Below are 45,811 nucleotides of genomic sequence, written 5' to 3' on the forward strand. Positions count from 1 at the left end.
TCCCCTTCCTGAGGAAGCCGCGCGGCGTCACCGTCTCGGCCCGCGTCCGCCTCATCAAGCCCGATTCCGCGATCTACGAGACTCACGCCAAGACCTTCGGCCTCGACCCGAAGGCGACGTTCTTCATCGATGACTCGCTGCCCAACGTGCAGGCGGCACGCGCCGCAGGCTGGCAGGCGGTGCAGTATCTCGGACCGGAAAAGCTCGACGAGGATCTCCGCAGCTTCGGCCTGCTCTGATGGCATTCGATCCGGTTGCCCGTCTCGTCGCCTATCACGCCGCGATCAACGAATTGGACTTTTCGACCATCGAGGCGATGTTCGCCGAGGATGCCGTCTATGATTCCGGCGGGCTGGGCGGCGTGGTCCGCGGCCGCGGTCCCATCATGGAGGGCTTCCGCGTCTATTTCGATGCCTATCCGGATCAGGTTGCCGAGGACAGTGTCGTCGAGCCGCTGGACGGATTGCGTGTCCGCTCGGTCTGGAGCCTCGCGGCGACCCATCGCGTGACCGGCGACAAGCTTGTCCGCTCCGGCGAGGAGATTGTCGCCTTCGATGAGTCTGGCCGGATCCTGCGTGTCGAGGTCACTGATCGGTAGCCCGCATCGTCGCATTTTTGCTGCGATGCAGCATTATCTTTGCCTTGCTCTGTTTGCAAACCTCACGCGATGCGTTAAGCCTTTAGCGCAACTGTCATAATTCCGCGCGGGGAGAGAGGCCGGAATGACCAAGTGGGTCTATGCGTTTGGCGGCGGCAAGGCCGATGGCCGCGCCAGCCTTCATGAGAAGCTCGGTGGCAAGGGCGCCAATCTCGCTGAAATGTCGAGCCTCGGCTTGCCTGTGCCCCCCGGCATGACGATTGTAACTGATGCTTGCACGCACTTTTTCCAGCATGGCAACACCTTTGCCGATGGCCTGAAGGCCGCCGTGGTCGAGGGTCTGCAGCGCATCGAGGATCTGACGGGCCGGAAGTTCGGCGGCAAGACACGGCCGCTGCTGCTCGCTGTTCGCTCGGGCAGCCGCGTCTCCATGCCGGGCATGATGGATACAGTGCTGAATATCGGCCTCAACGACGAGACGGTCGGCGCTCTCGCGGAGGATACCGGCGACGCGCGTTTCGCCTGGGATTCCTATCGCCGCTTCATCGAAATGTATGGCGGCGTCGTCATGGGCCTGGGCCAGGATGCGTTCGAGGAAATCCTGGAAGACGAGAAGGCACGACTTGGTCGCGAACTCGACCCCGACGTCACGGCCGGCGAGTGGCAGGGCATCGTCGCGCGCTACAAGGAAATGCTCGCCGACGAAGCCGGGACATCGTTTCCGGAAGATCCGATGACCCAGCTCTGGGGTGCGACGTCGGCAATCTTTTCGAGCTGGATGAATCCGCGCGCCGTCGCCTATCGCGCCATGCACAACATCCCCTCCGACTGGGGTACGGCCGTCAATATCCAGGCTATGGTGTTCGGCAATCTGGGCAATTCGTCTGCCACCGGCGTGGCCTTCACCCGCAATCCCTCGACCGGGGCCAAGGAACTCTATGGCGAGTTCCTGGTCAATGCCCAGGGCGAGGATGTGGTGGCCGGCATCCGTACGCCGCAGAGCATTACCGAGGCCGCGCGCCTCGAGACCGGTAACGAAAAACCCTCGCTTGAAAAGCTGATGCCAGAGGCCTTCGCCGATTTCCTCGCTGTTTGTGCCAGGCTTGAAGCGCACTACAAGGACATGCTCGACCTCGAATTCACCATCGAACGCGGCAAGCTTTGGATGCTGCAGGCCCGCGCCGGCAAGCGCACGGCACGCGCCGCGATGCGCATCGCCGTCGACATGGTGGATGAAGGCCTGATCTCCCAAGCCGAGGCCGTCGACCGCATCGATCCCTCGAGCCTCGACCAGCTGCTCCATCCCACCATCGACCCCAATGCCCGCCGCGACATTATCGGCCAGGGCCTTCCCGCTTCACCAGGTGCTGCGACCGGCGAGATCGTTTTCACGCCCGAGGGGGCGATGGCGGCGAAGAAGGAAGGCCGCAAGGTCATCCTCGTCCGCACCGAGACGAGCCCCGAGGATATCCACGGCATGCATGCCGCCCAGGGCATCCTGACGACTCGCGGCGGCATGACCAGCCATGCGGCGGTGGTCGCGCGCGGCATGGGCCTGCCCTGCGTCTGTGGCGCCGGTTCGCTTCGCGTCGACATGCGCAACCGCGAGCTCGTCGCCAAGGGCGAGAAGCTCAAGGAAGGCGACATCATCTCGATCGACGGCTCCTCCGGCCACGTGCTCAAGGGCGCCCAACCGATGCTGCAGCCCGAGTTGTCCGGCGATTTCGAGCGCATCATGGGCTGGGCGGACGGAATCCGCCGCATGCGCGTGCGCACCAATGCCGAGACACCGTCCGATGCCCGCGCGGCCCGGGAATTTGGCGCCGAGGGCATCGGCCTCTGCCGCACGGAGCACATGTTCTTCGAGGGTGACCGCATCGACGTGATGCGCGAGATGATTCTCTCCGAGACCGTCGAAGAGCGCCGTACGGCGCTTGCCAAGCTCCTGCCGATGCAGCGGGCCGATTTCGTCGAACTCTTCGAGATCATGCACGGCTTGCCGGTAACGATCCGCCTTCTCGACCCGCCGCTGCACGAGTTCCTGCCAAAAGCCGACGAGGAGATCGACGACGTCGCCAACCGCATGGGCATGGACCCGATCGAATTCCGCGAGCGCATCGACGCGTTGCATGAATTCAATCCGATGCTCGGCCATCGCGGCTGCCGGCTGCACATTTCGCATCCCGAGATCGTTGAGATGCAGGCCCGCGCCATCTTCGAGGCCGCCGTCGAGGCGGCGCGCAAGACCGGCGCCGCTGTCGTCCCCGAGATCATGGTGCCGGTGGTCGGCCTCAAGACCGAACTGGATTATGTGAAGGCCCGCATCGACGAGGTGGCGCAGTCGGTCATCGCCGAGAGCGGCATGGCAATCGAATATCTCGTCGGCACCATGATAGAGCTGCCGCGCGCGGCACTCCGCGCCCATGTCATTGCCGAGGTCGCCGAGTTCTTCTCCTACGGTACCAACGACCTGACCCAGACAACCTTCGGCATGTCGCGCGACGACGCCTCGGCCTTCCTGCCGACCTATATCCAGAAGGGCATCATCGAGCGCGATCCCTTCGTCAACCTCGATTTCGACGGCGTCGGCGAACTGATCAAGATCGCCGCCGAACGCGGCCGCCGCACCCGCCCCGGCCTGAAGCTCGGCATCTGCGGCGAGCATGGCGGCGACCCGGTCTCAATCCATTTCTGCGAGGAGTCGGAGCTGGATTATGTGTCATGCTCGCCCTTCCGCGTGCCGATCGCCAAGCTCGCGGCGGCACAGGCGACGATCCGGGTGGGACGGGGGTAGGTTGGTCTAGGCGACTTGCGCCATCTCGCCCACACCCTCCGCATCCAGCCGCCGCAGCCGTGCCCCGTCCTTGGCCGGCGAGGCTCCGAACATCCGCGCATATTCGCGGCTGAATTGGGTGGCACTCTCATAGCCCACCGAAAACGCGACATGGGCGACGTCGCCACCCTCGGCAATCAGCTGGCGGCGGGCGACGTGGAGCCTGAGCCGCTTCTGGTACTGGATCGGGCTCATCGCCGTCACCGCTTTGAAATGCCGGTGGAAGGCCGAGGCGCTCATGCCGGCATGGGACGCAAGGGCCTCGACATGGAAGGGTTCGGCGAGATTGTCGCGAATCCAGCCGATCGCCCGGCGCACCTGGGCCAGGCGGCTGTCGCCGGTGGCGAGCTGGCGCAGCATGCCGCCGCAGGGGCCACCGAGGAGGCGATAGATGATCTCGCGCTCGATCAGCGGCCCGAGCACGGCAATGTCATCAGGCGAGTCGAGCAGCCGCAGCAGTCTCAGCCATGAATCGAGCAATGCCGGTGTTACCGACGAAATGCCGAAGCCGGAACCAGGATCGGCCGATGCCGCAGGCGCATTGTCTTTCATGCTGAGAAGGACATCCGAGATGACCGTTGCGTCGAACCTCAGCGTGATCGAAAGATAGGGCCGGTCAGGCCCGGCACGATAGATTTCGCCGGTCGCCGGTACGTCGATCGTGGAGATGAAGTAACTCGGTTGGTCGTAATGCAGCGCCCGATCGCCGATCAGGATGCATTTGGCGCCTTGCAGGATCAGGCAGATCATCGGCTCACAGAAGGAGGGCGTCGGACCGGTCGTGGCCTCGCAGTGGTCGCAGCGGGAGATCGTGACGCGCGGGATCGCTGTTTCCGTTTCGCGGCTTTTCGCATGCGTGAGCGCCAGTTGGCGCAATTCCGTGATCGTGTCTTGCATCGACATCAGATGACAATCGCAGCTTTACCAGTCAAGCGCCACCCGATCCTTGGGAAAAGATCAGGCAGGATTAGGCAGGAATTCGCCACAATCCGGCTCACGCCCAGGCGCCCTGACGGACCATTTTCCGCCTCGTCTTCAACAGGAGTACGGACTATGACGACGACAAAGACAGCGCTGGTCACCGGCGCCAACAGAGGCATCGGCCATGAAATCGCTCGACAGCTTGCCGAAGCGGGCCACGAAGTCTGGCTCGGCTGCCGCGATGAGAAACGCGGACAAGAGGCTGCGGCAAAGCTTCGGGCGCTTGGCCTCAAGGCCCATGTCCTGCCGCTCGATGTGACCGACGATGCAAGCGTTGCGGAAGCCGCGAAATCGCTCGCTGCCCAGACCGGCAAGCTCGACGTGCTGGTCAACAATGCCGGCGTCGCCCAGGGCTTCGACAATGCCCCGGCCGACGAGCCGATCGCCAATGTGAAGGACGTCTACGAGGTGAATGTCTTCGGGCCGATTCGGGTCACGCAGGCCTTCATCCCACTGCTCAAGGCGGCGTCCGGCGCACAAGTGGTGATGATCTCGAGCGAACTCGGATCGATCACCGCACTTCTCGATCCCGCGAGCGAGTTCTACGGCGCCAATTCGCTCGGCTACAACAGTTCGAAGACAGCGTTGAATGCCGCCACGATATCCTTCGCCAAGGCCCTCGAGCCCTTCGGCATCAAAGTCAATGCCGTAGACCCCGGCTTCACCGCCACGGACATGAATGGCCATGTCGGATATCGCAGCGTGGCACAGGCAGCGGAAATCCCGCTTGCGCTGGCGACCGGCGGCATGAACGGCATCTCCGCCGGCTTCCTCAATCACAATGGCCGGCTTGGCTGGTAAAGCCAGGATCAAAGGTTCGGCGCGTCGATTCGCGCCGAACTTTCCTGTCGCTCGTTTCTCGGCCGGGCGATCCAGATGCCGCCGAGAATGATCGCGCCGCCGATGGCTTGCAGGAGCGACACCGGCTCGCCCTGCAACACCCAGGCAAAGCCCGCCGCCGCGACCGCTTCGAGGAAGATGACGAGCGAGGAAAACACGGTCGGCAACCGGCCGAGCGCCACCGACAGCAGGCCCTGTCCGCCGGCATGGCTGACCAGCGCCAGCGCAAACAATACGCCCCAGCCCTGGGCCGAATGCGGCATCATATCGCCTTCGACGACAAGCGCCGCGACCAGCAGGATTGCGATGGTGATCAGGCTCATTTCGAATGTCACGCGGGCCGCGCCGGTGTCCTTTCGCGCAGCGCCCACGCTGAGAAAATAAAGGCCGAAGAATACGCCTGTGCCGATCGCCAGCGCATCACCGATTGCACGCGCCGGATTGAGCCCGAGGCTCTGGTAGACGAGCGCGGCGCCGCCGAGGATGCAAAGTCCAAGGCCGCCAATCGTCGTCCTCTCGACTCGCTGCTTGAGCACGAGCCAGCCGAAGATCACCACCCAGAGCGGTGCCATGGTGGCAAAGAAAGTGGCATTGGCAATCGTCGTCTTCATGATCGCGAGATGCCAGAGCAGCAGGTCGCCGGCGAAGAAGATGCCGGTCAGCACAATCGGCAGCGACCAGGTCTTGCCCTTGGCCTGGCCCGGTTGACGCTCCTCGGCCCGCATCCACATCCAGAGAACGGGAACTGCAAGAAACACCCGCCAGAAGGCACTCGACAATGGCCCGACATCGGCAAACCGCACGAGGCTCGGCGAAATGCTCATCGCAAGCGCCGCGCCCAGCATCGCAAGGATACCGATCAGGAAATGGGAACGATCATGGGTGGAAGCTGTGGAGACTTGCGACATGGAAACGATCGAAGAGGCGCACGATCGCGCCGGAACGGAAGACGAGAATGCCTTCCATAACCAGCGTATCGATCAATGCAAGCCCGAGAAGCGGTGAATGCGGCAGCCCGCGCCACTCTCCCGCCAATAATCGCCGTCAGTGCGCCGGGACTTTTTCCAGACGCTCCAGCACATCCACGAAGGATTCGGCGAAGCTCTTGAGATGCTCCGGCTGGGCGTCGGGTGTGTGGATGCTGGCTTCCAATCCATCGTCGGAGAGAACGGCGAAGGCGATGCGCCGGTCGTCGGAGCCTTCATAGGCAAGGCGCACGGCGGCCACACGACCCTTGCCATCGGGCTGTTCACCCAATGGAAGTTCAAACAGCAACTCGCCATCGAGCGGCAGCAGCGCAGCCTTGACGGCATCAGCGAAAACAGGATGGCTCTCGAGGAGCATTTCGAGCCCGAGTCCGAGTTCGATGAACTCGACAGGCGACGTTGCCTTGGTGTCATCAGGGCGGATCGCTGCCAGCGGCATTGCCTTCGGGGCGTCGGGTGTCGTCTGCATGGTCGAATACTCCTGATCGATCGCCCCCCGGCCCTTGGACCCTCATTGGAAAGATTGGCGAAATTGCGGCACCTGCCATTTGGCCACGTTGACAAGGCGCTTCGAACCATGTTGCCTCGCGTCTGATTGCGGATCGATAGCCGGCGGAGTATGCCGGGAAAACATCGCCAAGCCGGGGAGTCGCGAGGAGTAAATGACCGTTCGCTATGAGCGCCCCGTGTCGCGTGCGGCCTATTTTGGCCGCCGGCTCGCGATCTTTTCCTTCTTCCTGTTCGTGGCTGCCTGGGCGCTGCATCGATTCGGTCCGCTTTCGACACCGTCCTTCCTTGCCGTCGCCATCGCAGCAGCCCTCGGGTCGGCCTTCGCTACCTATCTCGCGGCGGTCGGCATCGGTGCGCTCTGGTTCAAGGGTGCTCGCGGTGGCAAGGCATCGGCAGCAGCCCTTTTCTTTTCAATCCTGCCGCTGGCGGCCCTCGCTTATGGCGCGGCGAATTATGTCAACCTGCCGCCGATCTATGATGTTTCAACCGACGTCGTCACGCCTCCCGAATGGCTGGAGGTGCCTGCGGCCGATCAATCCTGGCTCGGCCCGCGCCGGCCGGTGACTGCGGCGGACCGGCAGGCACAGGTCGCGAAATGGCGCGATCTCACCGGCCGCCGCTATGATGGTGCGCTTGACCGCGTCTATACCGCCGCGCGCAAGGTCGCCGTCGCGCAAGGTCTCGCCATCCGTCTCGAGCGTGGCGCGCCCGAGCTGGCGCTGCAGGAAATCCCCGAATCGCAGGTCGGCAAGGAAGAAGCCGTCCCCGATGCCCTCGACTATATCCCGGTGCCGATCCCGCGCCCTGATGTCACGACGCCCGAGGACGCCGGATTGCCCCCCGGTGACCCGTCGATCCAGGGCGAACAGCGCACCTTCGTGTTCGGCTTCCGCCAGGATGTGGTGATCAGGTTGCGGGAAGAGCTCGAAACGACGCTGGTCGACGTCCGTGTCGACTCGCGCTATGGCGACCGCGATCTCGGCGCCGGCGTTGCCTATATCGAGCGCTATCTTCGGGCGCTGGATGCGGAGCTTCTCGGCATTGCCGGTGACTGATCAGGCCGCGAGGCGGGAGATGACCACCGAATCCTTCGATGCGGATCGCAGCTCGGGAATGAGATCGGCCGGCCGTACCAGCAGGCCGTTCATGGCGCGATAGAAATCAGCTGGCGATTGGGCGCCGGCTATTCGGTCCTCGACATAAAGGTCGCTGCCGATCAGCCCGGTGAACACCTTGCCCTCGCGCTTCGGCGTGTAGACCGGCTGGAAGTCCTTGAGGAAAGCGCCGTTGCTATACACGGCGAAGGCCTCGCGGAAACGTGCGGTCAGGGCGTCGAAATCCTCCCGGTCGGCGAATTTTCCGCAATAGGCGGCCGAGGCACGGGCAAAATTCGCCTCCCAGTCCGGCAGGCCGATACCATAGGTGAAGCGCAGATATTGCTGTGCCTGCACAACGCTCGAGGGCATGCCGAGCATGGTGTGGAACGGAAAGCCCTCCATCCACGGATCGCCCTCGTAGTCACGGCCGAACTCCGTCTTGGTCCGTTCGATCGTCTCGGCAAAGCGCTTCGCGCTCCAGGCGGCGGAAGTATTGCTCTCGGGGCAAGTCCCGAAGACGGAGAAGGGTCGGCGGCAATAGACGAAGTTGCGGCCGAGAGCGACATTCTTCAGCGCATTATCGTAGTCGAGGGTGGGGTGCTCGAAGTAGCGACCGCCGAATCTGGCCTTCACACGGTCGAGCAGATTTCGCGAGATCGCCGAATGATAGACCGAGAAGCCGCAGGTCAATGTCACCCCGGCATCATCCCAGCGGAAGGCGCGGCGGAAGAGCAGAGGCTGCGGCATGTCATGAAATGTCGCTTCGAGCGGCACCTGGACATTGCGCAGCGGCGCATCCGGCGTCACCCAGTCATATTTCAGGCTCGACCAACCAAAGGCTTCAAGAGCGGGTTTCAGCGCTATGGCGATTTTCAGCGCGTCCACGAGATCGGGGTCGATCAGATCGTCGTCGCCGACCACGCTGATCCACTGGCCCGAGGTCGCCTCCAGGCAGCGCTCCCAATTGTCCTTCATCGAGAGTGTCTGCGGCGGGGAGGGGAGATATGTCACCCGCGGGTCGGAAATGCCGGCCATGAAGGTATTCATGACCGAGCCGTCATCGGAATTGTCGGCAAGCACGAATTCGACATCGGTGCGCGAGCTCTCCAGCAGGAAGCCGATGGTTTCCTTGAAGTAGCGCTGCCGGTTGCGCGAGGGCACGCAGATCGAGAGGAATGGCGCGGTCATGACCCGGCGAGACGTATCGCAAGGGTCTTTCGCGAGGCTTGATGCTTCGGAGCGGTGGCCACAGGCCAGAAATCGATGCAATCGATTTAAGCGAACGGAGGCCCGAGCGCGACGCGGCGCCAAGGCAAAAAGCTCACTCGCCATAAGATGTGAGCCAACGCGACCTCTTCATGATCCTCGAGAATTCACCAGGCGGTGCGGGCAGTGCCGAGCGCGTAGGAATATTGCGAATGAACGATCGCCACCAGCGGCTGGATCGTGACCGTGCAATTCGACGGCGGAAGAAGACGGTGCGCGGCGAGATGCGCCAGTAGCAGTTTTTCGTCGCGGCCATTGGTCAATGGAAAACTTGCGGTCATAGGCATCTCCTTCTCGGAAAAGAGCAGCAATTCGCAACCGCAATATAGTTGCCGAAAAATTAACGCAGCGCAATATGAAAATTTGAAATTCTTTTAAAACGATTGAATTCCGGTACGGCAGCGGCTCCTTCCGGGCCACCCGGTCAGTCCGCTTCATACTCCCCGCCCAGCGATGGCGGTCCGTCGCTGCGGATCTCTCCGCGGGCGATGAGATCTTCGATATGGGCCAGTACCGAAAGCGCTGCCGCCCCGTGCAGCCGGGGATCCGTGTCGCGGTAGATTGCCTGGACCATGTCCGGGATCTTGCGATCCCCGCTCCGGATACGTTCGAGGATCGCTCGTTCGCGCATGCGGCGGTGGGTGCGCAAACCTCGCACAAAAGCCTGCGGCTCCGTCACTGGTCCACCATGGCCGGGGAAATAGATCCGGTCGTCGCGTTGAAGGAGCCGTTCGAGCGAGGCCATGTAGTCCGCCATCGCGCCATCCGGCGGCGCAACGATCGACGTGGCCCAGGCCATCACATGATCGGCGGAGAACAGGATACCGGTGCCCGCAAGTGCGAAACAGGCATGGTTGGCGGTATGCCCTGGCGTCAGCACAGTTTCGAGCGCCCAGCCATTGCCCTCGATCCGGTCGCCTTCGGACAGCGCGACATCTGGCAGGAATTCGGTATCCGAACTTTCTGCAAACGGATTAGTCTCGCCGAAATAGAGCAGCCGTGCCGCCCGGTGCGGCCCTTCGGCAGCTGTCGTCGCGCCGGTCAATTCCTTGAGCCGCGTGGCCAGCGGCGAGTGGTCACGATGGGTGTGGCTGACGGCTATATGTGTGACCGTGCGCCCTTCGAGGGCCCTGAGCAGCGCCTGCCAATGCGCTTCATTCTCGGGCCCCGGATCAATCACGCAGACCGACCTGTCGCCGACGATATAGCTGTTGGTGCCATGGAAAGTAAACGGCCCGGCATTGGGCGCGGTCAGGCGTTGTACCCCCGGCGCGATATCGACCGCCGTGCCATGCGCAGGTGCAAAATCGCGCGCGAATTCGAGATCATCGCTCACTTGTACTCGATCTCGATGAAGCTCATGAAATCGTCGCCGCCATTGACGACATTGTGTGCCACGCCGGCCTCGCGGCGATAGACCTGGCCCTTGGCCATGTCGACCCGTCTGTCGCCGCCTTCTTCCACGATCAGAAACTTGCAGTCGGTCATCGGCACCACGACATAGCCGAGCCCATGCACATGATGGCCGGTATCGGCGCCCGGCACGAAATCCCAGCGCGTGACGCGCACCACGGCGTCGTCGAGCAGAATGGTGGGTTCGGCGGGCGGGCGGGCTCTGAAACCGGGCATGAAGCACTCCTTGCGGGCAGGGGAGGCCAGATATCCGACGAAGGCTCCATGCCGTAAAGTGAATTCTGTTGAAGATCCCATAAGCAAATGCCAGGCCGAGACCTTTGTTGAAAAAAATGCCGCGAGCGATTGCGGCCCGTCCGCTCCTTTGCTAATGAGGCGACCATTCCGACGGGCTCCCGGGCCCGCGTCGATGCTGGGGCGTAGCCAAGCGGTAAGGCAGTGGTTTTTGGTACCGCCATCCCTGGTTCGAATCCAGGCGCCCCAGCCAAGACTTCCTCTTCAAGTCAAAAACATCGAGATTTCCAGCATGTCCATCTTGGCTGGGAATTGCTGGTACGACAATTGTCGTACCGGAGTGTCGTACCACGGCGCTGGTGAAAGGGCTCAACATCTCGGTTGCCTCAACTCGAAGAGGTACGGAAAATGAGCACCATCCAACATGTTTCAAACGCGGCTCCGTCTATTGGTGGCATAGGGGTTTACGAAATGGAACCGAGCCCCGTGTTTTGTTGCAGGTCGAAATCAGTCTGAACACAAAAATCTGGCTGAGGCGAAACGGGTCGCTGCCGGGCTCACGCTAGCAAGCGAGAAGCTCGCGCCCCTCCTGAGGGACAACATGATATCCGCTGAAGATGCGAAGAAGATACTGGTAAGGTCTCGCTGGCCCACAGCGCTAAGCTCGATGACGAGAGGAAATCTGTGACCTCTTCCTGTCGGAGGTCGAGCTGTTCGAGGATATTCCATGCCTTCGTCTCGAAAACAGCGCAATCGGCGACCTGAAAAACGAGGAATCCAAGCGTCGCGTTCCTTTGCATCCAGAACTTATCAGCCTCGGCTTCCTGGGCTATATTGTGGCGCTTCGAAGGGCAGGGCACATCTATCTCTTTCCTGAACTGCGCGCTGCGGCAGCAAGCACGCCGATGGGTGACGTGTTCGACGACGAATGGCAGAAGATGCGTCCAGAGGCGTTGCCGCACGCCAAGGAGCAGGGCAAAGTTTTCCATTCCATCAGGCATTGGTGCAACAACGAGATGAAGCAGCCGAAGGTCAAGGTAATGCGCAGCAATGGGGGACAAGGCTGTCCGGACACAACGCCAAGAGGGCCTCCCTAACCGTCTGCGCGGGCGTGGATTTTTGGCGCATCAGAGACCTGAGGTCTCGGCCGCCCTTGGCCCTACAAGGACGAACTCCGATTCCAAAACCTTCAATTCTGAGATTGTCCGACCCACTTTGCTATTTCGGCTGCGGCATCCGTCGGGGACAAAGTTGTAACATCGAGCCTTAGTAAGTTCGCCTCGCCGATGCCTGCGAGGACCTTTTTGTGCGCGTGGTTTCTCTTCACCATGTCAGCGTCGCGCGGCTTCCTTTTCACAGCCCTCCCGATTGCCTCGATACGCCGGATGTTCTCGTCAAGATCGCAGTGGACATGCACAACGAACAAAGGCCCTCGTTCATGACCGAGGCGCACAATCCGTTGCCACTCTGCGTCTCCCCAGTCGGTATTTCCAGCCAGCACTGTGGTCAGCACCACCGGAATTTCGACCGGAAGCTTACGAACTAGATCGTGCGCAACCGATTCGATCTTCTCGACCGCCTCAATGAACTCCGGCGATCCAAACTCCGTCAATGCAAATGCGACGTTGTATACGCTATGAATATCCAGCAGGCGACCGGAAATCTTCGAGATGAGTGCTTGGCCGATTGTGAGCTTCCCGACTCCAGGATAGCCGTTCAGGACGATGATCAAAGATAGCTCCTCCCAGCGGAGCGCGGTTCATCCGCAGGGCCTGATATAGCATGTCATTGATGTTCTCACGCTACTTTCTGCCTTCATAAGGGACGCCGAAAGTGGTTCCCGGGGGAACAGAAATCGGCTGCGCAATTCATATGTTGCTCTCAAATCAATCTCGTCGCGCCGGGCGACATCTTTGGAGCCACACGCGCGTGTTCGAATTGATCGCACTATTGCTGGAAGCCATCTTTTCATGGCCGATGGTCCCGACAGACTGGCCGCCTGAACACCGTCGGTTGGTGCATGTCCTCTATCTCTGCCTGCTGTTGGCCGTGCTCGCACTCGGGTTGTTGAAGTTGGCCTGAATTATCCAGATCGTCGCCATAATCTTTGCGGCAGCATAGCAAGGGCACCGTTCCGGAGGGCTACCAGCGCCTCCGGATTGGTCACGGGGTAGCTCATAATGAAGCCCTCGATCGTGAAGTCGGCAAACTCGTTTTCCAGGATACTCGACAGCTGTTGGGCCTTTTCCGTCTCACCCAACGCAAGGTACGACATGGACGCCAACGCAATGTTGAGCGGGGTCTTCTGCGGGGCGCGGCCAAAGGCTTTGACGGCATCGGCGTGGTCACCGACGACGAAGCTGCCACGGGCAAGCATGCCATAGTACCAGGGAGGGGCCAGTGGATTGAGTGCGAGTGCCCTGCGAGCGAGATCGCGGCCTTCTTGCGCGCTACCGGTCACAAAAATCCGACTTCCGGCCAGAAGAGAAAGAGTGTCCGCATCGTTCGGAGCAGACAACAGCGCTTTGTCATGCGCTTCCTTCGCGGCTTCCATGTCGCCGTCAAGCGCCTTGAGATCGCCGTAACAGACCCGCGCGTGGCTGTCGTCCGGATCGAGTTCCAGGGCTCTCTCGAGGCACATCCGCCAAGCGGCGACCTCTTTGGGAACGTCGTGGGCAAATCCGCTGCAGGCATGTGTCGCGTGGGCGATCCCCATTGCGGACCAGGCCCGTGCCAGCGACGGATCGAGCGCGACCGCTTTCCGGAAATGCTCCATCGCCTCCACATTCGTCTCGCGCGTGCAGCGATGCTTGAGTTCGACGCCCAGCACGTAGTGATCATAGGCCTGTAGATTGGCTGGCATTTTGCGGCGCGCGTTGGTCCGGCGAAGATTGGCCAATGTTCCGTCGTAGCTGGCCAGCACGTTCACGACATGGTCGAGTACGGCCTCCTGCGCGACCACATGGTCTTCCAGGTCTTCGTCGCGGCGTGTCGTCCAGACGCTCGCTCCAGTTCGAGCGTCGACAAGCTGGACCCGCACGCGCAGTCGGTCCTTCAAGGACTGCACACTGCCTTCGACCAGGTAGTCGGCGTTTAGCTCTCTTCCAATGGCGCAGGCATCGTCCGTCCGCCCCTTGAACGACATCATGGTCTGTCGCGATATCACCGCGAGTTGCCGATAGCGCGCCAAATCCATCATCAGATCGTTTGCAAGTCCGTTTGCCAGACGCTCCAGCGTTTCCCCGGAAGCAAAGCTGACGAACGGCAGGACGGCGATAACGGTCGGCTGGTTGCCGCCGCCGTCCAGTTCGGTCGTGTTGGCCGATGATCCAGCCACGCCCGCCGCGACCAGCGAGGCCAGGCCGACTTTGTTTCGGACGCCCAGTTTCTCGTAGATCGTGGAAAGGTGCGTGCGGACTGTGGCGGGGGCGATAAAGAGCGCATCGCCGATTTCGCGATATGTCATACCCGCAGCAAACTTTATCGCCACGTCGCTCTCTCGGTGGGAAAGGCCTGTAATCGCGGGTCCGCCTGCGTCCAGCTTCGACACTGTTCTGCTACCCCAGTCCATCTCTCTCTCACGATACTACAAATGCTCTACCGAAAATACCGCATTTGGCCGCTGCCGCTGATCGATGCGCGATCGTAGCCTGACATGGTGGAAAACGAGGAGACGAATGATGCACAAGCTCTTGATAGCGGTTGCCATGCTAGCCTTTGGGGCCACGCAGTCGATAACCGCGGACAACGCCCCGCCGGCGAGGTTCATCTCGGAAGCCACCGTGAAGCTCGCGAGCGCAATGGCCTATTCCACTCTGGTCGAGCAAGCGCGCCGGAAGGGGTGGCAATATCGCGAGAGCGACATTGAGAGCGGTCTCAAGCATTACCATGCAGAATTGAGACTGAGGTTGATCGACGAAGGCTACACCATCCTTCCGCCAGAAGCCGAGCCGACCCACTAGGCTTCTAGCGAAGGTCGCACCGTGAGGGGAACATGATTGATAGTCTCGCAAAGTGTCCAAGACATCCATGAAGCGCGACAACGTTTCCAAGCAAGCTGCCGCGGCGTCGCGGATTCCTGAGCATCGGAAGGATATCACGGGAAGCAGTATCGGCCCAAACCGGCCATTCTCCGTTGGGAGTTTCCGAGGCGATGTCTTATGTGTCCGTTGAGCTGCAAGACTTAGGCGATAAAGGCGATCGGATGCTCGCTCGACAACAGGCGGGCCATTGCTTCTATGATTGTGAGATCATCGTAGGGTTTCGAGAAAAACCTGCTCCCCATGGGCAGACTGCTCTCTTCAAGGATGGATGCGCCGGATGCAACGATGAGCTTTATGGGTGGCCAGCGGTTCCTGATGTAATGAGACAGCTTGATGCCATCCATCGTCCCGGGCATCTGAACATCGGTGAACACCAGATCGATGTCGTCTCGCGACTCAAGAACACGGATCGCCTCGTCCGCATCGGATGCCTCAATCGCTTCGTAGCCCGCCGACAGCACCAGATCGACGGCACCCATTCGTATCATGGGGCTGTCTTCTACGACCAACACGACAGGTTTGCCGTTCTTCATGGTTCACTCGGGGTATGAGGGTGTGCAGCAAGGCTGCCGGGTATAGCGCGTCGGGAGCATTTTTGTTCCTATGCCGCTGAATGAAGATCGGATTGGAGACCAGGGGATTCCCGGTGGCGGATTGTCACGACGGTGCCGGGACCCGCATCGCTCACCTCTATTTCACCGTCCAAGTTCTTGACGAGCGCCTCGACGATGCCGGTGCCCAGTCCCGCCTTGGGTGCTTTGCTGCCCAACGACATGCCGATACCGTTGTCTGCAATGGAAAGTGTCCAATCCTTGCCGGAAGATCGAAAGTCGATCGCGATCATGCCGGTTCGATCATCGGGAAAGGCGTGCTTGAGAGCGTTGATGACAAGCTCGGTCACAATAAGCCCCAAGCTGACGGAAACGTCCGCTTCGACGGCGCTGTCGTCGACCGTCACCTGCATCGAGAGCCGAGCAGGGTCGGCGATCATGGACGCGCCAAGGCTTTGGCTAAGCTGCGTGAAATAGGCACGGAGTTCAATAGTGCCGCCCATGGATGTCGAAAGTTGCTTTTGCAGGGCTGCGATCGACATGACCCGGTGGTGGGCGTTGTGGAGATGCCCGCGTGCTTCTTCCGACTGGACGCGACGTGCGCTCTGCATCAGAACGCTTGCGATGATCTGGAGGCTGTTTGCGACCCTGTGCTGGACCTCCCGCAGCAGGATGGCCTTATCGCGGATGAGATCATCCTTCAGTCGCGCTTCGGCGCGCATTTCGGTCACGTCGGTTATCGCCAGAAGCAAACGAATATGATCGACGTCGCCGTCATCGAGCGTCCGCGCATTGACGACCAGCTGCCGTGTTTTCTGGTTTGGCCGCATGAGGTCGATTTCGTAGGCTGCGATATTTGCACTTCCCGACACCGTGGCCCTCAGCAGCGAGACAAGTTTGGGCATCCCCCATTCCCCGGCTCCGAGATCACCGAGCCACTCACCGGAAACCGACGCGGGGTCGATGTCGAAGGCCCGGCAAAACGATGCGCTCGCGGCAATGACCCGCAGGTCGTCGGACAGGAACAGAAGCGGTTCGTTGGATGACACCACCACCGCAAGCGTACTCGCCGCTTCGAAATGCACAGTCGGGGTCTTTTTCATGAAATGGCCCTCAGGGGCCGAAGGCTCACGGAGTGAGTCATTGCTCGGCAGCAGAGCCGATAAGCCAGACGGGCAAACTCGACGAGTGTATCCTAACACGCCGGACGCGGTATCGTTGCACCAAATTATCCTGTTAGACCACATCGTCGTATGACGTGGCCGAGTCCGACTTTCGACGCCGCTTATTCATGACATGGAGCGCTAGACGCCCTAATGCGTATGTTGGGCATCAGTTCAGGCAAAAAGGCATTTTCAAGCTTCCGAGGCACAAGCCTCGCTTATCGATGGCTTTCGACGTGTTGACATAAGTATGAGCTCGAACAAGGTTGCATGACTGCCCTGCATCACTCGCCATTGTGTGGAGAATCTCAGGGGCCATTTTAAGGCAGTAGACAACCATCGGAGCTATGGCCATGGCCAATATGACATCTCGCCCCATTCGCAGCCTTACAAGATTCCTCACCGTGCTCGGCGCGGCGGTGGACGCTTCGGCAGCGGTGCGAAATCATCGCCGACCAGCTGACGGCGCTCTCAAGACATTGGGAATCGATCCGGACCAGTTTCCGAAGACAAACTGAAACGCACCGGTTTTTCTCGAGACCGCTCCTTTAAGTTATACGGCCAATGCTGGTGCGTCCAGCATGGCATAGCGTCGTTGTTCAGCCTCGGCGGGCGGAATGTTTCCGTTCGGCTCCGGAAGGCGATGCCGTTCAGACGGCCGGTGGGCTGTTTAGACCGATGTCAGGCGGCCGCAATTCCCAAAGGGGACTTGAAGACTTCGAAGAGTTGCCAGTTGGTTGCTCCTTGGAGGGTGCGGGGCGCTCTTTGACTAACCCGCGTTCGAGAAAAGCTTGGCGATTTCTGTCGCGAGTTGCGACTGGCTATAGGGCTTTCCCAAACGTGGAAGATCGATCCCTGATCCCGAAGGCAGTTCAGCATACCCTGACGCGACAAGGATCGGGAGTTCGGGGCGAATTTTCCTGGCAGCACGTCCAAGTTCAGCCCCGTTCATCCCCGGCATCGAAAAGTCTGTAATCATCAGGTCGAACTCGTGCCCGGCTTCGAGGAGGGCGAGGGCGGCGGCACCGGAATAGGCGTCCGTGACCACGTGGCCAAGGTCTTCGAGCATGTCGACGGAACTCATTGCGATCAATACGTCGTCGTCCACCATAAGAACCCGCAGCTGTGCCGTGCTGCGGGACATTTCCGGAGGAGCTTGGACCTTGATGTCTTCAACCACGCGGGCCGTCGCTGGCAACCAGAGTTCCGCCGTGGTTCCGAGGCCAGCGGCACTGGCGAGCTTCAATGTACCGTGAAGCTGGACGGCGAGGCCATGAATCATGGAGAGACCGAGGCCCGTGCCCTTTCCCAATTCCTTGGTAGAGAAAAAGGGTTCGATCGCCCGTTCCAGAGTCTCCTTATCCATTCCATGTCCAGTGTCTGACACTCCGAGTACAAGGTAGCTGCCGGGCTCGAGCTCCTTGGAGGAATTGGTCAGAATTTCCTCCCGCACGCCAATCGAAAGAGTACCTCCTTCCGGCATCGCGTCACGCGCGTTGATCGCCAGGTTGAGCAGGGCAAGTTCTATCTGGTTGGCGTCGGCCATCGCCATTGGCAGGTTGGGGGGCAGTCGTTTTTCAATTCGGATGTTCGAATCGATTGACCTCGCAAGGAGGTCGTCCATACCGTTGACCAGCTCCGACAAATCGACGGCCTTTACGGTCAAGTCCTGTCGCCGCCCAAAGGCGAGAAGGCGCTGAGTGAGTGCCGCACCACGCCTCGCGCCTCGTGTCGCCCCGTCAAGAAGGCGGCTCGCCTTCGGATCATCGACGAGATGTTTGGCGAGGAGTTCAAGATTTCCCAAGACGGCCATGAGCAGATTGTTGAAGTCATGCGCCACGCCGCCTGTGAGTTGACCAATCGCTTCCAGCTTTTGGGATTGCCGCAACTGCTCCTCGGCGCGTTCTCGCTGGGCAACTTGCTCAATGAGAATGCTGTGAGCTTTTTGCAGCTCTTCGGTACGGTGGGCGACACGTTCTTCCAAGTTCGCGTTGAGGCTACTGATTTCATCTAGCTGGGCGCGCGCCTCAAATTGCCTACGTCGGCCCTTCAGGGCGGAGCGGGCTACGCTGATGAATGTTGTGGCGTGGAAAGGCCTTTCTAGGAACGTGACGTTCCCGAGAACTTCCGACAATCGCGCCGCCGAGGGATTTCGTTCGGGGCCGCCGCCCCGCTGCGTAAGAATGATAAAGGGCAGATCGGACCAAGTAGGCTGGTTGACGAGCCACCCGGACAACGCTCGCAAGTCGCCCGCGTGGGCAGATTCCTCGGTGAGTACGACGAAGGCTGTAATATCGTTCATGGATACAACGAGGGATGCCAAGTCAGGCGTTGCGACCGCCGCTATGCCGCTCTCTCGAAGAAGCGAAATGGCAACCTCGGCATCCCGGCCTTCGGGCGCACATACAAGTGCGATCGGATGAAGTTGGCTAGAAATTACCTGTGCCCTCCGTCGCGATCGAGGGTCCGCCGACAAGAGTCGGCACGCCGCGAAGAACACCCTGGAATTCCGACAAGGGCTTGCCCAAAGCCAGGCCCTTGCCGGATATGCGATATTCTCGGATCGTGTCTTCGTGGCTCCCGGTACGCTTCTTGATCACCGACACTGCGCGTCGCACCTTTCCGATTGCCTCGAAGTAGCGAAGAAGCATCACAGTGTCCGCGAGATATGTAACGTCCACTGGAGACTTCATATCGCCCACCAATCCATGCTGAGCGACGGTCAAGAACGTATTCGCTCCTTGACGATTGAGGTACTGCAGAAGCTCATGCATGTGGAGAATGAGTGACTGCTCGTCAGGCATAGAGGCTTGATAACCGTTGATGCTGTCGATGACGACGGTTTTCGCACCAGCACTATCCACCCGCGCACGAACTCTGTGTGCAAATTCCCCCGGCGACAGTTCTGCGGCATCGAGCTGCTCGATGTGAAGACCGCCTCCGTCTCTCATTGCTTCGAGGTCAATTCCCATCTGCTTCATGCGCGTGAAAAGCAGGCCCAGCTCTTCATCGAATATGAATGCGGTCGCCTTTTCGCCGCGGCGGACCGCCGCTACCAAATATTGCATGACGAAGGTGCTCTTGCCGGTTCCGGCAGGACCAAGAACCAGAGTGCTTGAACCGCGCTCAATCCCCCCGCCGAGCAGCTCATCGATTTCCGGTATTCCGCTCTCGATGCGATCGCGCTCAAATGACGTCTTGTGTTCTCCAGCCACCAGACGCGGAAAGACCACGACACCGCCCGTTCGTATCGCAAAATCGTGGTAGCCGCCGCGATAGGCCTGCCCGCGGTACTTCAAGACGCGCAACCGCCTGCGCTCCGATCCGTAAGTCGGTGCGAGTTCCTCAAGATGTATGACGCCATGGACGACGCTGTGGACGGTCTTGTCGTTCGATTCAGTCGTCATGTCATCCAACAGGAGGACAGTGGCAGACTTGCGTGAAAAATAGTGCTTGAGAGCAAGAATTTGCCGACGGTAGCGGAGAGAGCTTTGGGCAAGCAGCCGAATTTCGGAGAGGCTATCCAGCACGATGCGCGTGGGCTTCACGCGCTCAACCGCTTCGAAAATCAGTTTCGTTGTTTCGCCAAGCTCCAGGTCGGATGAATACAGAAGACTCTGCTGCTGCCTGGCGTCCAGCAGGCTTTCGGGGGGAACGAGTTCGAATACTTCGATATGGTCGTCGAGTTGCATGCCGTGCGACGCAGCACCCTCTCGCAATTCCTCCTCTGTCTCAGAAAGGGTCACATAGAGGCATTTTTCCCCGAGTTTGGCACCCTCGATGAGAAATTGTAACGCAATTGTTGTCTTCCCTGCGCCAGGGGTTCCCTCCAGAAGAAAGACTCGGCCCCGCGATAGCCCGCCAACGAGAATATTATCAAGGCCAGCGATACCAATCTTTGCCTTGTCTTTACGCCCGCTTTGCATCCAGCAACTCCTCGAAGTTTCGCAGCAATACACGGGCTTCGCGCGTGCTGTTTTCCGCAATTCTGCATGAATTGATGGATGACCCGCCTGCGATACTTAACGCCCAAGGACAAGAAAAGTTCAAAACCGGATAGACGCCAAAGATTCTCGGTGACTGAGCAATGCGTGCTCGAATGTCCGAGCGGCTATTCATCCAATGACTGCTTTTGGCCGATACTGTTGAGAAACCCCTGGGAATGATGGCGAACGCGATTTCCGCCACCTGATGCGGGAATGAAAATTCCTCAATGGCCACCCTGCGAAACTGATTTGCGCGATCTGGCGGAATGCCTTGGTTTCACGCAATTCCATTTCGGTCAGCAGGCGCCAAAATGCCCGCCACAGAGTTTTTCGACACTATCGGCCCGCAGCGGAGGTCCGATGGCAGTGACGCGATACGGACCTACCTCTCTTCATTGGGTTTGAACTCTATCATCATCGATTTGAGCTCGATCTCCGAACACGCCTGGCAGCCTCACTCGCACTGACCCACGCAATCTGTCGCTCGCCACGTTCCTTGAATTTGTCGGACACTTTCGAGACCTCGATTGCGAACACCTCGACGATGCACGGCGCGACGTCACCGTCATCCAGCGACTTGAGATATGTGTAGCGCCCGACCGCAGTCTTATGTGTACGACCGCGGACACCCGCTTCCTCCCAAGCCTCGATTGTAGCCGCTTCGTGCGGCTTCTTGCCCTTCATCGGCCATCCCTTTGGGATCACCCAGCGACCCGTGTCGCGCGAGGTTACCAAGGGGATTTCGAGCAATGAGCCTCCTTGTGCGTATCGGTAGCACAGGGCTCCGATCTGCGCGCGAAACGCTCCGGAGAACAGCTTGTCTGGTTGCGCTGCGAGTTGGCCGAGCAGGGACGCTGGTGTGCCCGGGGCGGACTTCTTCTTGTTCTTTCCCAATAGCACAGCATCCGAGTTGTTGAACCGTCGCAGGCCGACGTTTCAAAACGGCGTTCCCGGTCTATCGTCGATTGACCGACAAGTTATTCAGGAGATCACCGGGCCGCGCAACCTGCAAGGCGCGGATGACGACTTCGAGCCAACGGTCGATTTCGCTTTTGGACTGGAGAACGGCTTCCTCCGCGCGAGATTCGCTGACGCCAAGGCGAGCCTGCAAGCGCATTGTGCTGGCGCGGCGCTCCGCAGTCTCGGCGTCAGCGATCTGACGGAAGGCCGAACCGTTGTCACCATGTCTCTCGTCGGGAGTCGGCGATTTGAAGACTGCGTCCGCGAGGGGATTGGTTTTCATGACCATGGCTCTTGGGGTTGATGGAGAAAGTGGGGTCAGCAGATCACAGCCACCTAGACTTCTTGAAGCGCCAGTAGAGGAAGCCGGATATCGAAACGATGCCACCCAGCACTACGAAGTATCCGTACTGCGTCTTGAGTTCCGGCATGTTGTCGAAGTTCATGCCGTAAATGCCCGCGATCGCGGTCGGCACGGCAAGGATAGCCGCCCAGGCCGCCAGCTGCCGTGTGATCACGCCCTGCCGTTGCTGCTCAAGCAGGTTGCTGGCCTCGAAGACCGACATGATCACCTCGCGCAGGCCGTTCAGCATGGCGTTCACCCGATTGACGTGGTCGAACACGTCGCGGAAGAAGGGCTTGGCCTCGGCATCGAGGCATGGGAGGTCGAGATGGACCAGCTTGCTTGCGACTTCGGTCGTTGGAAGCAGAACCCGCTGGAACAGGATAACCTGCCGCCGCAGCCGGAAAAGCCGCCTGATCTGTTCTCGTTCGAGGAACGTTACGAGCATATGCCGTTCCATCTCGAGCACGTTGTCCTCGATCTTCTGCACGATCGGCAGATATCCGTCGACCACGAAATCCAGCACCGCATGGAGCACATAGTCCGGGCCCTGCTTGAGCAACTGCGGTGAGGCCTCTGTATGCTCGCGAAGCTCACTATGGGCTCGGGCGGACCCGAGACGGACGGTGATGACGTGATGCTCGCCGACGAAGATAGATGTCTGGCCATAGCTGATCTTGTCGCCGTCCAACTGGGCCGTTTTCACGCTGACGAATATCTGGCTGCCGAAGACCTCTATCTTCGGAATTTGATGGACGTTGGAGGCGTCCTCGACTGCGAGGGGATGCAGATCGAAATTCTTCTGGAGGAGGGCAATTTCCTCAGCGCTCGGATCATGTAGTCCGATCCATATGAATTCCGCAGCCGCTTTCGGTGGCTTGGCGTCCGCGAGGGATACTTCGCTCTTCCGGCGGCCGTCCTTATAGAGGTAAGACGCTATGACGGTCATTCAATTCCTTGCGATGTTGGTGCTGTCATTGTTCCCAGTTTTGCGCGGTCGCGCCGGATGTGGCAAATGGTGATTGAAACTCTGGAAATTCTCTCGCGGTTCACTGTCTCCGCCGCCATTCTGTTCGTTTTGCGTCCTCAGGATTCGGCCGCATAGACCAAGCCCGGTTCCACGATCCACTCGCCCTGTTTGAGCGCGAGCACATCATAGCGCCCGCCAGGAAGTCTCGGCGCAACGCCGACAAAGCGGTATCGCTTGCCAACCTCATCGATCGCGAACTCGAGGACCGGGCGTCCGTCGACTGTGCCGACGATGTCGCCCTTCAAACTCACGCCCGTGAGAATGAAATACTCGACCGGTACGCTGCGGCTTCTGGGTGGTGCGGGGATCAACAGTGACGTGATTGCTCTGCCGTAAGGGAACATTGTGCTCTCTTCGGCGGTCAGTGCACGACGTTTGCGTCGATGGAGGTCAGGGAGACTTCATCCCGCGCCGAGGCGACCTGGGTCATGTCGTGATCCGCTTCCTCGAAGGCGAAATGCCGGGCGGCATCTTCGGTGGTGAACAGACCGCCGACGCGGTCAAGCCTATCCCGGACGATCCAGCAGCCATCTCGGTCGCAACCGACGATGAACCTGGGTTGGAGCTGAGCGGCTTCAGTGTGATTGGTACGCATTGCATCCTCTTTTGACGGCTCATCGCCAGTTAGGCGGGGCCTACGGTCGAAAGATATGCGTCAGGGTATAAGGGTTCGAGAGGGTTTCCGCCCTCTCTCATAAGGAAATCATAAGCGCCGAAGGTCTTACTTTCGGGGCCTCCGCAACGGTGGCGGCTGCCTAGATCACGACCTGCTCTCCGACCTCGACCACACGGTTGGGCGGTAGCTTGAAATAGGCCGACGGATCAATCGCAAATCCGGCGAGCGCGATGTAGAGCTTCTCCTGCCAGTCCGGCAGGCCTGTCTTCGGCGTGCTGATCAGGTTGCGGCGACCGAGATAGAAGGACGTCTTCATGATCTCGAACTTGAAGCCGAGCTTCCTGCCGAGCATGAGCGCCTTCGTGACGTTCGGCTCCTCCATGAAGCCGAAGTTGATGTCGATCCTTGAGAAGCGTGTTGAAAGCGGCGTGATCTGGATACGGTCGCTGTCGGCGACATAGGGCTTGTCCTGCGTCCGCACGGTCAAGATTACATTGTGTTCGTGCAGAACCTGGTTGTGCTTGAGATTGTGCAGGAGGACCGATGGCGTCTGGTCGGGCACGCTGGTGAGGAACACCGCAGTGCCCGAGACGATCACGGGACCGTGAGAGCTTTCCTTTTCGATGGATTTGATGAAGGCGTCGAGCGGAATGTCCTTCTTGGCGATCAGTTCGCGCAGATATTTTGAGCCCTTCGTCCAGGTCCACATGATGACCATGATGACGAGCGCGAGCACCACGGGCACCCAGCCGCCGTCGTGTATCTTGAGCAGGTTGGCGGCCAGGAAGACGAACTCGATGACAAACAGTGGAAGGATGATCGCCGCGGCGACAAAGGTCGAATATCCCCATGATGAACGCAGGAACTGGAACGCCATCATGGTTGTGACCACCATCGCACCCGTCACGGAGATGCCGTAGGCGGTCGCAAGTGACTCGGAGTCGCCGAAGGCCAGGATCAGAATGATGACGCCCACGAGAAGCAGGTTGTTGACGGCGGGCACATAGATTTGGCCGGTGTGGGTTTCGGACGTGAACTTGATCATCAGGCGGGGCAGGAAGCCGAGATGGACGGCCTGGCGCGCCAGCGAGAACGCTCCGGTGATGACCGCTTGGCTGGCGATGATGGTGGCCAGCGTCGCGAGAATGACGACAGGCAACAGCGCCCATTTCGGATACATAAGGTAGAAGGGATTGTCGATCGTCTGCGGATGCGCGAGCACGAGCGCGCCCTGGCCGAGATAGTTCAGTGCCAGCGCGGGGAAAACCAGAATGAACCATGCCCACTGGATCGGCTTGCGGCCGAAATGGCCGAGGTCGGCGTAGAGGGCTTCCGCTCCGGTGACGGTAAGGAAGACAGCGCCCAGCACGACCAGGCCCACAAGTCCGGCATGTGTCAAGAACATCAGCGCATTGAGCGGATTGAGAGCTTGAAGGATCGTCCAGTCGTCAGCGATGTGAATGAGGCCGCCCCAGGCCATGACCAGGAACCACACGACGGTGACCGGGCCGAAGAAGTTCGACACAGCCGCCGTGCCTTTCGACTGCACCAGGAACAATCCGACCATGATCGCCACAGACATCGGGACCACATAGTCGGAGAATGCCGGCGTGACGAGCTTGAGGCCCTCGAGAGCCGACATGACGGACAAGGCGGGCGTGATCATCGCGTCGCCGATGAAGAGAGCTGAGCCGATCAATCCTGCGAAGAACAGGATCGGAAGGTAGCTTCCGGATTTCTTCATTAGCAATGCTAGAAGAGAAAGGGTGCCGCCTTCGCCATCGTTGTCGGCACGGAGCAGGAACAACACATATTTTATCGTGACGATGATCGTCAGGGTCCAGATCATCAACGAGATCAGCCCGATCACCTCGGCCTCATGCACACCGTCATGGGCAAACGGCCGAAGCGCCTCGCGGAAGGCGTAGAGAGGGCTGGTGCCGATGTCGCCGTAGACGACGCCGACGCTGCCCAGGAGAAGGACCAAAAATTTCCGCCTCTCCGAAGTCGAGCCTTCTTCGGCAGCGTGGGGCGACGTCATGGTGTCTCCTGACAGAACAGTTGGATGAGCGACCTATCCTGTATCGCAACGCGGCTCACATACAAGCTGGTGCCTCCAAACTGCACTATGAATTGCTTATCCCGAGGGCAGGCGATCCGTCTCGAATCCTTATGTCGACAGTAATACGTTCATGATCATTGCACTCAGTCCGCGGGACTCAGCCACGCTCGCCTCACATCCATTCGTGATCGCCTTCCGCGGAAGGGAGTACGAGGGGCTCGAATTGGCCAAGAGGACGTGCAGTTTCGAACCGCATCTTGCTCCAAACTACATATCGAGTTTGGGCGATTGCTATTATCTCACAAGGGTTTTCGGATGGCGGGTGCCCCAAACTCCGCATGACGCTTTGATTGAGCTAAGCCGTGACTCCCACGCGAAGCGGGGCACAGATGATCGCTTGTGGCGCTACAAAGACCTGAGGTCTCGGCTCCTGTGGCCCAAAGCTGCCGTCACCCGATCAAGGAAGTGCCGTCTCGATGGTCCCGCTCCCACCAGGGACAAACTACTTCAATCAAAACGTATGAAGTTCGGATTTGACAACCGACCACGACTAGTGGGTTCAACCATCATCGCAACAGCCATGTCGTCATTGTGCCTTTTCCCTTTACATCGAAGGGATCGCGCTGCTCGAAGTCGAATTCGTCCAGCAGCAGGCGGTGGGTTTCGGGCGCAACTTGGATTCGGCCTGGGAGGCCAGTCGACTCCATGCGCGACGCAACATTCACGGTGTCACCCCAAACATCATAAAAGAACTTGTTCGCGCCAACGACACCCGCAACGACCGGTCCGCTGGCAATGCCGATCCGGATGGAAATCTTACTGCCGTTCAGGTCCCGCATACCCTGCGCCTTGTCGAGCATATCGATGCTCAGACGCAAGATCGCCGCGGCGTGGTCCATCCTGGCGACCGGCACACCGCTGACCACCATGTAGTTGTCACCAGTCGTCTTGATCTTCTCAAGCCCGTGTCGCTGCACCAGATGATCAAACGTCGTAAAGACCTCATCCAAGAATCGCACAAGATCAGCGGGGGACGTTTCGCTGGCGGCTGCCGTAAAGCCAGCCATGTCCGCAAAGAGCACCGAAGCCTCGTCATGCTTGTCTGCGATCACCGTCTCTCTTCCTAATTTCAGGCGGTCGGCGATCGCGCCAGGAAGAATGTTTCGCAACAAGGACTCCGATCGTCCATACTCAAGCTCGGCAGCGACTTCAGCCTTTTCAGTTTCGCCAACGGCGTAGAGCACGGTAGCAACGATGGTCGCGGTAGCCATGCTCACCGACCCTACGAAGCCGCCCAGCATGGCTGCCGCACTAAGCAAGCCACCGTCCTTTGGTGCAATGATCTCCAAGAGAATCACAAGCGCAAGACAGATCACGACAATCGCCAGTAGTGGAGCGATGGGCCGAAGGCCCCACACCAGCACCGAACCTGCGGCATATCCCAGAAAGTGCAGCTGCATACCTGTGTCGGTGCCGAGCGCGAAACAGACCACGAAGGTAACTGGAAGGCTCACGGAAACGAAGGCCAGACCTGCGATCTGAGGCCCGAACCGATTCAGCAGCGGGATCGCCGCGACGATCACTGCCATCATGAGGTCGATCATGGCGATCGTGCGCAGTTTCGTTTCCGGGGAATATTGAATCGCAAATGCAAGCCATGAGGGTGCTGTGACCCAACAGGCTAAGTTCAGCACACGAAGTCGTCGAGCTACCTTCTCCGGATGGCCCTCGGTTCCGAAGGTCAGCGCCTTCATCAGGTACATCGAACCTCTCCGTTTCTGCGTGAAGCCGGGCTCAGTCAACACGTCGAGCCTCTTGCTGAGGGTCACACGATATCACAGACATCTTCGTATCCCAGGAAGCCAAGGCAATGACGCCTCATGGCGCTATCGGGAAGATGCAGTCGCTGTGCCTTAGTCGAGCATTGAGGCCTAAATGCCCGAGCCGTCGAGCTCCCGATCGTCTTCACCCTCCCAGGCGGCAGGCAGGGTCAGGTGCTCGAGATTGGCGGTAGGAAGCGGCATCCAGCACTTCAATTCCGACTCGGCGTATTCAATGATCTTGCCAGGCGCGGAATCGGAGGATCGCCAGCCATCTCCGCCAAACTGGTCACCATTCGACCAAAAGCCGAGGTCAACGGTTCCGGGCCCCTGTTCGCTCGGACGGATCGTCAACAGGATGCGGCTGCCATCCCTGGGAGCGGTTCGCATATGTCGCCAGTTGCCCAGTTCGTCCATTGCTCCCTCCTTATAGGGCCAGATTAGGGGAGTGTCGTCGCGCGATACGGGCGTCAACGCAAGTCTTTCGCCGTTCGCCGGCGCTGCCCAACAATGTGCGATCTGATGCGCGGGTTCCACCGATCGCCCGAAGCCGCCATTTGCCTTTGCGACGACAGTTCACCCAAGGCAATGCCTCCTGTATCATCGGTAGTCGGCTGCATTATAAATTTGACCGACAGGCATTCGTATTGCTGATCGATTTTGCGACGCAATGTTTCAAATTCGATCTTTTGGCTTGCGTTGGATGTTAATATCCATCTGCCATCTCTGCGCGTATCGCGTAAGAGGGTTGGTTGTGGACCTGGTGACACCATCTGAACGATCGAGCAATCCTGATTTCTCCGCTCCTGTGGCCCTAAGCGGCCGTCAAGTCTCCCTTTTTTGACGCACCATCCACAGTGCCGTCAGCGACGCACCAACCCCACCGATCGCCATGACTAATAGTATTGGTGTGGGCGTGCCGTCTGCCAGCAGGCCGACAGCGGCCGAACCAAGCATGCCTGAACCGTACTGAACGACACCGACTACGGCCGACGCGGAACCTGCTCTCGTGTGAACGCTGGCCAAGGCTCCGGCAACGCCGTTTGCCAGAATGAGACCATTCATTGCCGTGAAGAGGAACTGGAGAACGACGAATGCGACGACGCCTCCCATATCGGCAAGCGAGGTGACAAGAAGCGCCAGGCCGAACAGGGCGGCTCCGAGCGCGCCAAGTCGCAACATCTGATCGCTGCCAACGCGGTTCACGAAACGCGCGTTGAGGGTGTTCGCCCCCATCAGTCCTATGATGCCGGCGGAAAAGATCAGGCTGTAGGCCTGGGGCGACTCGCCGAAATACTCGATCAGGACAAACGGAGTTCCTGCGACGCTGGCGAAGATGGCGGCGTAGAAGAAGCCGATGACGGCTGCATAGGCCAGAAGTCGTGTGTTGGTCAGAATCTCACCGTAGCCTGAGATTGCCGTCAAGACAGACCCGTGCTCGCGTTTCTCGGTCGACAAGCTTTCCGGAAGTGTCATCACGGCGGCGAATGTCGCCAGTCCAATCGCGACGAGTGTCCAGAATATCGCCTGCCAGGAAGCGATCTCCAATATCTGTGCACCGACCAACGGCCCGAGCAATGGCGCGACCGCCATCACGGTCATCAGGGTCGATAGTGTCCGGGCCGCCTCGTCGCGGTCATAGAGATCGCGGATCATGGCACGCGCCAGAGCAACGCCCGCGCTCGCACCGAGGGCCTGTACGACGCGCCAGCCGATGATTTCACCGGCGCTCGTCGACAGTGCACATCCGGCCGAACCTAGAACGAAGACGAGGACCCCGACGGCGATCGGACCGCGCCGTCCATAGCGGTCGCTGATCGGTCCCCAGCCGAGTTGGCCAAAAGCGAAGCCGAGAAGATAGGCCGAGATAACGAAGTGAAGCGCGCCCTCTCTTGCCCCAAGCTGTGTCTGCATCGTGGGCAGCGCAGGAAGGAACAAGTCGGTTGAGATCGAGGCAAATCCCAGGAGGACCGCCAGCACCACCAGCATCCATATGCTGCCACGCCTTGCTGTCATGCTGCTGTCCTTGGTCGAGTGCGTGTCGATCCGCATTTTCTGCCCAGCTCGGTTGACGTCAAAGTCCTGACATCTTCATGAACTCTTCGGGATAGCGTGCGCCTTCGATCGTGATCGCCGCGCTCGACAGCTCCCACAGGTCGATATCCGTCAAGGAAATGGACGAGGCGCCGAGATTCTCTTCGAGCCGTTCCCGCTTGCGCGTTCCGAACAGGGGCACGATCCACGGCTTCTGTCCCAGCAACCAGGCAAGAGAGACCTGTGCCGGCGTCGCCCCACGGCGCTCGCCAATATGTCGAATGAGGTCCACCAGGCTTTGATTTGCCGCCCGCGCCTGATCGGCAAAGCGTGGTATCTTACCCCGGAAGTCATTATCCGCGAACTGCGTCGAGGAGTCGATCTTACCCGTCAGGAAACCCTTGCCGAGAGGACTGAAAGGGACGAAGCCAATGCCCAGTTCCTCTAGCGTCGGCAGGATTTCCGCCTCCGGCTCGCGTGTCCATAGGGAATACTCGCTCTGCAGCACGGTCACGGGATGCACGGCGTTCGCTCTGCGGATCGACCCGGCTCCCGCCTCGGACAGGCCGAAATGCAGGACTTTACCCTCGGCCACAAGGTCCTTGACCGTGCCCGCGACGTCTTCCATCGGAACATCCGGGTCGACACGATGCTGGTAGCACAGGTCGATATGGTCCGTGCGAAGTCGCTTGAGGCTACCCTCGACCGATTTGCGGATTTGCTCCGGCCGGCTGTTAACGCCGCCGAGATGTTCGCCCGTCGCCTGGTCGATGTTCCAACCGAACTTGGTCGCAATCTTGATGCGGTCCCGCATTCCGGCAAAAGCCTCGCCAACCATCTCCTCATTGGTCCAGGGGCCGTAGACCTCGGCGGTGTCGAAGAAGTCGATGCCGAGATCGATCGCCTTGCGGAGTAAGTGGATCATGTCGGCCCGGTCCTCAATCTCCCGGGACTTGCCGTAACCCATCGCCCCCAGCGCGAGTGCAGACACTTCAAAGCCTTCTTTGCCGAGTACGCGCTTATCCATCTTGCCGCTCCATGACTGTGTGTGTGTGTGTTTCTTGATGTCCGACGTCGACGATCCGGTCAGGATGCTGCGCCGTAGTCCGCGTCGCTGACCTTTTCCAGCCACTCGACCGCCTTGCCGTCGAGCGATTCCTGGATGGCGATGTGCGTCATCGCCGTGCCAGGTCCGGCTCCGTGCCAGTGCGTTTCGCCTGGTTCGAATCTCCGCGGTAACATGTTCTCGGCGGCCGTTAGCGGCCGACATTGTGTGGACTCGATATAGCACCACGCGATAATCTCGATTAGTCATGGTAATTTGCATGGACCTATCGAAATCCGCTAACAATAGCGCCTCATCCATTCAACGGAACGGGCTGCATGGCGCGCGGAAATTTCAACGAATTGCTCTGGTTCCTGGCGGTCGCCGAGGAGCGCAGCTTTACAAAAGCAGCCGCCAAGCTCGGCATCGCGCAATCAACTCTCAGTCACGCCGTCAAGCAGTTGGAAGCGCGGATGGGGCTGCGGCTCCTGGCCCGGACGACACGCAGCGTCGCGACGACGGAAGCCGGTGAACGGCTCAGACAATCCATGGCACCGCGCATCGCGGAGATCGAGGCCGACATCGAAGCCGTGATGGCCTATCGAGACAAGCCGGCCGGCACGGTGCGGATCACGCTCTCCGATCATGCGATGGAAAGCGTGGTCTGGCCGAAGCTCGCCCCGATGCTGCGCGGCTATCCGGACATACGGGTCGAGCTCAACATCGACAACGGGTTCCGCAATATCGTGGAAGAAGGTTTCGATGCCGGCGTCCGGCTGGGCGAGAGTGTCGAGAAGGACATGGTCGCGGTCCGGATCGGGCCCGACTGGCGGCTGGTCGCCATTGGCTCGCCGGACTATTTCCGGCGACATCCGCCGCCCAGGCATCCGCAGGAATTAATGCAGCACAATTGCATCAACAGGCGGCAGTCGCGGACCGGAGGGCTCTATGCCTGGGAGTTCGAAAAGGACGATGAGGAAGTTCGCGTCCGCGTCGATGGACAGCTGACGTTCAACACGTCCGAAGCCATGGTGGATGCCGCTCTCGAAGGCTACGGCATCGCCTATGTGCCGGAGAGCTTGGTCGGCCCCCACATCGCCAGCGGCCGGCTGCAGCTTGTCCTCAACAACTGGTCACCGAAATTTGCCGGATATTTTCTTTATTATCCGACACGTAGGCAGAACCTGCCTGCATTCTCGGTCGTGGTAGAGACCCTGCGCAATAGAGTGCCAACGGCATAGCGAGAGCTCGATGACCACAAGGGCGCGAAGGTGCCAACGTATGATGTCGGCTCATTGCGCATTGCAGAAGTGATGAGCGGACCGTCTGCTTTCGGGTGGCCCAACGAATTGCACGGACGTCCGAAATGAGGGCGCAAAGGCGAGACGACTTCTGCCTTTGACGCTTCAGAGAACTGAGGTCTGACCCATCTTGGCCCACTACGGACGTCGACGCCGCCAACCCGCTACTTGGCTATCCAGACTTGGAGAGGGCCGAGTTTGCTAAACCAACCTCTTCGTCGGTGAGGTCGTCTGTAGACCAGCACACTGTGGGTAGCCCACGCGCAATCGACCCTGCTACTTTCAACAATCCAATTTGCGCGAACGAATGGCTCTCAATTGAGAACCAATTGGATATTCCAACGGAAAATCCAGTGGAAAAGCTGATGAAGCCCGACCGAATTACGCCGAAGTCACCCTTGACCCAAAATCTTATCCTGTTGTCATCGAGCAAGGAGCTTGGGAAAATCGTATCTTCGCAAGAGCCCCAAGCCTTTTCCCAGATATGCAACTCGGCGGGGGAAGCCACCGTCGTCCAACCCTCAGTATCACCAATCGATATCGCTCCCCCGTACCAGTTTCCAGCCAGTATCCGTTCAAAACTTTGCTCGGGGAGCATAAGGTCTCCGAAGCTATCTTTGATTCCCCATCCTCCAGCCTGATTAGCTCTACTGACTTTGTCGGCAAGTGCAGCAATCTCGTTTTGTACGCCTCTCTCTCGGGTTATGAAGTTCGGATAAAAGGGCGGCGAAGCAGCTAAGTTTGTCCAAGCTATTGGCGACAAGACTTCATTCGACCCATGAACGGAACAGACCCGACTGCACCATACAATGTTGTCTTCAATGGCTGCACGAAGCAGGCCGGATGTATCCGTCACGGTGTGCGTGCTCGCTTCTCGGGAAGAATTGCCTTAATCAAGATAGACCGTAGTCGGCGCGTCTGAGAATTCCGGTCTCTGCTGCTTGTGGCCCAAGGCGGACCGGCCGCGCGGTCTATTCCTCAGTGGATTTGATCCGCCACGGCGGATCGATGCGATTTTTTCCAGCGAGATACAGCAAGATACGATTTCCGCCGGGGTCAAAAAGCTCAGCTTCCCGCCACAGCCAACTCCGGTCCTGGGGCGGCGTGGAAAACGCAATTCCTGCAGCCAATAGGCTATGGTACTTGTCATCTAAATCGTCGCATTCGAAGTAGACGGTAGTGCCCGCGCTGACGTCGTTCCCCTTGTGCAAGGAGAACGTGCTGCCGCCGTCAGGGCAGACAAAGCGCACATAGTCGGGCCGAGCATCCACGACCGGCACCAAGCCGAGAGCACAGTAAAATGCCCAGCCCTCGTCGAGGTTGGGCATCGTCACAGTGACTTGGTTTAGGTTCATCACATCATCCCAAACAGCTTATTTGACGACGCAGACAGCGCAAAAGATTACCGGATTTTGCGACCTCGGCAATGTCCGGAGTCGGCGTAACGGAGACGTGAGGTCTTGGCTCCCGTTGGCCCAGAGCGGAAATCACATCCGCATTTGCCGAAGTCGCCATTCGGCTTGGTCGACCACATTTCACCCAAGGCCAGACATTCGTATCGCCGATCGATTTTGCGACGCAAAGTTTCAAATTCGATCTTTTGGCTTGCGTTGGATGTTAATATCCATCTGCCATCTCTGCGCGTATCGCGTAAGAGGGTTGGTTGTGGACCTGGTGACACCATCTGAACGATCGAGCAATCCTGATTTCTCCGCCGCTCAGCACGGTCCGGACGAGGAGGCGCTTGGCATCCTCGACAACGGGTATGAAGCCCGGGAGATCGACAATGCACTTCTTAGCCCGGAACGGGCGTCCGAAATGCGCCGCAGTATCAGTCGCGCCCTGGCGACGATCTCCTCGATGGACGTCGAGCGCCTGCTTGCCAAACAGGGATGGCTCCACCGGCTGACGGGGGCGGATATCGAGGCGCGTCTGACCTTCGAACTGGCTGCAAGACAGCTTGAGGCTGTGCTCGAGGCACTTCGCGCCTCGTCCGAGCGCGCGCGCCGGCTCCTCGCCACCATGGAGGATGAGTGCGTCTCCTTGCGGAACGGTCAGCCGGGTCTTGCCGAACTCATAGCGTTCGGCGAACGCGTCGCGCAGGATGACGACGGTCGCAATCCTTCTCTGAGCGATCGATTTGGACGGCGGTTGTCAAACCTGATTGCGATCCACGCTGCAAATGAGATGGCGATCGCCCAATTCGACCTCGCGGCCAGCGGTCTCAAGGCGCTGCTCGATCGCTACACCGACATCGCCACGGTCGTCATGCCGCTCTGGCGGCAGCACCTGTTTGCGGTCCTCCATGCGTCAGGTCGCCTGCGCATGGGGGATGCGGACATCAAAAATTTCATTCTGTGCCAGTCGGCACTCGAGGAATATTTCAGGGGAGAATTGCAGACATGAGCATCGCCACTGCCTCAGCTTCACGCATGCCCGAAAAGTCCAAAGAAGACGCGAAGGTTGATGAGTTGGCTGCGTCGATCGACGTCTTTTCGCCCCGCTCGATCCTCGAGTTCGGAGGAAAAGTCGCCGAGGCGACGGGGCGCTACACGGACGATATTCTCTCCAAGGCGCGCCCCTCCGATCTCGCCGAGACTGGGCGGACATTGACCGAAATCGTCGCTACCGCACAGGAATTCGACGTCTCTTCGCTGGACCATCCGATTGGCCGTCTGCCGATCATCGGCGGCGTGCTCAAATTCCTGACACGCAGCAAGGAGCGTGCCGTTGCCCGCTTCGAGAGTGTCAAAACACAAGTCGACAATTTGGTCGCTTCCGTAGAGACCACCGCGGAGCGCATGGAAAGGCGGGATCGCGACTACGAGGCGATCTATCGCGGCATTCGTGAAGAATATGAAGGGCTGGGCTTGCATGTCTTGGCCATAGACAAGCGGCTTGCCGAAGTGGAACGCGAACTCGCCACTTTGAAAGAAGCGAGCGACATGGCGAGCATGGAGAATCTCGCGGTACTGGAGGCTGCCAGCAAGTCGCTGGCCAAGCGCAAGGACGACCTCGTCGTTCTGCAACATGCGGCGATGCAGAGCCTGCCCATGGTGCGCGTCCTGCAGTCCAACAACCTTTCCATCATCGACAAGTTCACCACTATACGCACACTGACGCTTCCTGCCTGGAAACGCACCTTCCTACTCGCGCTGACGCTGGACGAGCAGAAGCAAGCGGTTGGCCTTGCAGATGCCATCGACGACGCTACTAACACGATGATGAAGCGCAATGCGGAACTGCTGAAGCAGAATTCCATCTCCGTCGCCAAATCCAATCAGCGACTTGTCATCGACGTCGAGACCCTGAAATCGGTGCATGCCAACGTGCTCCAGACGTTGCAGGAAGTGCGAGCCATCCACATAAACGGCGAGGCTTCGCGGGCGACTACAATTTCCGAATTGGCTCGGTTACGTGGCGAAATGGCTGATGCGGTGCGTGCGTTGACCCAGTCAAAGGCTGGCGTCGAAACGAATGAATGAACTGAAACAGGGTTTCGGGCGCACGCCGCGTCATCCGGTCGCCGGCCGCTCCGCCGACACCGCGTCGATGTCGCTTGAGGTCAAGGAGGCCAACGCCCGTCTCATCGGCGAGGTACTTGCCTTCCTGGGCCTGCTTGCATTGCTCACGGCGTTGTTCTTCTGGCGGCACATCAGCGGTTACGACTTCATCCGCAACGGTTGGATTGACCTGCCCTCGCATGTTGCCGCTGCCTGGGAGCTCACCAAACCACAAGTCAGTCACGTCGTGCCAAGCGAATATCGCCATGATCCCCACGAGGCGGGCATATTCATGGCTGTGCTCTGGTTCGTTGCATTCAGCGCGATCCTGCGTCGGCGGCGGATACTTGTCGGGCTGATCCTTGGCTTCTGTCTCGTGCCCTGGCCTGTCTTCGGCCTTCCAGTTCCCGGAGTAGGCGTTACCGCCGCCCTGATCCTCCTTGCAGGACTGGCAACATCTCTTCGACACCGTGATTTCGTAAGAGCCGGCATGTTCCTGATCGCCAGCTTTGCTGCAGGAACCTATTTCTCGCTCGACGTCATGGCCCCGCCAAAAGACGAGAAGCGTCCGGCGGTTCGCTTTGCGGTCGTCAACACGCCCGGTGCCATCAAGCCTCGTTCCTCCCAAGAGGACGGGGAGCTGAACAACATGGCTGCACTCGAATGGCCCGAAAATCTAGCGGGAGAAAAGGCCTACCTCGTCGCGCAGGATGCATTCTTCCGTGGCGAGCCAGAGCTGGTCGCCGCGAACCTGTCGCGCGCGAGGGCGGCGGTCGGCTCGGATGTCTACGCCAATCTCCGTATGGTGGGCCTGGAGCACTATCTCCTCAGTGAGGGGATCGGTTCGCCCGACGCCGTATCCGACTACCGGGTTCGTCGTTGGCAGGTGACGGTCATGACGGATACGCTGCTCGGCCTGGGGGTCGTTCTGATCGTCGTCGGACTGTCGATCGAATGGATCGCGGGCAGGATCAGGAGACGGATCGGCCGCGTGGATGCGCTCGGACGGAAGATCGACGCGAGCAGGCCTTTAAGGAAACTCACCATGCCGTCAACCTCGACAATGGAAGACAATGTCTTCGCGGCAAGCCTTCGGAAAATTCGTCTTCGCTTGCGTTGGGCGCTCGGTGTCGCTGCGCCTTTCGTTATCGGCGGCGTAGCATTGGCATCGCTTGCCTTCTATCTCCAGGTGCCTTCGGCCCAAGCGAACGACGGCTTCACGACTGTCCACATGCTTGCGCCGCTGTTCGACCATTATCCGAACGGCTTCGACAATGTCACCGCAAACCAGCGCATGCTGCTCATCGCCCCGGTCGTGTGGCCCTACTATCTCGGCGGACTACTGGCGCTCGTTCTTCTCGGCCTCCGACAATTTCGCCTATTTCTGGCCCTGATGCTGCTGATGACTTTCGGCGGCCAGCTCGCTTCCCTTGTCTTCCCGCGCAGTGGAGTTGTCGAAATTGCAGTCTCCGACTTCAAGCCGGGGACAGTCAAATCGATAGAGGCTTTCTCGCGCGGTTCCGACCCGGCTGGCGATCCGGAACAGGCCCGTGTGTTCGAGGCCTATCACTATACGCTGGCGCAGCTCGCCTATCTCGCCGGCGACGCCGCGCGAACTGCCGAGCAGGTGTCGGCCGTGGGCATGCTCGACTTCTGGTCTTATCCATCCGTGGAGTGGCGGCTCGCCGTCATGCGTGAATGGGCCGAGGCGAATGGCATGGAACGCATCGGCGGCAGTGTAGAAAGCGATTTCGCCATGCCTGGACATAGCAGGCATATTGTTGGCTCGATTCTATCTGCTGCACTGCTTCTGATCGGACTGGGCTCGACCGCTATACTTCTGGCTCTCGTGTATCTGTGGCGGCGCAGCAGAATTCTCGATTTACAAAACAGTCACGCTCAAATGGAGGCGACGAGACGGATTGGAAGCCGTATGGGGGGTGCAGGTTGACGTTCCGCAGGCCCGTTGTTCCGATTCTGACGACTGCTCTTGGCGCGGAACTGCCGTGACGGGATCAATCGTCAGGTGGTCGTCGCTGGACTCTTAGTTTGCAAACACACTGTCGAAATCCTTGAACCCCTTGACTTCAATCGGGTTTCCGCTCGGATCGAAGAAGAACATGGTTCGCTGCTCACCCGGCTCGCCTTTGAAACGGACGACAGGCGGGATGTCGAAGGCGATGCCGGCGCTCTCCAATCTCGCGGCGAGGTCGAACCATAGGTCGAGGGGCAGGACGACGCCAAGGTGAGGCATCATCACCATGTGATCCCCAACTTTGCCCGTGCGCGTGACCTCGAACGGTCTGCCGAGATGGAGGGATATCTGATGTCCGAAAAAGTCGAAATCCACCCACGTCTCGGTGCTGCGCCCCTCTCGGCAACCCAGGACGTCGCCATAGAACGAACGAGTGGCGTCGAGATCGGTCACATGGTAGGCGAGATGGAACAGGCTCTTCATCGTATGGCTCCTTTGCGTCGACGGAAATACCGCCCGCGCCACGAAAGCGAAATCGTTTTCTCGCGGTTCTGCTTGCACGGCGTACTGCAGTGTTCGGCCTTCGTCGGGGATTGCTTAGGCCTCTGCTCCTCTTGGCGCAAGGCGGAAATCATTTCCGGTTCCGGCGCGCGCCTTCCCTCGCTCGACTACGGGATCGTCCGGCAAGCAGCGCCGTCGCAAAGGGAGTTAACCCTTGATTGATTGTGTGTCACGCATTCGACGCAAAGCAGCAAATTGTCGTCTTGATGTCGTACCAGACTGTCGTGCCAGTCATTTCAGGAAAACGTGATGTTCAAACCTTTTCAAAGGCTTGAAAGGAGCCGATTTTCTTAGCCGGGAATCCATGCGCCCCAGCCAAGATTTCTTTCCTGCACCGTGCCTCAAACCGACCGCATGAGCCCGCCATCGACCTTGATGCTCTGGCCGGTGATGTAGCCCGCGCCCTCGGAAGCGAGGAAGGCAATCGTTGCGGCGATCTCAGCACTGCTGCCGTAACGTTTCATCGGTACGCTGTCGCGGCGTTCCTCCGTACCGGGCAGGCTGTCGATCCAGCCCGGCAGGACGTTGTTGATGCGGATATTGTCGGCCGCATAGCTGTCGGCATAGAGCTTGGTATAGGCGGCGAGCCCGGCGCGGAAAACGGCCGAGGTCGGGAACATCGGCGACGGCTCCGATACCCATGCAGTCGAGATGTTGATGATGGCGCCCGACTTCTGGGCCTGCATGACCGGCGTCACCAGCCGGACCGAGCGTATGACGTTCATCAGATAGACGTCCATGCCGGTGTGCCACTGCTCGTCCGTTATCTCGATGATCTGCGCGCGCGGCCCGTGACCGGCGCTGTTGACCAGCACGTCGATGCGGCCGCATTTCTCGACCGTCGTATCGACGAGGCGCTTCAGGTCGTCGTTCGACTGGTTCGAGCCGGTCACGCCTATACCGCCGAGTTCGTTGGCCAGCGCCTCGCCCTTGCCTGACGAGGACAGGATTGCAACCTTGAAGCCGTCGGCCGCGAGGCGCCTGGCGGCTGCCGCACCCATGCCGCTGCCGCCTGCGGTGATGATTGCCACTTTGTTCGTTGCCATGGTTTCACGCCTTCTCATTCCTGTCCGCGAGCGACTGCCCGCAGCCCGTTCTGTGTTCTGGCGTGAAATAGCATTGCGAAACGGATGTGGCTAACCAGTTATTTTGAATGCGATCGATCAGGGCCGCTCATGGCTGCGGCCAAGGGAAGTGGCGATCGGCGTCTCAGATCGGCGACTTCACGAAGACAGGCACGGGGGCGTTCTCGGCCTTCTTGGCCAGGAATTCCCGCGCCGTGTCCAGCGCCTCGCGGATGGTCATGTCCATGTCGAGATAGCGATAGGTGCCGAGGCGGCCGACGAAGGTAATGCCGGTTTCCCGCTTCGCGCGCTCAACATATTGCTCAAGCTGCTCCTTATCCTTCACCAGCCGGATCGGATAATAGGGGATGTCGTCGGGGCCGCAGGCGCGGGAGAATTCGCGGTAGCAGACCGAGCCCCGGTGCTCTTCCCATGGCGAGAAGTGCTTGTGCTCGGTGATGCGGGTGAAGGGCACGTCGACATCGCCATAGTTCATCACGGCGGTGCCCTGGTAGTCACCGTCATAGGTGAAGCGCTCGAAATCGAGCGTGCGGTAGCCGAGCGGGCCGAATTCGTTGTTGAGATAAGTGTCCAAAGGGCCGGACCAGAAGACGTGGTCGAATTCGTCCTTCTGCGACCGCGAGAATGTCGTCTCGAGATGGACCGTGATATTGGGATGATCGAGGATCCGGCCGATCATGTCGGTATAGCCGTTCTCGGGCATGCCCTGAAATTTGTGGGCGAAGTAGTTGTCGTCGTAATTGAAGCGAACCGGCAGGCGCTTGAGGATCGAGGCTGGTAGCTCGGTCGGCGAGCAGCCCCACTGCTTCTGGGTATAGCCCTTGAAGAAGGCCTCGTAGAGACCCTTGCCGACGAAGCGCATCGCCTGGTCTTCGAAGGTCTGGGGATCCGTGATCGAGGTATCCGCGATCTCCTCGATGAAGACCCTGGCCTCGTCCGGCCGAAAGGTCTTGTCGAAGAACTGGTTGATGGTGTGGAGGTTGACGGGGAGCGAATAGACCTTGCCACCCGACGTCGTCTTCACCCGGTTCTTGTAGGGGATGAACGTCTGGAAGCCGTTGACATAGTCCCAGACCTCGGTGTCGTCGGTGTGGAAGATATGCGGCCCATAGATATGGACCATGACGCCGGTGTCCTTGTCCCGCTCGGTATGGCAATTGCCCGCGATATGGTTACGCGAGTCGAAGGCCTCGACCTTGTAGCCTTTAAGCGCCAGTTCCCGGCCGATAACGGCGCCGGAAAGGCCGGCGCCGACCACTGCTATTCTTCCACGTCCAGCCATTCTCGACGGATCCCCCGTATTGTCCTTGTCAGGCGGCGATTTGATCGACAGCACCGAGCGCATTGCGCATCAGCGCGTCATAGGCGGCAATCAGCCGGTCGACGTTAAGACCGTTCTCCTGCGGGCCGAAGCTGAGGTGGCTGACCATGAAATCGGAATAGATCGCGGTCGGCCGGTCGAGCATTTCGGGCAGGTCGACGGTCAGTGCCTTCTCGTCGTCGCCCTTGGGCAGTGCCATATGGACGAGGTCGCGGCCGAGCCAGGCGATGAAGTTGATGGACTGGCGTTCGGTCCAGTCAACGACCTTCTCAGGCAGCGGCAGGCGCTTGTCCTTGGTTCCAAGGAAATAGTCGTGCAATTGGGTGGCCTTCTCCGCGCTCAGCCACAGGCTGCCGCCAAAGCCGCCCGGCGGGCGCTCGAAATGGCCGACCCGCTCGGGGATCGAGCCCGCCGCCTGCTGGAAATAGGCGCAGACGCCGTTGTTGACGACATTGGCGGAGACGACGAGATATTTCGGATTGGTCCGGCGGAATTCGACGAAGTCGCCGAGCTTGTCGATGTCGAGATAGACGATATCGTCGTCGCATTTCAGGAAGATCGAATCCTCGAAGCTCTTCATCCGCCTGGCATAGTAGTCATAGGCCTGCCAGTAGGGCATGTGTTCGCCGGGATTGCCGACGAAGCGCTGGATGCGCGAGCGGACGTCCCCCAGCTCGAGATTGCCACCCCAACCGCCACGCACCATGATCTGGGCGCCAGACGTGAGGTCGAGTTCCGGCCAGCGGGCGAGTTGCACATTGTTGACGTTGAGCGTGGGAACGCCCTCGCTATCGACGCTGAGCACGACCTGGTTTGCAGTGCCGGGTGAAAGGATGCCGAGCGTCGCCTTGCTCCAGGTCGGTGGCGTGTTGTTGCGGTCGAAATTCGTCAGCGCCGTCTTCGGCAGTTTGCGCATCACCGAATGCGAATTGCCCCAACCGCCGATGACCAGTTCGTGGAATTCGCCACTGTCGTCATTGGGCACGATCGCGATATGCAGGTCGTTGGTGATGGAGGCGCTCATGCGGAGCGGCTGCTTTGGCGACACCGAGCCATTGGCCTGGTAGCCGGCATTGGCGCCCATATAGCGGACCGGGCCGAATTCCCGCGTCACCCATTCATGGTCTTCCTGCGAGCGGGTGAAGTCCCACACATGCCATTCGTCGATGATCCCAGCGTCCATCGCAGAATGGACATACTGGGTCAGGATTTCCATTCGCTTTTGCCGGCCGGCGAATGTGATGAGAATAACCGGGGCCATCCAATGTCCTCGCAAGTTGAGAGTTTCAGTCGCTTATGCGCCGATAGCCGTGGCTTCTGTCCACAGCCGCTTGTCATAAGGGATCGGTGAGAAGGCGTGGTACTGCCTGAGCTTGTCGGTGTAGCGCTTGCGGAAGGCGTCCGTGTCGTCGAACTCGATGCCTTCCTGCATGACCTCGCAGCCGACCTCGTAATAGAGGTCGAGATTGGTGAAGTCGGGGACGGGCGTTTCGCCGCGCTCGGCTTCGCCCTGCATCTGCCAGTAAAGCTCCTCGAGGCGACGGGCGAGGCCCGGAATGTCGCGCAGCACGCTGGTCTCGCGCTTGTCCCACAGCGATTGCCGGATGGTGGCCAGTGTCTGCCGATCGTGGGCAAACAGCACCGCCTTGCGGACATAGTCGTCGGGGCTCTCGCAGATCAGTTCCGGAACCCCGGCGGCGAGTACGATCGACGAGCAGAAGCGCGACGCAAATCCCTTGCCGGGAAAGGTCAGCACCGGCAGGCCGACGGTCAGCGCATCGCCTGCCGTCGAGTGGGCGCCATAGGGGAAGGTGTCGAGGAAGAGATCGGCCAGCGCGATACGGGCGAGGTGGCGCGCATTCGGTACCTTCGCCGCAAAGATCAGGCGCTCGGCATCGACGCCGGCCTGCGTCGCCATCAGCTTTAAACGCTCGTTGGCTTCATCGTCGCCGCCAAGCAGCCAGAGCAAGCTGCCGGGGGTGGCTGTCAGGATCGCCATCCAGCGGCCGAAGCACTGCTGGGTGATCTTCTGCATGCCGTTGAAGCAGGCAAAGATGAAGGCATCCTCGGGCAGACCGAACTCGGCGCGCGTCGGCTTCGGCGCGATCTGACGCTTGCGGTCGATCGGCTGGTCGCAGGCGATGTGGAGAACCTTCTCCGTATAGTAGATTTCGTTTTCCGGCGGAACGATCTGCGGGTCGGTGATGACATACTGATGGAACGGGCTCGCCATCGTGCCGGGGAAGCCGCAGAAATTGACGATGACAGGAGCAGGGCGGTAGGCGAAGATCTTGGTCCGGGCGTGCTTGGTAAAGCCGTTGACATCGACCAGGATATCGATCTCGTCGGCGATCATCTGCTGGGCAATCGCCCGGTCATCCATGGCGACGATGTCGCGCCAGACATCGACCACGGCCATCATCCGGGTCTGCGTCTCATCATTGGTGCGCTTGTCGCCCATGTAATAAGCGTAGACTTCGACGCTCGACTTGTCGTGCAGTTCGAGTACTTCGCGCAGCGCGAAGCCGACCGCGTGGTCGCGAAGGTCCGAGGAAACATAGCCGATGCGAAGACGCTGGCCCGTGCCGGTCTTCTTGCGTGGCGTGATCCGGCCGAAACCGGTCAGGTCGGGACGTCCGACAAGGTTTTTGCAGTAACGATAGGCCTTGGCGAGCTGGAAGACCGGATCGTCGGAATAGCAGGCGAGCGTAAGGGGAGAGAGCGCGTCGAGCAGGTTGCGCATCGTGACATGCTCGGACGCGACCAGCGTCGGAAACTTGCATTGGCGCTGGCGTAGCGCGGTCCAATGCTGACCGGCCTCCGTCCGCTCCGGCTTGAGTTCCATCGCTTTCCAGAGTGTGGTCTCGGCCTGTTCGAGCGCGCCCGAATTTTCAAGCACGCGACCGATATGCTGCAGGCTCATCAACCGGTGGCCGATGCGATCAGGGGTTAGTTCGCCGGTCAGCTCGACATAGGTCTTCCACTGCTCGACCGCCTGGCCGGTGAGGCCTGCATCTTCAAGCGCACGGCCGAGATTGATATGCGCCTGGCCGAAGGCCGGCTCGATCCTGAGAGCGGCGCGCAGCGCATGAATAGACCCCGTGAGGTCGCCCATCTGCCGAAGCGTGACTGAAAAGTTAAAGAAGACGAGGTGGAGCAGAGGATTGGTGTCGTTATAGGCGATCCATGCCTTGTAGAGTTCGGCAGCCTCCCCCCGGTGTCCGGTAACGTTGAAGTTCTCGGCGAACTGGAAGAGTTCGCTGATGGAGAGCTGCTGTTGCCGCGCCCGCTCGATCACGCCATCGAGCGGCGAAACGGGGGCAGGGGCAGAAGGGCTGTTCATATACATCGACACACCAGAGCAGGCGACCCGAGGGTCGGGGTTGAGGAGATGCTTGCTAGCTTCATTGATCTTTAAAGACGCTAGCTTGCTTTGGGCTTGTCGTTTGGACGGGAAATTGACGCGCGTTTCGCACCAATTCTGACGAGGACCTTTACGCAGGAGTGCGAAAGTTTGCACTGCCGCAAAATACTTGAGGTTGTGACAAGTCCCGCGCCAGCTTCATTAACCAATAATTTAACCCTGACAGCTAATCATCGATGCAAGACTTGCCGATTTGCGTCGATCTCGATGTGGAGTTGGCAACTACTTGGGGCCGAACTGTGGAAGCGGGACGGTACCTTCAATGGCGTAGGAACCAGGGCAAATAGCCCTGTCTGCATGAAGCCTCCGAACGCTTGGGCTCCCACGAGCCATGTCACCCAACAAGATTTACTCCGTCCAACTGGACGCCATGACGCTGATTCGCGTCGGAGGGCGGCCGGCGAAGCGGGCGGCGCCAGAGTTGCTTCGGCAGCAGGCGCTGATACTGCGTGCGAGTGCATAAGGCGCTTTCAGGCAGCAGTGGCAAAAACGGCATTCACAAACGGCTAACCGAAGGCTCGCGTCCCATGACCTCAATCATCACCACTATGAGCACCAGCAGCATCAAGGCACTCGCGACACAGGTGATTGCCGACCTGAAGACAGGCGACATCGCAGCGATGTCCACCAAGCAGGTCGCGGTTCTCACCTCGGCCCAGATCGCAGCGCTTGAAACCGAAGACTTTGCGGCCATGTCCAGTTTGCAGGTAAGCGCTATCAGCTCTACCTCGCTGAAGGGCTTAAGTCTGGATCAGTTGGCGGTACTCGACGCAGCCAGAATCGAGGCCATGAAGACGACGCAGATCGCGTCGCTCAGCGCGTCGCTGATCGAAGGTCTCTCGACGGATCAGGCTGCGGCCCTCACCACGGCACAGGTCGCAGCTCTCAGCTCGGCGCAGGTTGCTGCACTGGAATCTGAAGACCTCGCAGCCTTCTCCACCGCCGATGTCGCTGCCATCACCACGATCGCTCTGGGTGCTCTGAGCACCGAAAACGTCGCTGCTCTATCTACCGACCAGGTGGCAGCGCTGAAGACGACGCAAATCTCCGCGCTAAAGACGGGGCAGATCGCTGCTCTGACGACCGACCAGGCCGAAGCTCTCACCACCGCACAACTTGCTGCTTTCACGACGCTGCAGGTGAAGTCGCTTACCACCGACAACATCGCTGCCCTTACGACCGATCAGGTCGTTTCGCTCAAGTCCACGATGATTGCAGCACTCACGACCCTGCAGTTCGAAGCGCTCACCTCTGATCAGGCCGAAGCGCTCAGCGCCGCCCAAGCCGGCGCTCTGACCTCCGCTCAGTTGGCCGTCCTCGCTTCTGAAGATCTCAACACCTTCTCGACCGCCGAAATCGCGGCCTTGAGCACCATGGCACTTGGTGGTCTCTCCACCGATAACCTCGCCGCGCTATCCACCGACAACGTCGCCGCGCTGAAGACCAGTCAGATCGCAGCCCTCAAGACCAGCCTGATTGCTGCTCTGACGACCGATCAAACCGAAGCGCTGACGACCGCGCAAGTCGCTGCGATCACCACCGCTCAGGCGAAGGTACTCACCACCGAGAGCGTCGCTGCGCTCACGACCGACCAGGTTGCCGCGCTCAAGACCACGACGATCGCTGCGCTTTCGGCGACCCAGATTGACGTATTCAGCACCGACCAGGCGGAGGCCTTGACCTCTGCTCAGGTGGCGGTTCTCAGCTCCGCTCAGCTGGCCGTGCTGTCCTCCGACGACCTTGATACCTTCTCGACGGCAGAAATCGCTGCGATCTCCACCGCTGCTCTTGCCGGCCTTTCCACCGACAATCTGGCGGCTTTGTCCACAGACAGCATCGCTGCCCTCAAGACCAACCAGGTCGCCGTCCTAAAGACCGGGCAGATCGCAGCACTGACGACCGACCAGGCTGAAGTCCTGACAACCGCTCAGATTGGCGTGCTCACGACCCTTCAGGTCAAGGCGCTGACCACGGACAGCGTTGCCGCTCTGACGACCGATCAGGTCGCCTCGCTCAAGACCGTTGCCTTGGCCGCTCTGACGACTGACCAGATCAATGCCCTGAGCTCCGATCAGGCTGAAGCGCTCAGTGTGGCCCAGGTTGGCGCACTGAACTCGGCTCAGGTCGCAGTCCTCTCGTCTGAAGACCTCGACACCTTCTCGACGGCAGAAATCGCTGCGATCTCCACCGCTGCTCTTGCCGGCCTTTCCACCGACAATCTGGCGGCTTT

The 45,811-nt window shown here is 59.7% G+C and carries 41 protein-coding genes, 1 tRNA gene and 3 pseudogenes (1 of these 45 running past the window's edge); 15 read left to right on the plus strand and 30 right to left on the minus strand.

What is annotated here, in order from left to right; genetic code table 11:
- The 3 genes from AC2YI2_RS29900 to ppdK form a co-directional block, all read left to right on the plus strand.
- A protein-coding gene (locus tag AC2YI2_RS29900) for an HAD family hydrolase (RefSeq protein WP_487390186.1) crosses the window boundary here: on the plus strand, positions 1-239 show its final stretch. It extends 373 nt beyond the left edge of the window; the window shows 239 of its 612 coding nt (coding positions 374-612); its start codon lies beyond the left edge, outside the window; its stop codon occupies positions 237-239.
- A complete protein-coding gene (locus AC2YI2_RS29905) occupies positions 239-598 on the plus strand; it encodes a nuclear transport factor 2 family protein (RefSeq protein ID WP_487390187.1) in 360 nt (119 codons plus the stop codon). The genes AC2YI2_RS29900 and AC2YI2_RS29905 overlap by 1 nt, the downstream gene beginning before the upstream one ends.
- 124 nt (positions 599-722) lie before the next feature.
- Positions 723-3,392 carry a pyruvate, phosphate dikinase gene (gene ppdK / locus AC2YI2_RS29910; protein WP_487390188.1) on the plus strand — a complete coding sequence of 890 codons (2,670 nt, stop codon included), beginning with the start codon at positions 723-725 and terminating at the stop codon, positions 3,390-3,392.
- Positions 3,393-3,398: 6 nt separating this feature from the next.
- Here the strand turns inward: ppdK and AC2YI2_RS29915 are convergent, their stop codons facing one another.
- Entirely contained in the window at positions 3,399-4,334 is a 936-nt protein-coding gene (locus tag AC2YI2_RS29915) for an AraC family transcriptional regulator (protein ID WP_487390189.1), read from the minus strand.
- Positions 4,335-4,484: 150 nt separating this feature from the next.
- On the opposite strand from AC2YI2_RS29915, the gene AC2YI2_RS29920 reads away from it, so the two are divergent.
- A complete protein-coding gene (locus AC2YI2_RS29920) occupies positions 4,485-5,213 on the plus strand; it encodes an SDR family oxidoreductase (protein WP_487390190.1) in 729 nt (242 codons plus the stop codon).
- An 8-nt stretch (positions 5,214-5,221) separates the two neighbouring features.
- Here the strand turns inward: AC2YI2_RS29920 and AC2YI2_RS29925 are convergent, their stop codons facing one another.
- Both AC2YI2_RS29925 and AC2YI2_RS29930 read right to left on the minus strand, forming a co-directional pair.
- On the minus strand, positions 5,222-6,160 hold the full coding sequence (locus tag AC2YI2_RS29925) for a DMT family transporter (protein WP_487390191.1): 939 nt from the start codon (positions 6,158-6,160) through the stop codon (positions 5,222-5,224).
- A 136-nt stretch (positions 6,161-6,296) separates the two neighbouring features.
- A complete protein-coding gene (locus AC2YI2_RS29930) occupies positions 6,297-6,707 on the minus strand; it encodes a hypothetical protein (RefSeq protein WP_487390192.1) in 411 nt (136 codons plus the stop codon).
- 193 nt (positions 6,708-6,900) lie between these two features.
- On the opposite strand from AC2YI2_RS29930, the gene AC2YI2_RS29935 reads away from it, so the two are divergent.
- On the plus strand, positions 6,901-7,803 hold the full coding sequence (locus tag AC2YI2_RS29935; RefSeq protein ID WP_487390193.1) for a DUF1499 domain-containing protein: 903 nt from the start codon (positions 6,901-6,903) through the stop codon (positions 7,801-7,803).
- Here the strand turns inward: AC2YI2_RS29935 and AC2YI2_RS29940 are convergent, their stop codons facing one another.
- The 4 genes from AC2YI2_RS29940 to AC2YI2_RS29955 form a co-directional block, all read right to left on the minus strand.
- Positions 7,804-9,033 (minus strand): glycosyltransferase family 2 protein, encoded by a 1,230-nt coding sequence (locus AC2YI2_RS29940; RefSeq protein WP_487390194.1) that lies wholly within the window; start codon positions 9,031-9,033, stop codon positions 7,804-7,806.
- 185 nt (positions 9,034-9,218) lie between these two features.
- Positions 9,219-9,392, minus strand: a complete 174-nt coding sequence (locus AC2YI2_RS29945) for a hypothetical protein (RefSeq protein ID WP_487390195.1) — start codon at positions 9,390-9,392, stop codon at positions 9,219-9,221.
- 143 nt (positions 9,393-9,535) lie between these two features.
- Positions 9,536-10,447, minus strand: a complete 912-nt coding sequence (locus AC2YI2_RS29950; protein ID WP_487390196.1) for an MBL fold metallo-hydrolase — start codon at positions 10,445-10,447, stop codon at positions 9,536-9,538.
- Complete coding sequence (locus AC2YI2_RS29955) at positions 10,444-10,740, minus strand: cupin domain-containing protein (RefSeq protein WP_487390197.1); 297 nt, start codon at positions 10,738-10,740, stop codon at positions 10,444-10,446. Before AC2YI2_RS29955 ends, AC2YI2_RS29950 begins: the two co-directional genes overlap by 4 nt.
- Positions 10,741-10,937: 197 nt before the next feature.
- Here AC2YI2_RS29955 and AC2YI2_RS29960 point away from each other — a divergent pair.
- Positions 10,938-11,011 (plus strand) — tRNA-Gln (locus tag AC2YI2_RS29960).
- Positions 11,012-11,552: 541 nt separating this feature from the next.
- On the plus strand, positions 11,553-11,855 hold the full coding sequence (locus AC2YI2_RS29965) for a site-specific integrase (RefSeq protein ID WP_487390198.1): 303 nt from the start codon (positions 11,553-11,555) through the stop codon (positions 11,853-11,855).
- A gap of 92 nt (positions 11,856-11,947) precedes the next feature.
- Here the strand turns inward: AC2YI2_RS29965 and AC2YI2_RS29970 are convergent, their stop codons facing one another.
- Positions 11,948-12,490, minus strand: a complete 543-nt coding sequence (locus AC2YI2_RS29970) for an AAA family ATPase (RefSeq protein ID WP_487390199.1) — start codon at positions 12,488-12,490, stop codon at positions 11,948-11,950.
- A gap of 197 nt (positions 12,491-12,687) precedes the next feature.
- Between AC2YI2_RS29970 and AC2YI2_RS29975 the strand changes: the two genes are divergently transcribed.
- Positions 12,688-12,840, plus strand: a complete 153-nt coding sequence (locus tag AC2YI2_RS29975) for a hypothetical protein (RefSeq protein ID WP_487390200.1) — start codon at positions 12,688-12,690, stop codon at positions 12,838-12,840.
- 1 nt (position 12,841) lies between these two features.
- Here the strand turns inward: AC2YI2_RS29975 and AC2YI2_RS29980 are convergent, their stop codons facing one another.
- Positions 12,842-14,329, minus strand: a complete 1,488-nt coding sequence (locus AC2YI2_RS29980; protein WP_487390201.1) for a LuxR C-terminal-related transcriptional regulator — start codon at positions 14,327-14,329, stop codon at positions 12,842-12,844.
- Positions 14,330-14,438: 109 nt separating this feature from the next.
- Between AC2YI2_RS29980 and AC2YI2_RS29985 the strand changes: the two genes are divergently transcribed.
- Complete coding sequence (locus tag AC2YI2_RS29985; protein WP_487390202.1) at positions 14,439-14,720, plus strand: hypothetical protein; 282 nt, start codon at positions 14,439-14,441, stop codon at positions 14,718-14,720.
- 221 nt (positions 14,721-14,941) lie between these two features.
- Here the strand turns inward: AC2YI2_RS29985 and AC2YI2_RS29990 are convergent, their stop codons facing one another.
- The 5 genes and pseudogenes from AC2YI2_RS29990 to AC2YI2_RS30010 all read right to left on the minus strand — a co-directional run bounded on the left by AC2YI2_RS29990 (position 14,942) and on the right by AC2YI2_RS30010 (position 21,395).
- The gene (locus AC2YI2_RS29990) at positions 14,942-15,334 is read right to left on the minus strand and encodes a response regulator (protein ID WP_487390203.1); all 393 of its coding nucleotides are present in this window, start codon (positions 15,332-15,334) and stop codon (positions 14,942-14,944) included.
- Between the two features lie 68 nt (positions 15,335-15,402).
- Complete coding sequence (locus tag AC2YI2_RS29995) at positions 15,403-16,455, minus strand: sensor histidine kinase (RefSeq protein ID WP_487390227.1); 1,053 nt, start codon at positions 16,453-16,455, stop codon at positions 15,403-15,405.
- Positions 16,456-17,284: 829 nt separating this feature from the next.
- Positions 17,285-18,817, minus strand: coding sequence for an ATP-binding protein (locus AC2YI2_RS30000; protein WP_487390204.1), 1,533 nt, complete (start codon positions 18,815-18,817; stop codon positions 17,285-17,287).
- 127 nt (positions 18,818-18,944) lie between these two features.
- Positions 18,945-20,441, minus strand: coding sequence for an ATPase domain-containing protein (locus tag AC2YI2_RS30005; RefSeq protein ID WP_487390205.1), 1,497 nt, complete (start codon positions 20,439-20,441; stop codon positions 18,945-18,947).
- A 442-nt stretch (positions 20,442-20,883) separates the two neighbouring features.
- Positions 20,884-21,395, minus strand: a pseudogene (locus AC2YI2_RS30010) (NUDIX hydrolase).
- Between AC2YI2_RS30010 and AC2YI2_RS30015 the strand changes: the two are divergent.
- Positions 21,382-21,765 (plus strand): hypothetical protein, encoded by a 384-nt coding sequence (locus tag AC2YI2_RS30015; protein WP_487390228.1) that lies wholly within the window; start codon positions 21,382-21,384, stop codon positions 21,763-21,765. The pseudogene AC2YI2_RS30010 and the gene AC2YI2_RS30015 sit on opposite strands and share 14 nt — an antisense overlap.
- Before the next feature lie 22 nt (positions 21,766-21,787).
- On the opposite strand, the gene AC2YI2_RS30020 is transcribed toward AC2YI2_RS30015, so the two are convergent.
- The 9 genes and pseudogenes from AC2YI2_RS30020 to AC2YI2_RS30060 all read right to left on the minus strand — a co-directional run.
- Positions 21,788-22,753 carry a magnesium and cobalt transport protein CorA gene (locus AC2YI2_RS30020; RefSeq protein WP_487390206.1) on the minus strand — a complete coding sequence of 322 codons (966 nt, stop codon included), beginning with the start codon at positions 22,751-22,753 and terminating at the stop codon, positions 21,788-21,790.
- 137 nt (positions 22,754-22,890) lie between these two features.
- Positions 22,891-23,178, minus strand: coding sequence for a hypothetical protein (locus AC2YI2_RS30025; RefSeq protein WP_487390207.1), 288 nt, complete (start codon positions 23,176-23,178; stop codon positions 22,891-22,893).
- A 17-nt stretch (positions 23,179-23,195) separates the two neighbouring features.
- The gene (locus tag AC2YI2_RS30030; protein ID WP_487390208.1) at positions 23,196-23,429 is read right to left on the minus strand and encodes a hypothetical protein; all 234 of its coding nucleotides are present in this window, start codon (positions 23,427-23,429) and stop codon (positions 23,196-23,198) included.
- 160 nt (positions 23,430-23,589) lie between these two features.
- A complete protein-coding gene (locus tag AC2YI2_RS30035; protein ID WP_487390209.1) occupies positions 23,590-25,491 on the minus strand; it encodes a potassium transporter Kup in 1,902 nt (633 codons plus the stop codon).
- A 587-nt stretch (positions 25,492-26,078) separates the two neighbouring features.
- Entirely contained in the window at positions 26,079-27,275 is a 1,197-nt protein-coding gene (locus AC2YI2_RS30040) for an adenylate/guanylate cyclase domain-containing protein (protein ID WP_487390210.1), read from the minus strand.
- Between the two features lie 168 nt (positions 27,276-27,443).
- Positions 27,444-27,749: a hypothetical protein gene (locus AC2YI2_RS30045; RefSeq protein WP_487390211.1), complete on the minus strand. Its 306-nt coding sequence runs from the start codon at positions 27,747-27,749 to the stop codon at positions 27,444-27,446.
- Positions 27,750-28,157: 408 nt separating this feature from the next.
- Entirely contained in the window at positions 28,158-29,348 is a 1,191-nt protein-coding gene (locus AC2YI2_RS30050; protein ID WP_487390212.1) for a multidrug effflux MFS transporter, read from the minus strand.
- Between the two features lie 58 nt (positions 29,349-29,406).
- Complete coding sequence (locus AC2YI2_RS30055) at positions 29,407-30,393, minus strand: aldo/keto reductase (protein WP_487390213.1); 987 nt, start codon at positions 30,391-30,393, stop codon at positions 29,407-29,409.
- 59 nt (positions 30,394-30,452) lie between these two features.
- A pseudogene (locus AC2YI2_RS30060) lies at positions 30,453-30,593 on the minus strand ((R)-mandelonitrile lyase); the annotation flags it as partial.
- A gap of 156 nt (positions 30,594-30,749) precedes the next feature.
- Between AC2YI2_RS30060 and AC2YI2_RS30065 the strand changes: the two are divergent.
- A complete protein-coding gene (locus AC2YI2_RS30065; RefSeq protein ID WP_487390214.1) occupies positions 30,750-31,652 on the plus strand; it encodes a LysR family transcriptional regulator in 903 nt (300 codons plus the stop codon).
- 232 nt (positions 31,653-31,884) lie between these two features.
- Here AC2YI2_RS30065 and AC2YI2_RS30070 read toward each other — a convergent pair whose 3' ends face one another.
- Complete coding sequence (locus tag AC2YI2_RS30070; protein WP_487390215.1) at positions 31,885-32,568, minus strand: hypothetical protein; 684 nt, start codon at positions 32,566-32,568, stop codon at positions 31,885-31,887.
- Positions 32,569-32,683: 115 nt separating this feature from the next.
- On the minus strand, positions 32,684-33,067 hold the full coding sequence (locus tag AC2YI2_RS30075; RefSeq protein ID WP_487390216.1) for a VOC family protein: 384 nt from the start codon (positions 33,065-33,067) through the stop codon (positions 32,684-32,686).
- Between the two features lie 115 nt (positions 33,068-33,182).
- On the opposite strand from AC2YI2_RS30075, the gene AC2YI2_RS30080 reads away from it, so the two are divergent.
- From AC2YI2_RS30080 to AC2YI2_RS30090, 3 genes are read left to right on the plus strand one after another with little or no spacing between them, the layout of a single operon-like run.
- Entirely contained in the window at positions 33,183-34,118 is a 936-nt protein-coding gene (locus AC2YI2_RS30080) for a hypothetical protein (RefSeq protein WP_487390217.1), read from the plus strand.
- Entirely contained in the window at positions 34,115-35,197 is a 1,083-nt protein-coding gene (locus AC2YI2_RS30085; protein WP_487390218.1) for a toxic anion resistance protein, read from the plus strand. The genes AC2YI2_RS30080 and AC2YI2_RS30085 overlap by 4 nt, the downstream gene beginning before the upstream one ends.
- Entirely contained in the window at positions 35,190-37,166 is a 1,977-nt protein-coding gene (locus AC2YI2_RS30090; protein ID WP_487390219.1) for a hypothetical protein, read from the plus strand. Before AC2YI2_RS30085 ends, AC2YI2_RS30090 begins: the two co-directional genes overlap by 8 nt.
- Before the next feature lie 93 nt (positions 37,167-37,259).
- Here the strand turns inward: AC2YI2_RS30090 and AC2YI2_RS30095 are convergent, their stop codons facing one another.
- From AC2YI2_RS30095 to AC2YI2_RS30115, 5 genes are all read right to left on the minus strand, one after another.
- Positions 37,260-37,673, minus strand: a complete 414-nt coding sequence (locus AC2YI2_RS30095) for a VOC family protein (protein ID WP_487390220.1) — start codon at positions 37,671-37,673, stop codon at positions 37,260-37,262.
- A 419-nt stretch (positions 37,674-38,092) separates the two neighbouring features.
- Entirely contained in the window at positions 38,093-38,797 is a 705-nt protein-coding gene (locus AC2YI2_RS30100; protein ID WP_487390221.1) for an SDR family oxidoreductase, read from the minus strand.
- A gap of 163 nt (positions 38,798-38,960) precedes the next feature.
- Positions 38,961-40,118 carry a UDP-galactopyranose/dTDP-fucopyranose mutase family protein gene (locus tag AC2YI2_RS30105; protein ID WP_487390222.1) on the minus strand — a complete coding sequence of 386 codons (1,158 nt, stop codon included), beginning with the start codon at positions 40,116-40,118 and terminating at the stop codon, positions 38,961-38,963.
- A gap of 28 nt (positions 40,119-40,146) precedes the next feature.
- Positions 40,147-41,418, minus strand: coding sequence for a DUF6250 domain-containing protein (locus tag AC2YI2_RS30110; protein ID WP_487390223.1), 1,272 nt, complete (start codon positions 41,416-41,418; stop codon positions 40,147-40,149).
- A gap of 33 nt (positions 41,419-41,451) precedes the next feature.
- The gene (locus AC2YI2_RS30115; protein ID WP_487390224.1) at positions 41,452-43,506 is read right to left on the minus strand and encodes an O-linked N-acetylglucosamine transferase, SPINDLY family protein; all 2,055 of its coding nucleotides are present in this window, start codon (positions 43,504-43,506) and stop codon (positions 41,452-41,454) included.
- A 602-nt stretch (positions 43,507-44,108) separates the two neighbouring features.
- Here AC2YI2_RS30115 and AC2YI2_RS30120 point away from each other — a divergent pair.
- Positions 44,109-45,811, plus strand: a pseudogene (locus tag AC2YI2_RS30120) (beta strand repeat-containing protein); the annotation flags it as partial.

The organism is Rhizobium sp. SRI_017, assembly GCF_057586295.1.

Excerpts from the sequence above, each read along its gene's own strand:
- AC2YI2_RS30045 (WP_487390211.1), bottom strand. The coding sequence starts at position 27,749 with ATGGACGAACTGGGCAACTGGCGACATATGCGAACCGCTCCCAGGGAT.
- AC2YI2_RS30115 (WP_487390224.1), bottom strand. The coding sequence starts at position 43,506 with ATGTATATGAACAGCCCTTCTGCCCCTGCCCCCGTTTCGCCGCTCGAT.
- AC2YI2_RS30105 (WP_487390222.1), bottom strand. The coding sequence starts at position 40,118 with ATGGCTGGACGTGGAAGAATAGCAGTGGTCGGCGCCGGCCTTTCCGGC.
- AC2YI2_RS30050 (WP_487390212.1), bottom strand. The coding sequence starts at position 29,348 with ATGACAGCAAGGCGTGGCAGCATATGGATGCTGGTGGTGCTGGCGGTC.
- AC2YI2_RS29935 (WP_487390193.1), top strand. The coding sequence starts at position 6,901 with ATGACCGTTCGCTATGAGCGCCCCGTGTCGCGTGCGGCCTATTTTGGC.
- AC2YI2_RS30095 (WP_487390220.1), bottom strand. The coding sequence starts at position 37,673 with ATGAAGAGCCTGTTCCATCTCGCCTACCATGTGACCGATCTCGACGCC.
- AC2YI2_RS29985 (WP_487390202.1), top strand. The coding sequence starts at position 14,439 with ATGCACAAGCTCTTGATAGCGGTTGCCATGCTAGCCTTTGGGGCCACG.
- AC2YI2_RS30085 (WP_487390218.1), top strand. The coding sequence starts at position 34,115 with ATGAGCATCGCCACTGCCTCAGCTTCACGCATGCCCGAAAAGTCCAAA.
- ppdK (WP_487390188.1), top strand. The coding sequence starts at position 723 with ATGACCAAGTGGGTCTATGCGTTTGGCGGCGGCAAGGCCGATGGCCGC.
- AC2YI2_RS30090 (WP_487390219.1), top strand. The coding sequence starts at position 35,190 with ATGAATGAACTGAAACAGGGTTTCGGGCGCACGCCGCGTCATCCGGTC.
- AC2YI2_RS30055 (WP_487390213.1), bottom strand. The coding sequence starts at position 30,393 with ATGGATAAGCGCGTACTCGGCAAAGAAGGCTTTGAAGTGTCTGCACTC.
- AC2YI2_RS29980 (WP_487390201.1), bottom strand. The coding sequence starts at position 14,329 with ATGGACTGGGGTAGCAGAACAGTGTCGAAGCTGGACGCAGGCGGACCC.
- AC2YI2_RS29930 (WP_487390192.1), bottom strand. The coding sequence starts at position 6,707 with ATGCAGACGACACCCGACGCCCCGAAGGCAATGCCGCTGGCAGCGATC.
- AC2YI2_RS30020 (WP_487390206.1), bottom strand. The coding sequence starts at position 22,753 with ATGACCGTCATAGCGTCTTACCTCTATAAGGACGGCCGCCGGAAGAGC.
- AC2YI2_RS30040 (WP_487390210.1), bottom strand. The coding sequence starts at position 27,275 with ATGTACCTGATGAAGGCGCTGACCTTCGGAACCGAGGGCCATCCGGAG.
- AC2YI2_RS30110 (WP_487390223.1), bottom strand. The coding sequence starts at position 41,418 with ATGGCCCCGGTTATTCTCATCACATTCGCCGGCCGGCAAAAGCGAATG.
- AC2YI2_RS29940 (WP_487390194.1), bottom strand. The coding sequence starts at position 9,033 with ATGACCGCGCCATTCCTCTCGATCTGCGTGCCCTCGCGCAACCGGCAG.
- AC2YI2_RS29925 (WP_487390191.1), bottom strand. The coding sequence starts at position 6,160 with ATGTCGCAAGTCTCCACAGCTTCCACCCATGATCGTTCCCATTTCCTG.
- AC2YI2_RS29995 (WP_487390227.1), bottom strand. The coding sequence starts at position 16,455 with ATGAAAAAGACCCCGACTGTGCATTTCGAAGCGGCGAGTACGCTTGCG.
- AC2YI2_RS29945 (WP_487390195.1), bottom strand. The coding sequence starts at position 9,392 with ATGACCGCAAGTTTTCCATTGACCAATGGCCGCGACGAAAAACTGCTA.
- AC2YI2_RS30030 (WP_487390208.1), bottom strand. The coding sequence starts at position 23,429 with ATGCGTACCAATCACACTGAAGCCGCTCAGCTCCAACCCAGGTTCATC.
- AC2YI2_RS30005 (WP_487390205.1), bottom strand. The coding sequence starts at position 20,441 with ATGCAAAGCGGGCGTAAAGACAAGGCAAAGATTGGTATCGCTGGCCTT.
- AC2YI2_RS29915 (WP_487390189.1), bottom strand. The coding sequence starts at position 4,334 with ATGTCGATGCAAGACACGATCACGGAATTGCGCCAACTGGCGCTCACG.
- AC2YI2_RS30065 (WP_487390214.1), top strand. The coding sequence starts at position 30,750 with ATGGCGCGCGGAAATTTCAACGAATTGCTCTGGTTCCTGGCGGTCGCC.
- AC2YI2_RS30075 (WP_487390216.1), bottom strand. The coding sequence starts at position 33,067 with ATGAACCTAAACCAAGTCACTGTGACGATGCCCAACCTCGACGAGGGC.
- AC2YI2_RS30100 (WP_487390221.1), bottom strand. The coding sequence starts at position 38,797 with ATGGCAACGAACAAAGTGGCAATCATCACCGCAGGCGGCAGCGGCATG.
- AC2YI2_RS29905 (WP_487390187.1), top strand. The coding sequence starts at position 239 with ATGGCATTCGATCCGGTTGCCCGTCTCGTCGCCTATCACGCCGCGATC.
- AC2YI2_RS29920 (WP_487390190.1), top strand. The coding sequence starts at position 4,485 with ATGACGACGACAAAGACAGCGCTGGTCACCGGCGCCAACAGAGGCATC.
- AC2YI2_RS30025 (WP_487390207.1), bottom strand. The coding sequence starts at position 23,178 with ATGTTCCCTTACGGCAGAGCAATCACGTCACTGTTGATCCCCGCACCA.
- AC2YI2_RS29955 (WP_487390197.1), bottom strand. The coding sequence starts at position 10,740 with ATGCCCGGTTTCAGAGCCCGCCCGCCCGCCGAACCCACCATTCTGCTC.
- AC2YI2_RS29990 (WP_487390203.1), bottom strand. The coding sequence starts at position 15,334 with ATGAAGAACGGCAAACCTGTCGTGTTGGTCGTAGAAGACAGCCCCATG.
- AC2YI2_RS30000 (WP_487390204.1), bottom strand. The coding sequence starts at position 18,817 with ATGAACGATATTACAGCCTTCGTCGTACTCACCGAGGAATCTGCCCAC.
- AC2YI2_RS30035 (WP_487390209.1), bottom strand. The coding sequence starts at position 25,491 with ATGACGTCGCCCCACGCTGCCGAAGAAGGCTCGACTTCGGAGAGGCGG.